General features: G+C 61.2%; 55 protein-coding genes (2 of these 55 cut by a window edge). 24 read left to right on the plus strand and 31 right to left on the minus strand.

From position 1 onward, the window contains the following. On the plus strand, window positions 1–444 hold the 3' portion of the coding sequence (locus M2400_RS19490; RefSeq protein WP_259197661.1) for a LysE family translocator. 165 nt of this gene lie to the left of the window's left edge; the window shows 444 of its 609 coding nt (coding positions 166–609); the start codon falls outside the window, past its left edge; it ends in the stop codon at window positions 442–444. Window positions 445–461: 17 nt separating this feature from the next. Here the strand turns inward: M2400_RS19490 and M2400_RS19495 are convergent, their stop codons facing one another. Continuing rightward, entirely contained in the window at window positions 462–1,034 is a 573-nt protein-coding gene (locus M2400_RS19495) for a helix-turn-helix domain-containing protein (protein WP_177112876.1), read from the minus strand. 309 nt (window positions 1,035–1,343) lie between these two features. Between M2400_RS19495 and M2400_RS19500 the strand changes: the two genes are divergently transcribed. Next, entirely contained in the window at window positions 1,344–2,207 is an 864-nt protein-coding gene (locus tag M2400_RS19500) for a diguanylate cyclase domain-containing protein (RefSeq protein ID WP_177120227.1), read from the plus strand. Window positions 2,208–2,416: 209 nt separating this feature from the next. Here the strand turns inward: M2400_RS19500 and M2400_RS19505 are convergent, their stop codons facing one another. Together M2400_RS19505 and M2400_RS19510 are read right to left on the minus strand one after the other, a co-directional pair. Then, window positions 2,417–2,932, minus strand: coding sequence for an SUKH-4 family immunity protein (locus M2400_RS19505; RefSeq protein ID WP_259197668.1), 516 nt, complete (start codon window positions 2,930–2,932; stop codon window positions 2,417–2,419). Between the two features lie 5 nt (window positions 2,933–2,937). Beyond that, a complete protein-coding gene (locus M2400_RS19510) occupies window positions 2,938–3,564 on the minus strand; it encodes a glutathione S-transferase family protein (RefSeq protein ID WP_259197670.1) in 627 nt (208 codons plus the stop codon). Between the two features lie 145 nt (window positions 3,565–3,709). On the opposite strand from M2400_RS19510, the gene M2400_RS19515 reads away from it, so the two are divergent. Next, a complete protein-coding gene (locus M2400_RS19515; protein WP_177042483.1) occupies window positions 3,710–3,871 on the plus strand; it encodes a DUF2986 domain-containing protein in 162 nt (53 codons plus the stop codon). Between the two features lie 29 nt (window positions 3,872–3,900). On the opposite strand, the gene M2400_RS19520 is transcribed toward M2400_RS19515, so the two are convergent. Then, entirely contained in the window at window positions 3,901–4,338 is a 438-nt protein-coding gene (locus M2400_RS19520) for a helix-turn-helix domain-containing protein (protein ID WP_177042482.1), read from the minus strand. A 109-nt stretch (window positions 4,339–4,447) separates the two neighbouring features. On the opposite strand from M2400_RS19520, the gene M2400_RS19525 reads away from it, so the two are divergent. Beyond that, window positions 4,448–5,227, plus strand: a complete 780-nt coding sequence (locus M2400_RS19525; RefSeq protein WP_259197675.1) for an SDR family oxidoreductase — start codon at window positions 4,448–4,450, stop codon at window positions 5,225–5,227. A 29-nt stretch (window positions 5,228–5,256) separates the two neighbouring features. Here M2400_RS19525 and M2400_RS19530 read toward each other — a convergent pair whose 3' ends face one another. From M2400_RS19530 to M2400_RS19555, 6 genes are all read right to left on the minus strand, one after another. After that, window positions 5,257–5,673 carry an addiction module antidote protein gene (locus M2400_RS19530; protein WP_259197676.1) on the minus strand — a complete coding sequence of 139 codons (417 nt, stop codon included), beginning with the start codon at window positions 5,671–5,673 and terminating at the stop codon, window positions 5,257–5,259. A gap of 1 nt (window position 5,674) precedes the next feature. Then, window positions 5,675–5,992, minus strand: coding sequence for a type II toxin-antitoxin system RelE/ParE family toxin (locus tag M2400_RS19535; protein WP_259197678.1), 318 nt, complete (start codon window positions 5,990–5,992; stop codon window positions 5,675–5,677). A 181-nt stretch (window positions 5,993–6,173) separates the two neighbouring features. Beyond that, entirely contained in the window at window positions 6,174–7,739 is a 1,566-nt protein-coding gene (locus tag M2400_RS19540) for a DHA2 family efflux MFS transporter permease subunit (RefSeq protein WP_177076994.1), read from the minus strand. Then, the gene (locus M2400_RS19545; protein WP_259197682.1) at window positions 7,736–8,845 is read right to left on the minus strand and encodes an HlyD family secretion protein; all 1,110 of its coding nucleotides are present in this window, start codon (window positions 8,843–8,845) and stop codon (window positions 7,736–7,738) included. Before M2400_RS19545 ends, M2400_RS19540 begins: the two co-directional genes overlap by 4 nt. A gap of 22 nt (window positions 8,846–8,867) precedes the next feature. Then, window positions 8,868–9,389 carry a helix-turn-helix domain-containing protein gene (locus M2400_RS19550; RefSeq protein WP_177042478.1) on the minus strand — a complete coding sequence of 174 codons (522 nt, stop codon included), beginning with the start codon at window positions 9,387–9,389 and terminating at the stop codon, window positions 8,868–8,870. Window positions 9,390–9,573: 184 nt separating this feature from the next. Further along, entirely contained in the window at window positions 9,574–10,758 is a 1,185-nt protein-coding gene (locus M2400_RS19555; RefSeq protein ID WP_259197684.1) for an MFS transporter, read from the minus strand. 94 nt (window positions 10,759–10,852) lie between these two features. On the opposite strand from M2400_RS19555, the gene M2400_RS19560 reads away from it, so the two are divergent. The 4 genes from M2400_RS19560 to M2400_RS19575 all read left to right on the plus strand — a co-directional run bounded on the left by M2400_RS19560 (window position 10,853) and on the right by M2400_RS19575 (window position 16,070). Continuing rightward, window positions 10,853–11,746, plus strand: a complete 894-nt coding sequence (locus tag M2400_RS19560) for a LysR substrate-binding domain-containing protein (RefSeq protein WP_177042476.1) — start codon at window positions 10,853–10,855, stop codon at window positions 11,744–11,746. Window positions 11,747–12,001: 255 nt separating this feature from the next. Further along, on the plus strand, window positions 12,002–12,457 hold the full coding sequence (locus tag M2400_RS19565; protein WP_003215609.1) for a (2Fe-2S)-binding protein: 456 nt from the start codon (window positions 12,002–12,004) through the stop codon (window positions 12,455–12,457). Then, window positions 12,457–14,709: a molybdopterin cofactor-binding domain-containing protein gene (locus M2400_RS19570; RefSeq protein ID WP_259197688.1), complete on the plus strand. Its 2,253-nt coding sequence runs from the start codon at window positions 12,457–12,459 to the stop codon at window positions 14,707–14,709. The genes M2400_RS19565 and M2400_RS19570 overlap by 1 nt, the downstream gene beginning before the upstream one ends. 17 nt (window positions 14,710–14,726) lie before the next feature. Further along, window positions 14,727–16,070, plus strand: a complete 1,344-nt coding sequence (locus tag M2400_RS19575) for a cytochrome c (RefSeq protein WP_259197690.1) — start codon at window positions 14,727–14,729, stop codon at window positions 16,068–16,070. Window positions 16,071–16,170: 100 nt separating this feature from the next. Here the strand turns inward: M2400_RS19575 and msrA are convergent, their stop codons facing one another. From msrA to M2400_RS19620, 9 genes are all read right to left on the minus strand, one after another. Continuing rightward, window positions 16,171–16,677, minus strand: coding sequence for a peptide-methionine (S)-S-oxide reductase MsrA (msrA, locus tag M2400_RS19580; protein ID WP_177042473.1), 507 nt, complete (start codon window positions 16,675–16,677; stop codon window positions 16,171–16,173). Further along, entirely contained in the window at window positions 16,674–18,161 is a 1,488-nt protein-coding gene (locus M2400_RS19585; RefSeq protein ID WP_259197694.1) for an MFS transporter, read from the minus strand. The genes msrA and M2400_RS19585 overlap by 4 nt, the downstream gene beginning before the upstream one ends. A gap of 183 nt (window positions 18,162–18,344) precedes the next feature. Beyond that, the gene (locus M2400_RS19590) at window positions 18,345–18,815 is read right to left on the minus strand and encodes an Lrp/AsnC family transcriptional regulator (RefSeq protein ID WP_076016960.1); all 471 of its coding nucleotides are present in this window, start codon (window positions 18,813–18,815) and stop codon (window positions 18,345–18,347) included. Between the two features lie 26 nt (window positions 18,816–18,841). Next, a complete protein-coding gene (locus tag M2400_RS19595) occupies window positions 18,842–20,149 on the minus strand; it encodes an FAD-binding oxidoreductase (protein WP_259197701.1) in 1,308 nt (435 codons plus the stop codon). An 82-nt stretch (window positions 20,150–20,231) separates the two neighbouring features. Then, a complete protein-coding gene (locus M2400_RS19600) occupies window positions 20,232–21,071 on the minus strand; it encodes a transporter substrate-binding domain-containing protein (protein WP_259197702.1) in 840 nt (279 codons plus the stop codon). Window positions 21,072–21,136: 65 nt separating this feature from the next. After that, entirely contained in the window at window positions 21,137–21,901 is a 765-nt protein-coding gene (locus M2400_RS19605) for an amino acid ABC transporter ATP-binding protein (RefSeq protein WP_177112849.1), read from the minus strand. 15 nt (window positions 21,902–21,916) lie between these two features. Next, window positions 21,917–22,882 (minus strand): amino acid ABC transporter permease, encoded by a 966-nt coding sequence (locus M2400_RS19610; RefSeq protein WP_177042468.1) that lies wholly within the window; start codon window positions 22,880–22,882, stop codon window positions 21,917–21,919. A gap of 499 nt (window positions 22,883–23,381) precedes the next feature. Continuing rightward, entirely contained in the window at window positions 23,382–24,242 is an 861-nt protein-coding gene (locus M2400_RS19615) for a hypothetical protein (RefSeq protein ID WP_259197708.1), read from the minus strand. A 172-nt stretch (window positions 24,243–24,414) separates the two neighbouring features. Then, the gene (locus tag M2400_RS19620; protein WP_259197709.1) at window positions 24,415–24,741 is read right to left on the minus strand and encodes a DUF6124 family protein; all 327 of its coding nucleotides are present in this window, start codon (window positions 24,739–24,741) and stop codon (window positions 24,415–24,417) included. 613 nt (window positions 24,742–25,354) lie between these two features. Here M2400_RS19620 and M2400_RS19625 point away from each other — a divergent pair. The 3 genes from M2400_RS19625 (at window position 25,355) to M2400_RS19635 (ending at window position 27,356) form a co-directional block, all read left to right on the plus strand. Next, window positions 25,355–25,858, plus strand: coding sequence for a hypothetical protein (locus M2400_RS19625; RefSeq protein WP_177112847.1), 504 nt, complete (start codon window positions 25,355–25,357; stop codon window positions 25,856–25,858). 107 nt (window positions 25,859–25,965) lie between these two features. Continuing rightward, window positions 25,966–26,553, plus strand: a complete 588-nt coding sequence (locus M2400_RS19630) for a TetR/AcrR family transcriptional regulator (protein WP_177120240.1) — start codon at window positions 25,966–25,968, stop codon at window positions 26,551–26,553. 146 nt (window positions 26,554–26,699) lie between these two features. Continuing rightward, entirely contained in the window at window positions 26,700–27,356 is a 657-nt protein-coding gene (locus M2400_RS19635) for a peroxiredoxin-like family protein (protein ID WP_259197713.1), read from the plus strand. On the opposite strand, the gene M2400_RS19640 is transcribed toward M2400_RS19635, so the two are convergent. The 4 genes from M2400_RS19640 to M2400_RS19655 all read right to left on the minus strand — a co-directional run bounded on the left by M2400_RS19640 (window position 27,353) and on the right by M2400_RS19655 (window position 30,561). Continuing rightward, a complete protein-coding gene (locus M2400_RS19640; protein WP_259197715.1) occupies window positions 27,353–28,240 on the minus strand; it encodes a LysR family transcriptional regulator in 888 nt (295 codons plus the stop codon). The two genes, M2400_RS19635 and M2400_RS19640, sit on opposite strands and share 4 nt — an antisense overlap. A 66-nt stretch (window positions 28,241–28,306) precedes the next feature. Further along, on the minus strand, window positions 28,307–29,557 hold the full coding sequence (locus tag M2400_RS19645; protein WP_259197717.1) for an NAD(P)/FAD-dependent oxidoreductase: 1,251 nt from the start codon (window positions 29,555–29,557) through the stop codon (window positions 28,307–28,309). A 109-nt stretch (window positions 29,558–29,666) separates the two neighbouring features. Next, window positions 29,667–30,110 carry a type II 3-dehydroquinate dehydratase gene (locus tag M2400_RS19650; RefSeq protein WP_177077072.1) on the minus strand — a complete coding sequence of 148 codons (444 nt, stop codon included), beginning with the start codon at window positions 30,108–30,110 and terminating at the stop codon, window positions 29,667–29,669. Between the two features lie 16 nt (window positions 30,111–30,126). Further along, entirely contained in the window at window positions 30,127–30,561 is a 435-nt protein-coding gene (locus tag M2400_RS19655; RefSeq protein ID WP_177042461.1) for a RidA family protein, read from the minus strand. Window positions 30,562–30,778: 217 nt separating this feature from the next. Here M2400_RS19655 and M2400_RS19660 point away from each other — a divergent pair, with 217 nt between their 5' ends. From M2400_RS19660 to M2400_RS19695, 8 genes are all read left to right on the plus strand, one after another. Further along, window positions 30,779–31,744, plus strand: coding sequence for a LysR family transcriptional regulator (locus tag M2400_RS19660; protein ID WP_177042460.1), 966 nt, complete (start codon window positions 30,779–30,781; stop codon window positions 31,742–31,744). A 353-nt stretch (window positions 31,745–32,097) separates the two neighbouring features. Beyond that, complete coding sequence (locus M2400_RS19665; protein ID WP_177129276.1) at window positions 32,098–33,615, plus strand: amino acid ABC transporter permease/ATP-binding protein; 1,518 nt, start codon at window positions 32,098–32,100, stop codon at window positions 33,613–33,615. A 35-nt stretch (window positions 33,616–33,650) separates the two neighbouring features. Continuing rightward, window positions 33,651–34,523, plus strand: coding sequence for a phytanoyl-CoA dioxygenase family protein (locus M2400_RS19670; protein WP_177129274.1), 873 nt, complete (start codon window positions 33,651–33,653; stop codon window positions 34,521–34,523). A gap of 28 nt (window positions 34,524–34,551) precedes the next feature. Further along, a complete protein-coding gene (locus M2400_RS19675; protein ID WP_177042457.1) occupies window positions 34,552–35,385 on the plus strand; it encodes an ABC transporter substrate-binding protein in 834 nt (277 codons plus the stop codon). Between the two features lie 249 nt (window positions 35,386–35,634). After that, entirely contained in the window at window positions 35,635–36,366 is a 732-nt protein-coding gene (locus M2400_RS19680; RefSeq protein ID WP_177042456.1) for a class II aldolase and adducin N-terminal domain-containing protein, read from the plus strand. A gap of 27 nt (window positions 36,367–36,393) precedes the next feature. Then, entirely contained in the window at window positions 36,394–37,071 is a 678-nt protein-coding gene (locus M2400_RS19685) for a DUF1028 domain-containing protein (protein WP_259197724.1), read from the plus strand. After that, entirely contained in the window at window positions 37,068–38,219 is a 1,152-nt protein-coding gene (argE, locus tag M2400_RS19690) for an acetylornithine deacetylase (RefSeq protein ID WP_259197727.1), read from the plus strand. Before M2400_RS19685 ends, argE begins: the two co-directional genes overlap by 4 nt. 344 nt (window positions 38,220–38,563) lie before the next feature. Continuing rightward, complete coding sequence (locus M2400_RS19695; protein ID WP_259197728.1) at window positions 38,564–40,621, plus strand: methyl-accepting chemotaxis protein; 2,058 nt, start codon at window positions 38,564–38,566, stop codon at window positions 40,619–40,621. Between the two features lie 42 nt (window positions 40,622–40,663). Here M2400_RS19695 and M2400_RS19700 read toward each other — a convergent pair whose 3' ends face one another. Together M2400_RS19700 and M2400_RS19705 are read right to left on the minus strand one after the other, a co-directional pair. Further along, window positions 40,664–41,467: a 2OG-Fe(II) oxygenase gene (locus M2400_RS19700; RefSeq protein WP_177042452.1), complete on the minus strand. Its 804-nt coding sequence runs from the start codon at window positions 41,465–41,467 to the stop codon at window positions 40,664–40,666. 81 nt (window positions 41,468–41,548) lie between these two features. Next, window positions 41,549–42,358, minus strand: a complete 810-nt coding sequence (locus tag M2400_RS19705; protein ID WP_177129484.1) for a glycosyltransferase — start codon at window positions 42,356–42,358, stop codon at window positions 41,549–41,551. A 335-nt stretch (window positions 42,359–42,693) separates the two neighbouring features. On the opposite strand from M2400_RS19705, the gene gcvA reads away from it, so the two are divergent. The 3 genes from gcvA to M2400_RS19720 all read left to right on the plus strand — a co-directional run bounded on the left by gcvA (window position 42,694) and on the right by M2400_RS19720 (window position 45,304). Further along, entirely contained in the window at window positions 42,694–43,599 is a 906-nt protein-coding gene (gcvA, locus tag M2400_RS19710; RefSeq protein ID WP_177042451.1) for a transcriptional regulator GcvA, read from the plus strand. Window positions 43,600–43,674: 75 nt separating this feature from the next. Continuing rightward, window positions 43,675–44,502 (plus strand): DMT family transporter, encoded by an 828-nt coding sequence (locus M2400_RS19715; protein WP_177042450.1) that lies wholly within the window; start codon window positions 43,675–43,677, stop codon window positions 44,500–44,502. A 40-nt stretch (window positions 44,503–44,542) separates the two neighbouring features. Continuing rightward, a complete protein-coding gene (locus M2400_RS19720; protein ID WP_259197733.1) occupies window positions 44,543–45,304 on the plus strand; it encodes an SDR family oxidoreductase in 762 nt (253 codons plus the stop codon). Here M2400_RS19720 and M2400_RS19725 read toward each other — a convergent pair whose 3' ends face one another. Beyond that, complete coding sequence (locus tag M2400_RS19725) at window positions 45,305–46,546, minus strand: hypothetical protein (protein ID WP_259197735.1); 1,242 nt, start codon at window positions 46,544–46,546, stop codon at window positions 45,305–45,307. It lies immediately after the preceding gene. Between the two features lie 107 nt (window positions 46,547–46,653). After that, window positions 46,654–48,720, minus strand: a complete 2,067-nt coding sequence (gene tkt / locus M2400_RS19730; protein WP_259197736.1) for a transketolase — start codon at window positions 48,718–48,720, stop codon at window positions 46,654–46,656. A gap of 189 nt (window positions 48,721–48,909) precedes the next feature. Between tkt and M2400_RS19735 the strand changes: the two genes are divergently transcribed. Next, window positions 48,910–49,149, plus strand: coding sequence for a DUF465 domain-containing protein (locus M2400_RS19735; protein WP_177042446.1), 240 nt, complete (start codon window positions 48,910–48,912; stop codon window positions 49,147–49,149). 124 nt (window positions 49,150–49,273) lie between these two features. Here the strand turns inward: M2400_RS19735 and M2400_RS19740 are convergent, their stop codons facing one another. Next, window positions 49,274–50,641, minus strand: coding sequence for a VOC family protein (locus M2400_RS19740; RefSeq protein WP_259197737.1), 1,368 nt, complete (start codon window positions 50,639–50,641; stop codon window positions 49,274–49,276). Window positions 50,642–50,836: 195 nt separating this feature from the next. On the opposite strand from M2400_RS19740, the gene M2400_RS19745 reads away from it, so the two are divergent. Next, complete coding sequence (locus tag M2400_RS19745) at window positions 50,837–53,473, plus strand: MGH1-like glycoside hydrolase domain-containing protein (protein ID WP_177077047.1); 2,637 nt, start codon at window positions 50,837–50,839, stop codon at window positions 53,471–53,473. 149 nt (window positions 53,474–53,622) lie between these two features. Here M2400_RS19745 and M2400_RS19750 read toward each other — a convergent pair whose 3' ends face one another. The 3 genes from M2400_RS19750 to M2400_RS19760 form a co-directional block, all read right to left on the minus strand. Continuing rightward, the gene (locus M2400_RS19750) at window positions 53,623–53,937 is read right to left on the minus strand and encodes an SCP2 sterol-binding domain-containing protein (protein WP_177042443.1); all 315 of its coding nucleotides are present in this window, start codon (window positions 53,935–53,937) and stop codon (window positions 53,623–53,625) included. A 56-nt stretch (window positions 53,938–53,993) separates the two neighbouring features. Next, a complete protein-coding gene (locus tag M2400_RS19755; protein ID WP_177077052.1) occupies window positions 53,994–54,704 on the minus strand; it encodes a histidine phosphatase family protein in 711 nt (236 codons plus the stop codon). A 139-nt stretch (window positions 54,705–54,843) separates the two neighbouring features. Beyond that, window positions 54,844–55,964 carry the 3' portion of a hemagglutinin repeat-containing protein gene (locus M2400_RS19760; RefSeq protein ID WP_259197738.1) on the minus strand. The gene runs 3,592 nt beyond the window's last position, so only the last 1,121 of its 4,713 coding nucleotides appear in the window; its start codon lies off the right edge, out of view; the stop codon is at window positions 54,844–54,846.

Genomic DNA, 55,964 nt, shown 5'->3' on the forward strand with positions numbered 1-55,964 from the left:
CTGTGTGCGTTGGGGTTGGGGGCGTTGATCCAGGCGTCGGCCAGCTTGTTCACTGCCTTGAAGGTGGCGGGCGGGCTGTATCTGATCTGGCTGGGTTTCGGGCTATGGCGGGCGGCACCGGTCAGCCTTGAGACGACCGGCACTACCAGCTCACGGAGCTGGCCGCTGTTCCGCCAGGGGCTGGTGTCGGCCATTTCGAACCCCAAGGCCTTGCTGCTGTTCACCGCGTTTATTCCACCGTTCCTGGACCCGCACCGCAACATCATCGCGCAGACGATCACCATCGCGCTGACCTACGCCGTGGTGGAGTTTATCGTTGAGTATCTGGTGGCCAGTGCCGCGCACCGGGTTCGGCCCTGGCTGGCGCGAACAGGGCGCCGTTTCAATAAGGTGTGTGGCGGGTTTTTTGTGCTGTTTGGGTTGGCGCTGCCGATTCATGCCTGAGGGCGCATCCCCGCACCTCAAGGGTGTTCGATCACCATCACCGCGGTGGTATCGGCCTCCAGCGCTTCGAACACATGGGGCGCATTTGCCAGATAGCTGATGTAGTCGCCGGCATGCAACAACACGGGCTCATTGGCCGGGCCGATGTTCGCGCTGCCGCTGCACAGCACCACGTGTTCCAGGGTGCCGGCAGGGTGGGGCTGCGACAGCCGCACTTCGCCGGGCTGGACCTTGAGCCGGTAGATATCGCGGCGCACTCCCGCCGGGCAATCCGCAAGCAGTGTCGCCGCGTAGTTGCCGGTTTCAGTAGAAGTGGTCGGGCCTTCGTTGGCGCGAATCACCCGCAGGTGCTGCTGGGGTTGTTCGAAGAACCGGGTCACCTGCAGGCCCATTGCCGTGGCCAACGACCACAGTGTTTCGATGCTGGGATTGCCGATGCCGGATTCCAGTTGGGACAGGGTCGACTTCGCCACCCCCGCGCGTTTCGCCAGTTCGGTCAGTGAAAGCCCGGCGGCCTGGCGTTCACGCTTGATCGACAGGGCCAGCAGGTCGATTCGGCTCGAATTGGAGTTGTTCGTTATATCGTTCATTTGTTCTTCAAATCATCCTTAAATGGGTTGACGCTTTATCGCCTGTTGTTCAGCATAGCAATCATTCGTTCATTATAAAAACCGAGCGTCGAATGATCTGGTGCGTGTTCCACCTTCACTCCTATTGGCCGTGGCTGCTCTGGCGGGCGCTGTCCTATGATCTGGAAGGGTGGCGCAGCCTGCTGGTGGCGACCCAGTTGACGCAACAACATTGCCTTGGATTATTCTGTGGGCCGCTGTGATTCCTTTCCGCCATCGTTCGGGATCGGGCTATGATCGCCCAATCCGAACCAGACGCTCCCCCGACCTATGCCCGTTGACCTGCAAGCCCTCTATCCCAAACTGATCCACTTGATGCTGGATACGGTGTTCGTGGTCGACAGTGACAACCAGATCGTTTTTGTCAGTGATGCCTGCGAAGCGTTGCTGGGTTACCGCGCTGACGAGTTGATCGGCACCCCAATCACGAACTACATGCACCCCGAAGACCTGGCGCGCACCCGGGCCTCGATTGTGCGGGTCATGAACGGCAAGCCTCACGTCGACTTCCGCAACCGCTATATCCGCAAGGATGGCAGCGTCGTACACATCCTGTGGGCGGCGTTTTGGTCCGAGGAAGTGGGGGCGAGAATCGGCGTTGCGCGGGATATCACAGCGCTGACGCAAGCCGAGGAAGAGCTGCGTTTCCTCGCTCACCACGACCCGCTGACGGCCCTCACCAACCGCTCATTGTTCAATGATCGGCTGGACGAGGCCCTGCAAGCGGCCCATCACCACAAAAATCCCCTGGCCTTGCTGTTTCTGGACGTGAATGACTTCAAGGGCATCAACGATGTGCACGGGCATGCCGTGGGCGATCGCGTGCTCTGCGTGATTGCGCGGCGGCTGGAAGGGTGTGTGCGTGAGAGCGACCTGGTGGCGCGCATGGGCGGGGATGAGTTCACCGTATTGCTGGCGGATATCCAGTCACCGGAAGCCGTGTCGGCGAAGGTCCAGCAGATACTCGCGGTGATGGCCCAGCCCCTGAGCGCGGAATTTGGCGCGGTGAAGATGCCGTCCTGCAGTATCGGCGTGGCGTTTTATCCGGCGGATGGGGCAGATGCCGACAGCCTGCTCAGCCACGCGGATGGCGAGATGTACCGGGTTAAACGGCAGCGGTTTGCAACGGAGTGATATACGTAATGACCGCTCAATGTAGGAGCTGTCGAGCTTTAGCGAGGCTGCGATGGCGTCAGTCCTGCAAACTTGATATTGGCTGACACACCGCCATCGCAGCCTCGCTAAAGCTCGACAGCTCCCACCTTTGATCTCGTTTAGACACGACACTACAGATTAACGCAGCTGTTGCTGCTGACACGGGCAACTGAAGCCACCGCGACCGGTCAACAAAGCTCTTCGCTGACCGCGCCGGCCCACATCGCACTCGGTGCTGCCGCTGCCGGGTCAACCCGCTCGATCTCAGCCAGGCAGCGTTCGATCGTGCTGTCGCGCAGATGCTCCTGGAAGATGCACAGGCACTGCGCAAATAGCATCAAGGTGGAGTTGATGAAAACGCGCTCGTTATTGAAGTCGTGGTTGAAGCTGACGACTTCGCGGGTGCGACGATCAATTGCCAACGCGTCTCCCGACCCGTTGTGCCCGAGCAGGAAATGGTCCTCGCTGATCCCGTACACCGTCAGCCGGTGGGCGATTTCCCCTGCGCTGTAGGCTTCAAAACTCAGGAACGGCGCGGCATCGCGCGGCAGCCCCTGTTTGACGAGGAACTGCGCGTCTTGCGCCGCCAGGGAACAAAACTCTCCCGCCTCGTAGACCACAAATTCGTCAAAAGACAGGTCCGGTTCCGGCGGGAAGATCGGCAGCGCTGCTAGAAAGCGTGCCTTGAAGTCAAAGCCGGTCACGTTCTTTACTTCGCAAACGCATATTCCCCGCCCTGTTCCAGCGCCTTGCGATACGCAGGCCGTTCCTGGAAGCGTTGCACCCACACCGCCACATTCGGGTACGCCTGCAACTTGCCCTGGGCCCTGGCGATCTCGCCGATGAAGCTCATCTGGATATCCGCGCCGGTCAATTCTTCACCCACCAGGTACGGCGTTTTTCCCAGTGCGGTGTTCAGATAACCCAAGTAATTCGCCACCTCGGATTCGATACGCGGATGCAACGGCGCACCCGCGTCACCCAGGCGCCCCACGTACAGGTTAAGCATCAGTGGCAGCATGGCTGACCCTTCGGCGAAGTGCAGCCATTGCACGTATTCGTCATAGGTGGCAGTGGCCGGATCGGGTTGCAGGCGGCCGTTGCCATGGCGACGAATCAGGTAGTCGATGATGGCGCCGGACTCGATCACCACGTTGGAACCGTCCTCAATCACCGGTGATTTGCCCAGGGCATTGATGGCCTTGAGTTCCGGGGGCGCGAGGTTGGTTTTCGGGTCGCGCTGGTAGCGCTTGAGCTCGTAGGGCAGGCCGAGTTCTTCGAGCAGCCACAGGATGCGTTGCGAACGGGAGTTGTTGAGGTGGTGGACGATGATCATGGTGGCTCCGCTGGGTGAGAATGGGGGCGTATAGGCACAGACCGCTGTGACGCTGTGGAGTGCCGTGAATTAAATGTGCTTCGATCAAGGCTTGAAAGATGGATAATCACGCCGGCAAGCACTGATTACAAACCGGATAGACACCATGAATCGTCAAAAAAAACTACAGCAGCTGTTCAAGGCCAAGGCCAAAAAGGCCAGCGCCAAACTGGCACCGGCCCGCAAGGACAAGTACATCAGTAAAGCTGACCGGCTGAAACTGGCCAGTGAATCCGCTGAGGAGCCAGTTGTCGCTTCCGAGAGCTGATCCAGCGGGCGGTGACGAGCTGTCTGCTGTCACTCGGCACTGCACCTCAAATCGAAATCCGCCCGTGCCTGTTCAATCTCCTCCAGGTTGTTAGCCGCCCAGACCCACACGCCACAAAAGGCGGCACCCAGCGTAAAGCCGAGGGTTGTCAGGCTGTATTCGACTTTCGGCGGTACGACGGGGTAGACCTTGCGCACCACCAGGCCGTCCCTCTCCATTCCCCGCAAGGTCTGCGTCAGCATCTTCTGGCTGATGCCGCCGACTCGCTCACTCAGGCGCGTGAAGCGCAGCGGCGTCGTCTCGATCAAGGCTTCAAGAATCAGCATGGTCCATTTGTCCGCAACGCGACCTATCAGGTCGGTCACCAGGGGCGCGATGCGTGGGTCCAGATCCTTCGGGGGTGTTTGCCGGGCGTAGAACTGGGCGGCGGCAATCTGCTCGTCGGTAAAGCCAGGGTTTTTGTTCATTCGTTCGACACTCTCTTTTGGGTGCGTATAGATCTTTTGGGTGCCTACTTACTTAAGGCCAGTGTATCCCTCAAGCTCCTTGCGTGTGACCCATAATTGGAGAGCTTCGATGAAGATGAGCGGAAGAACAGTGCTAGTGACCGGAGGTTCGAGTGGTATCGGGCTTGAGCTTGCCCGCCAGCTGATGGCGCGAGGCAATACCGTGATCGTGACGGGCCGCGATCAGCACAGGCTGGACGAGGCGCGGCAACGGCTGCCGGGTCTGCACACGTTTCAAAGCGACGTGCGCGAGCTCGCCAGCATCCAAACGCTGTTTGCGGCAGTCACCCGTCAGTTCCCGGGGCTCGATACGCTGGTGAATAACGCGGGCGTGATGCGCAATATCAAGCTGGGCGAGGCGCGGGCGCTGGAGGACGTGACTGAAGAGATCGAGATCAACCTCAACGGTCCCATCTGGATGATCCAGCAGTTTCTTCCGTTTCTTCTCAAGCAGCCGCGCGGCTTGATTATTAACGTGTCGTCGGGGCTGGCGTTTGTGCCGTTTCCGGCGGCGCCTGTCTACAGTGCGTCCAAATCGGCATTGCACGCTTACACCCAATGCCTGCGGGCGCAGCTTCAACACAGCACCGTCACCGTGGTCGAGCTTGCCCCGCCCGGCACGGAAACACCGCTGCTTAGAGCCGAGTTCGCGGAAGAAATGAAGAATGAAAAAGGCATGGATCCGGTGCTGATGGTGCAGCAATGCATCCGGCAAATTGAGGCCGGGCAACTGGAAATATGCCCGGGCCTGAGCAAGGTGCTGAAGGTGGCCAGCCGGGTTGCGCCGGGCTTGATATTCAAGCAGATGACCAAGCTCAGCCGGCTGGCTCCGTTGCGGCCTTTAATATGATCGGTCGATGAAAGGGCACGTCATGATCATCAGGATCGAATTTTCGCGGCAGGCTTGGTTGCTACAACAGGTTTGCCAGCTCTTGGAGCGGCCGCTTTTGAAGTGACAGCCAGTGCCGTAATCGGTTGTACAGTGAGCTCCAAACCGATCGCGGTCATCAGTTTTCGGATGGTTTCAAACCGCGTTTTCGAGCCGGCTTTCAACACTTTATAAAGGCTTTCACGATTGACCCCGGCATCCTTGGCGACCTTATTGACGCCTTTGGCTTTTGCGACTTCAGCCAAAGCATGAATAAGACCTTCCGTCTCGCCGGTTTTCAGACTTTCAGCCAAATAAGCCGCGATAGCTTCCAGGCTATCGAGAAAACGCGAGGCTTCATAACGAGTCGTGCCCGTCGTGGTGAGGCTGAGGATTGGCATTTCCTCAGGATTGAATTTATCGCTCATGTCATTTACCTCTCAGGGTATCGAGGATCGCTTTAGCTTTCTTGATGCCCCGCTTTTGATCTGTTTTATCGCTTCCGCTGAGCATCAAGTACTCTGCGATCCCTGACCGCACAAAGTAAATTCTGTACCCCGGCCCAACAAAAACGCGCATTTCGCTCATCCCTTCGCCAACCGATTCGCAATCACCAAAATTGCCGGCTCCGGCACGATCCAGGCGGGTCAGGATGGCCGTTTTTCCCAGAGCATCATTCACACGGTTGAGCCAATTCCCAAACTCGGGTGTTTGGTGGATTTCGTATATTTTTTTCTTGTTGATCATAGTTCCATTTGTAGCTATATGGCTACATCTTAACGACGCGAGGTTGTGTGCAAGTGAAGGGGCTTTCAGCGCCCGAGCGACCTTATATAGGCCCATCCAGGCGCACAAGCCGGCGGATTCCGACACAACTGTAGGCATTGGAACCAGGTGCTGTCCTCACAACCCAAGGGCTGTGATTGCTTCAATGCGCATCCGCAGACGGCTGCTTCGGCGGCTGCACCTTGCGCATCAACGGCACCAGCAACACGGCGACGATGAAGCACACCATGATCATCAGGAAGGCATCCGCATAGGTCAGCGTCTGCGCCTCGCGCCAGGTCAGTGCCCATAGCTGATGCAGCGCGAACTGGCTGGCATCCAGGCTGTTTTGCCCGAGCAACTGGGCATTGCCTGAAAGCTGCTCAAGCCACACATTCATCGATTCGTTCTGGATGTTCAGGTGTTCGGCCAGCCGCAGGAAGTGCAGGTTGGTGCGGTCGTTGAGCACCGTGGCGCAGGCGGCGATGCCGATGGCGCCGCCGAGGTTGCGCATAAGGTTGAACAGGCCGGAGGCGAGTTTCAGCCGGTCGGGGGCCAGTGCGCCGAGGGTCAGGGTGACTACGGGCGGCACTGCCATTTGTTGGGCAAAGCCGCGTATGGCCTGGGGCAGCAGCAGTTCCTTGGCACCCCAGTCGTGGGTGATGGGGGAGAAGTCCCACATCGACAGGGCGAACAGCGACAAGCCGAACATCAAAATCCAGCGCAGGTCGAAGCGGTTGGCCAGCAGCGCGTACACCGGGATCGCCAGCAACTGGAACACCCCCGTGGAAAACACCGCCAGGCCGATATCCAGCGAGCCATAGCCACGCACCCGCCCGAGAAACAGCGGCGTAAGGTAGATGGTGGCGAAAATGCCGATGCCGGTGATGAATGAAAACAGGCAGCCCAGGGCGAAGTTGCGGTCGCGCAGGGCGCGCAGGTCGACAATCGGTTCCTTGATTTCCAGGCAGCGCCAGATAAACAGCCCGCCACTGATGGCGGCGATCCAGGCGGTGGTGGAGATGGTGCTGTCACTGAACCAGTTCCAGCGCGGGCCTTCTTCGAGGGTGTATTCCAGGCAGCCGAGAAACACCGCCATCAGGCCCATGCCGATGTAGTCGGCGCCCTTGAGCAACGACGGGTTGGGGCGGTCGATTTTCACCAGCATCGGCACCGCGAATGTCACGAACAGGCCGGGCACCAGGTTGATGTAGAACAGCCAGTGCCAGGAGGAAATATCGGTGATCCAGCCGCCGACTGCAGGGCCGAGCGTCGGCGCCAGGGACGCGATGGCGCCGATGGTGGACGCGGCGATCACCCGTTGCTTGCCGTTGAAGTACATGAACGCAGTGGTAAACACCAATGGGATCATCGAGCCCCCGAGGAACCCCTGCAAGGCGCGAAACGCGATCATGCTCTGGATGTTCCAGGCCATCGCACACAACAGGCTGGTCAAGGTAAACCCGGCCGCCGACGCGGCGAACAGCCAGCGCGTGCTCATCACCCGCGAGAGCCAGCCCGACATGGGGATCACGATGATCTCCGCGATCAGGTAGGCGGTCTGCACCCACGCCGTATCGTCCGCACCCGCAGACAGCCCGCCGCCGATGTCCTTGAGGGAGGCGGACACGATCTGGATATCGATCAAGGCGATAAACATGCCCACGCACATGGTGGCGAAGGCTGCGACCTTTTGCGCGGTGCTGAGGGCGGGCAGCGGGCTGTTCATAGCTGGGCCTTGAGGTCGCTGGCCTGGTCTTCGAAGGCCTCATTGGTGTTGACCTTGGCCATCACCGACAGGCCCGGGCGCAGGGCGCCGAACTCGGCGTCATTGCTGTCGAGCCGCACGCGCACCGGCACGCGCTGCACGATCTTGGTGAAGTTGCCGGTGGCGTTTTCCGGCGGCAGCACACTGAATTGTGCGCCGGTGGCGGGGGCCAGGCTTTCAATGTGCCCGTGGAATTCACGGCCGGGGAGGATATCGGCGCGGATGCTCACGCTTTGCCCAACCTGCAGGCGCCCCAGTTGGTCTTCCTTGAAATTGGCGTCCACCCACAGCCCTTTTGCGGGCACCACTGCGATCAATTGGGTGCCTGCCGCGGCGTAGGCACCGACCCGGGCGCGGCGGTTGCCTACGTAGCCGTCCACTGGGGCCCGCAGTTCGGTGTAGCTGATGTTCAGTTGTGCCTGGTCGCGTTCAGCCTGGGCTTGTTGCAACGCGGCGCGGGTCTGGCTGCGTTGGGTTTCAATCACGTCGATCTGCCGGCGTGCCGCCATCAGCCCGGCTTGCGCCCGGGAGTGATCGGCGCGGGCGGTCTTCCACACGGCGTTGACCCGTTGCGCGCTTTCCACCGACACGGCCTGGCTGCGCACCAGGTTCTGGTAGCGCGTCTGGTCGTCGCCGGCCCGTTGGGCTTCGGCGTCGGTGGCGTCGATCTGCGCCCTGGCCTGGTTGATCACCGCCAGTTGCAGTTGTTCGGTGGCGTCGAGGTTGGCGAGCGCGGCCTGTTGCGCGGCCACGGCGCCATCGGCCTTGGCCAGGGCGGTGCGGTAGTCCCGCACATCGATGCGGGCCAATACGTCGCCGGCGTGCACGAACTGGTTGTCCTGCACGGCCACTTCGCTGATATAGCCCGGCACCTTGGCGCTGATCACCGTCACATCCGCGCCCACGTAGGCGTCGTCGGTGTCTTCAATAAACCGGCTCACCAACCACCAGTGGCTGGCGTACCAGACGCCGCCCGCCACGGCCAGGGTCAGCAGCCCCAGGCGCAGTACGTGTTTGCGCCGGGAAGTTTTAGTGGGTTCGGGCACAGCGCTGACTTGGGCGTCCATGACGAAATGACCTCATTGAGTATTAGTGGGGGAAGGGGCTGACCAATTGATCTTTCGCGGCGTAGGCCCGACCGGCTCGCGCGCGCCACAGGCTCAACGGTTCGGCGTCGGCGGCGACATGCACGCGGTGGCCTTCGCGGGTGATGGGCTTGCCGGTGTTGGCGTCCATCAACGCGAGTTCCACCGGGCGCCCGGTGGCCTCATCGGCGAGAAACACCTTGGGCGATCCCTCGGCATGCCGCGCACCCCAGGCCATCAGCGTGAGAATCACCTGGCGCAAGTCCCGGCCGGCTTCGGTGAGGTGGTACTCGTGGCGGGGCGGGTTGTCCTGGTAGGGGCGTCGCTCCAGCAACCCGTTGGCCACCAGGGTGTTGAGGCGGCGGGTCAGGGTGTTCGAGGCGATCCCGAGGCTCTGGAGGAATTCATCGAAACGGCGCAGCCCGTAGAACGCATCCCGCAGGATCAACAGGCTCCAGCCATCGCCGATGTGCTCCAGGGCACGGGCGACCGGGCAGGGCATGGGCTGGAAGCTGGCTTTCTTCATGAGGCTCTCCGGGATCTGTTGCTAAATATTACGAGAGTAATATTGCACAGTGGATTTCATAATGAAAGTCACTGGGGAGAATTATTATTGTGATGAGTGCTGCTCGCGGAAATGCAAAAAGCCCCGACATTCGGGGCTTTTCAGGGGTGGGATACTCATTGGCGCAATCGAGGCGCCATGTTCGTCATGCTTGCGCCGGCTCCCTGCAGGTGCGTGAACCCACCCGCCGAGAGCGCCAACCGAGGCCCAGTACCATCAGCAAGCCCAGGGCCGCCATTATCGCGCCGGCCAGCGAAATGGCCGGGTAGCCCAGCCCTGCATTGATCACCGCTCCGCCCAGCGCCGCGCCAATGGCATTACCGAAATTGAACGCACCGATGTTCATTGCGGAGGCCAGGTTGGGCGCATCTTTGGCGGCTTCCATCACGCGCATCTGCAAGGGCGGCACCAACGCAAAACTGGCGGCCCCCCACAGCAGGATCGACAAGGCGGCCGGCAGCGGCCATTGCATGAGTACAGAGAAGGCCAGCAGCACGGCGATCAGCACCACGAGCGAGGTGATCAAGGTGCGGTCCACCGAGCGGTCGGCAGACCTGCCGCCCCAAACGTTACCCAGGGTCAAGCCGATCCCGAAAAGCACGAGCATCCCGGTGACGAAGTTGGTGGAGGCATGGGTGACATCCCGCAGGATCGGGGCGATATAGGTGAACACCGTGAACATGGCGCTGGACCCCACCACGGTCAACGCCAGCGCTGCCAGTACCTGCCCGCGGCCCAGTACGCGGATTTCGGCCATCAGGCTTCCACCTTTGGGGGCTGGCGTATTCGGCAGCGCCCACCACAAGGCAACCATCACGAATGCACCGAGCCCGCTGATGCCCCAGAACGCCGTGCGCCAACCGAAGTTCTCGCCAAACCAGGTGGCCAGCGGCACGCCGCCAATGGTGGCCAGGGTCAGCCCGAGAAACATTGCGGCAACGGCCCCCGCGCGTTTGTCCGGTGCTACCACACTGGCGGCCACGATCGAGCCGATGCCGAAGAATGCACCGTGATTCAGCGATGTCACCAGCCTTGCGACCATCAAGGTCTGGTAATCAGTGGCCAGGGCGGACAGCAGATTGCCCAGGGTGAAGATGGCCATCAGGCCGACCAACAGATAGCGGCGTGCAACCCTGGCCGTAGCGAGGGTCATGATCGGGGCGCCGATCAGCACGCCCATGGCATAGGCGCTGACCAGCAGCCCGGCCGCAGGAATCGAGACGCCGAGGTCGGCGGCGATACCGGGCAACATGCCCATGGGGGCAAACTCGGTGACCCCGATACCGAAGGCGCCGATGGACAGTGCTACAAGGGGTGGATTGATACGCATGGGTGACTCCTCATCTTTGTGTCAAATGCTACAATCACGCCTTTTCCAGCAGTAGCCATTGGCAGGGAACTACAGCTTTGCGTGGAGTGCACAAATGGACATAGGTGGGCGTTCGGGGGAGATGGAGGTGTTCGCCAGGGTGGCGGAGCAGGGCAGCCTGTCGGGTGCGGCTCGGGTCCTGGGCCTTACGCCGTCTTCCATCAGCCGGATCATCACCCGCACCGAGCGGCGAATAGGCACCCGCCTGCTGCTTCGCACCACTCGGGCGATCACGCTCACCGCCGAAGGCGAGGCGTACCTGCGCGGCGCACGGCGGATCCTGGCGGACATGGCGGAAGTCGAGGACGCGATTACCGACCAGGGCGCGCCACGGGGGCGGTTGAGGGTCAGCGCCGCGCTTGCACACGGGCGGCTGTTGATCGTGCCGCTGATTGCCGCGTTCAGCGCACGTTATCCCGCCATCGTGGTTGATTTGCGGCTGGGGGATGAGGTGGTGGATATCCTGGGCGGGCAAGCGGACGTTGCGATTCGCTTTGGCCCGTTGGCCGACAGTCCCTTGACCGCTCGCCATATCGGTTCCACCGGGCAGGTCATCGTCGCCTCCCCGGACTACCTGGCGCGCCACGGCACGCCACGTGTGCCACAGGATTTACTCAACCACAACTGCCTGCGTTTCAACTTCCGCCGGGCAACGCCCGATTGGCCGTTTCGCCTGGATGGGCGCGATTTTTCGCTGAAAGTGGCCGGTACGATCGAGGGCAACAGTGGCGAGGCGCTTTCCCAGTTCGCCAGGCTGGGCGCGGGCATTGCACGCATTGGCGCGTTCAGCGTGGCAGACGACCTGGAGCACGGTCATCTGGTGCCGCTGCTTGAGGCGTACAACCCCGGAGACGCGGAACCGATTCACGCGGTGTTCGTCGGCGGCGCGTCGATGCCCGCGCGAGTCAGGGCATTTATCGACTTCCTGGTGGAACACCACCCGGCGTGAGGGTGACAGGTGACGCAGGCCAATTCCGCCTTTGTGGTGCAATCCTGTCGAATACTTGCCTAATCCTCCGACCTTTCCTTCCCCGCATAGCAACCCGTTGACCGACGGTCTAGAGTCAACCGAGGATCCCTCTACACTACTCAAACTACGTGCGTTCGAACCAAACGGGCCAACGATGCCCAGCGGCGAAGCCCGGCCTTGCCGCCTGAAACACTAAAAAAAATGCAAAACCAACCGATGATCAGCGGGTGAGCCATGGAATTACGAATTAACCAGCAGACCCACCAAGTCGACGCCGAACCCGACACGCCTCTGCTCTGGGTCATCCGCGACAACCTGGGCATGACCGGCACCAAATACGGCTGCGGCCTGGCGCAGTGCGGTGCGTGTTCCGTGCTTGTGGACGGCAATGTGGTGCGTTCCTGCGTCACGCCCGTCTCCGGCGTGGTTGGCCGGGAGATCACCACCATCGAGGCCATCGAGTCGGATGATGTGGGCAAGCGAGTCGTCGCCACCTGGGTCGAGTACCAGGTCGCCCAGTGCGGCTATTGCCAGTCCGGCCAGGTGATGGCGGCCACGGCGCTGCTCAAGCACACCCCCAAGCCGAGCGATGCGCAGATTGAGGCCGCGATGGTCAATCTCTGCCGTTGCGGCACCTACAACGCCATTCATGCGGCGGTGCATGACCTTGCGCAGAAGGGAGAGGCCTGATGAACGTTCGCATCGATCCCACTGCTCTGCCCTTGGTCGCGGGCTTGACTGACCCGGTCAACCTGTCGCGCCGTCGTTTCCTGGCCAGCACCGCCGTGGGCGCGCTGGTGATCGGCTTTGGCCTGCCCCTGGGTTCTGGCCGCGTGCAGGCGGCCACTGCTGCCGCCGCCGGTGAGCGCGGTACGCAGGTGCCGGCCTTTCTGGAGATCCGCCCCGACAACACCATTCGCTTGCTCAGCCCGTTTATCGAAGGCGGCCAGGGCACGTTCACGGCGATGGCGCAGATTGTCGGCGAGGAGTTGGACGCCGACCCGGCCACGTTCCTGGTTGAGTGCGCGCCGCCCGGCGAAGCCTTTGTGGTGATGGAGAATGGCATGCGTATCACCGGCGGCAGCATGTCGGTGCGCATGAGTTACCCGACCATGCGCCGGCTGGGAGCGCTGGCCCGGGCGATGTTGCTGGAGGCCGGGGCGCAGGCGCTGAAAGTGCCGGTGGGCGAATTGTCGACCGAGCCGGGCAAGGTGGTGCACGCGGCCTCCGGGCGGTCCCTCACCTATGGCGAGCTGGCCGGGCGGGCGATGGACCTGCCGGTGCCGGACGTGGCCAGCGTGAAGCTGCGCGACCCAAGCCAGTTCCGCTGGATCGGCAAGCCGGTGAAGCGTCTGGATGCGTATGACAAGTCCACCGGCAAGGCGCTGTACAGCATTGATATGAAGGTGGACGGCATGCTCCACGCGGCGGTGCAGCATGCGCCCCGGTTGGGCATGACGGTGGGTAGCCTGCGCAACGAGGACCAGGTGAAGGCCATGCCGGGGGTGCACTCGGTGCATCGCCTGCCCGGTGCGGTGGCGGTGGTGGCTGAGCGTTGGTGGCATGCCAAGCGTGCGGTGGAGTCGATTCAGGTCGACTGGCTGGAGCCCACGGCTGATTCGAAGCTGCGCGGGATGCCGAAGGATTTTTCCAGCGACGAACACTTCAAGCGCCTCGCCGCGGAAACCGGCCCGGCCCGGGATGATGAGAACGAGGGCGATGTGGCCGGCACGCTGGCCAATGCCAAGACCAAGGTCGAGGCCACGTACCACAACCAGTATCTGCACCATGCCCAGTTGGAGCCGCCTTCGGCGCTGGCGAGCTTCAATGCTGATGGTTCGCTGGAGATCTGGTTGCCGAACCAGGCACAGGATATGTTCCTGGCCGATATCGCCAAGCGCACCGGCCTGGCCCCGGAGCGGATTACCCTGCATTCGCCGCTGCTGGGCGGGTTTTTCGGCCGGCACTTCCTGTATGACTCGGCCAGCCCATACCCGCAGGCCATAGAGTTGGCCAAGGCGGTCGGGCGTCCGGTGAAGATGATCTGGAGCCGTGAAGAAGAATTCCTGCGGGACGTGCTGCGCCCGGTGGCGGCGGTGAATTTCCGTGGGGCGCTGGACGCTGACGGCTGGCCGGTGGCGATTGAAGCGGTAAGTGCCACCGAGGGGCCGACCGAGGCCTTGTCGGGCAAACAGGGCGAGAAGATTGACCCGACGGCGCTGGAGGGGTTGTCCGGGAAGTCTTATGCGATTCCCAACAAGCGCATCGCGCAGATCTATGTGAAGGGCCCGGTGATGCTGGGCTATTGGCGGTCGGTGGGTAACTCGCTGAATGACTTTTTCTACGAGTCGTTCCTGGATGAGCTGGCGGACAAGGGCGGCAAAGACCCGTTCGAGTTGCGCCTGCATCTGCTGCGGGATAACCAGCGGCTGACCACACTGCTGAAGGCGGTGGGTGAGTTGTCGGGTGGCTGGAAGCGCGGCCCGTTTGTCGCCGAAGACGGCAGCAAGCGCGCGCGCGGGGTGGCGATGGCCTCGCCGTTCGGCACGCAGACGGCGGTGATTGCCGAGGTGTCGATCGAGAACGGGCAGGTCAAGGTGCATGACATCTGGCAGGCCATCGACCCAGGCAGCATCGTCAACCCGGCGATCGTCGAGGCGCAGGTGAATGGGGCGGTGTCGCTGGGCTTGTCCCAGGTGCTGTTGGAGGAAGCGGTGTATGTGGACGGCTTGCCTCGGGCGCGTAACTACGATTTGTACCCGGTGCTGCCGCCTTCGCGGATGGCGCGGGTGCATGTGCGCGTGATCGAGAGCGGGGAAAAAATGGGCGGCATTGGCGAACCGCCGTTGCCCGCCGTAGCGCCCGCCGTGGCCAACGCCGTAGCGGCGTTGACGGGGCAGCGCGTGCGCAGCATGCCGTTAAGCCGCCATTCCTTCACCTGACCGGGGCCTGAGCACTTATGAACAACCGCCGATTCGCAAGAACCGTTGGCTGGCTGGCGCTGCTGTGCCTGGTCGCCGCAGGCCTGCTGGCCTGGTATGTCACCCGCGAGCCTGCTTCGCCGCTGGCGAGCGAGCCTGTTGCCACAGACCCTGCACTGGTCGCCCGAGGCGAGTATGTCGCCCGGGTCAGTGACTGTGTGGCTTGCCACAGCGTGCCCAACGGCGCGCCCTTTGCCGGAGGCCTGGAGATGGCCACGCCGCTGGGGGCGATCCATGCCACCAACGTCACGCCGGACCCGGAAACCGGCATCGGCACCTACAGCCTCGCCGACTTCGACCGTGCAGTGCGCCACGGCGTCGCGCCGGGTGGACGCCGGCTGTATCCGGCGATGCCGTATCCGTCCTACGCCAAGCTCAGCGACGATGATGTGCGCGCCTTGTACGCGTTCTTCATGAAGGGCGTGGCGCCGGTGCGGCAGGCGAATATCAAGAGCTCGATCCCGTGGCCCATGAATATGCGTTGGCCGATCGCGCTGTGGAATGGCGTGTTTACCGATGGCAAGCCGTACGTAGCCAAGGCTGGCAAGGATGAGCTGTGGAACCGTGGCGCCTACATCGTGCAGGGGCCGGGGCATTGCGGCAGTTGCCACACGCCACGGGGCCTGGCCTTTAACGAGAAGGCGCTGGATGAAGGCGGCAAGCCGTTCCTCGCCGGGGCCTTGCTGGATGGCTGGTACGCGCCGAGCCTGCGGGACGATCCCAACACCGGCCTGGGGCGCTGGAGCGAGCCGGAAGTGGTGCAGTTCCTGAAGACCGGTCGCAATAAACATGCGGTGGTTTATGGCTCGATGACCGAGGCGTTCAACAACTCCACGCAGTTCATGAGCGACGATGACCTGGCGGCGATTGCGCGGTATCTCCGGTCGTTGCCGGGGGACAAGGAGCGTGATGGGCCGGCCTGGCAGTATCAGGCGGTGTCGGCTGCAGAACGCCTGGAGGCGCCGGGCGCCCATACCTATGTGACCCGCTGCGCCTCGTGCCACGGGCTGGAAGGCAAAGGGCAACCGGACTGGATGCCGCCGCTGGCGGGTGCTACCTCTGCGTTGGCCAAGGAGACTGCCTCGGCGATCAACATCACCTTGAATGGCTCGCAGCGCGTGGTGGCAGCCAATGTGGCGGACGCTTATCGCATGCCGGCGTTCAGGGAGCAGTTGTCGGACCAGGAGATTGCTGAAGTGCTGACGTTTGTGCGCGGCACCTGGGGCAATCAGGGTGGTGCCGTGGATGCGAAGGCGGTGGGCAAGTTGCGCGAGCATACGGGCCCGGCGAGCAGCAGCCCGATCATTCTGCAGATGCGCTGATGGGGAAGTGTGGGAGCGGGCTTGCTCGCGAAAGCGGTGTGTCAGTCAGCAAATTTTTTACTGACCCACCGCTTTCGCGGGCAAGCCCGCTCCCACATGTTTAACCGCGTTTTGGCAGCTTCCAGTTCGGCCGGATGAAGTGGCAGGTGTAACCGTTGGGAATCCGCTCCAGGTAATCCTGATGCTCCGGTTCCGCTTCCCAGAACGGCCCCGCCGGTTCGATCTCGGTCACCACACGGCCTGGCCACAGCTTTGAGGCATCCACATCCGCCGCAGTGTCTTCGGCCACATCACGTTGCTGTTCACTCAGGTAATAAATCGCCGAACGATAGCTTGGGCCCAGGTCATTGCCCTGGCGGTTGGGCGTGCTCGGGTCGTGAATCTGGAAAAAGAACTCGAGGATCTGCCGGTAAGTGATCACCGCCGGGTCGAAGACAATTTCGATGGCTTCGGCATGGTTGCCATGGTTACGGTAAGTGGCATTCGGTACATCACCACCGGTGTAGCCGACCCGCGTGTGCAGCACGCCGGGGTAGCGGCGCAACAGGTCTTGCATGCCCCAGAAGCAGCCGCCGGCGAGGAGGGCGGTTTCGGTCGGGTTGGTCATGGTCTGTGCTTCCCGTTGTTGGATACAACGGTAGTTATGGGGGCGGGTTGGGCAATACCAAGATCCAGGTGTGCGCCGTCGATCGCCTTCGTCCGCGTGGCCCGCAGCGCCATCACCAGGGCCAACACCGGGGCCAGGGTAAACAGCGCGAACAGCCAGCGTGCCGCGTTGGCGACCCCGGTATTGCTCGCCACATCATTGATGCCCGCCATGTTCGAGATCACCCCCGCCAGTGCCGCGCCCATGGCCATGGCGAACAGTTGCAGGGTGGTGATCGACGAAGCCGCCGTGTCCTTGTCCTGCTCCGACGCCACCTGCAGGATGCGCGTCAGCAGGTGCGGCCAGCCCAGGCCGATGCCAAAACCCACCAGGAACAGCCCGAGGCAGATAGGGGCCAGAAGTGTCCATTCGCCCTGACTGGCGATGGGTGTGGTAATGGCCAGCATGATCAGTCCGGCCACGATAAACAGCGGCCCTGCGACGATGGCGCGATGTGGACCACGGCCCGTCCAGCCGGAGCTGAGGATTTCCGAGACGGTCCAGCCCGCCGCCATCAGCGCCGCCATGTAACCGGCAATCAACGGTGACTGGCCGTGCAGGTGCTGCAGGAAATACGGCATGAAAATCTCGCTGCTCATGCCGATCACCAACAAGCACGTGGTCGCATACAGGGCGCAGAGGGGCGTGCTGAACCTCAACGCATCCCTGGGCAAAAGACGAACCGTGGCCTTGGATTCCTTGCGGATCAACAGCCACACCAGCACCGCACAGGTGGCGATACCCAGCAGGTTCCAGCCCGGCAGCGACGAAACGCTGCCCGCACACACGGCCAGCACCGCGCCGGCCAGCAGCACCAGTTGCGGCACCGGCAAGCGGGCGGTGGCGGCCTCGGTGGTGTCCCGTGGTGGCAACGCACGGCTGGTGAGCACCATGTACGCCAGGCTCACCGGCACCATCGCGCCAAAGGCCAGACGCCAGGCGTCCATCTCGGCGAACACGCCACCCACCGCCGGTCCGACCAGCGTCGCGACGCCCCACATGCCTGACACCAGCGCCATTGCACGCGGCCACAGACGCTCTTCGAACACCAGCTGGATCATCGAATAACACAAGGCCAGCAAGACCCCGCCGCCCAGGCCCTGGATGAAGCGCCCCGCGAGCATCACCGGCATGCTCGGCGCCAGTGCGCAGATCAGCACGCCAACCATGAACACCAGCGTGGCCACGGCATATGCCCGCCGTGGGCCGGTGTGCTGCAAGAGCTTGGAGGTGAGGGCCGAACCGAGGATCGAGGCCACCACGTACAGTGTGGTGCTCCAGGCATAGAGCTCCAGGCCGCCGATTTCCGCGACCACCGACGGCAGGATGGTGGTAGCGATGTAGGTGTTGGTGGCATAGAGCGCGATGCCACCTGAGAGGGCGAGGGAACGGGTGGCATTCTTGCCGCGGAGCAACTCGCCCCAACTGCTGTCTTGGGTGTGCATCAACGATTCCTTGTAATGCGTTCGCGGTGGAACCCGGCGAATGGCATAAGCGTCAGGCCTGGATTAATTAAGCAAGTTATTGCTTTGAATATTGAAGCGAGACGGATTCTTTTGCAAGAAATGACTTGGGGAATCGTGGGAAGAGGCTGCTTGAGGTCTGCGCGGCCCCCCAAAGGCTGGCGATCACACCGTCAATTTTCGGCTGAACTTGGTTTCCATCACGATATGGGACGCGGTGTGCGCCACGCCCTTGATCATATTGATGCGGGTGAGCTCGGCGTTGAGTTCGCTCAGGGTGGCGGTGGCGAGGTGAATGATGAAGTCGGACTCACCCGAGACCGCATACACGGCCTGCACCGCGTCCATCTTGCGCAGCGAGGTCATCACATCGGTGTAGCTCTTGTTGGTGCAGGAGGTCATGGTGAAACAGGTAACCGTCTGCTGCAGCCGGTCCTGGTCGATGCGCACGCTGTAGCCGGTGATGACGCCGGCCTTTTCCAGGCGGGTAATGCGCTCCTGCACCGCAGAGCGCGAGACCCCGAGCTTGCGCGCCAAGGACGCGGTGGGCTCGCGTGCGTTGGCTTGCAGCAGGCCAAGCAATTGCCGGTCCTTGTCGGTGAGGTTGAACAGTGGACCGGGATTCTGCGTATCCATGGGCATGTCATTGACCTCGCTGGGTTTCAGTTCTTATGAGTCGCTCGGTGTTGTGAACGCCTTTCCTGAAACAGGTCCATCATCTTCAGGCCTGCGTAAACCGTTTGTGCCGCCGCCGGGCCCAGGGGGCCGCCGTTCCATTCCAGGCCGTAGGCATCGAACAGACGGTAGCGATCGGTTTCGCCGCAGATCGCTTCGGCGATCACCCGTGCACCAATCGGCGCGGTGTTCATACCATGGCCACCAAATGATGTACATGTCCACAAGCCCGGCCCGAGCGGCCCGATGTGCGGCATTTTGTGCCGTGCATAGCCCATCAGCCCGGACCAGGCTTTGTCGATCTTGATGCCGCGCAATTGCGGATACACGTCGAGGATGTCTTGGGTCAGCAGCTGGCCCAGGCGCTTTTCATCCTGCAGGTTGCGGGTGGTAATGCGACCGCCCCACAGCAGCCGGTCGCCCTCGACGATGCGGTAATAGTCCGAGGCCCGGCGGTTATCGCCCACGGCCTCGGTGGTACACACCGCCTCTGCCAGGCGATCACCCAGAGGCTCGGTCAGCACCGCATAGGTTGCGATGGGCAGGAAGGCGCGGCGCAGCTTGCCGAACTCAGGCCCGCCGTAGCCGCCGCAGCAATACACCACATGGGCGCAATCGACGCTGCCCTGGTCGGTGAACACCCGGTGTCGCCCGTTGCGGCTTTCGACGCGGACCATGGGCGAGCGCTCATGGATTCTGCCACCGCTGTGTTCGATCAGTTGGGCCAGGCCCAGGCAATAGTTCAACGGGTGGAAGTGAAAGCCGTGGTTGTCGCGCAGTGCCTGAAAATAGCGCTCGGTCTTGAGCTTTTCACGCACCGCCTGGCGGTCCAGGTAGTCGAGGTGAACGTCGAAATCCGCCGCCATTTTGTCGCGCAGGCGTTGCAGGTTCTCGCCGTCTTCGTAGCGCACCACGCTCAGCTTTCCGGGGGTGGGCGTGCAGCCGGGGAATCGATGGTGGGCGATCATGCCCCGTACGATGTCGACCCCTTCAAGGGACAGCTTGAACAGCGCGGCAGCCGTGGGTTTACCGCAGCGCCGCTCGATGGAGGACAAGCCTTCGGACCAGCCTTGCAGCACGAACCCGCCGTTACGCCCCGACGCGCCCCAAGCCACACGGCCGGCGTCCAGCAGCACCACGGACTGCCCCCGCGAGACCAGTTCCCACGCCGTGCTCAGCCCCGCCAGCCCGGCGCCGATCACACAGACATCGGCCTGGGCGTTGCCGCACAGCGCCGCGCGTTCGGTGGTGTCGCGCATCGTGGCGGTGTAGTAATTGTTGTTGTAGGTGTACATGAAGTCCGTCGTCCTTTTTTTTGCGGCGCAGGCGTACAGCGCGCCGCGTCGAGGACGGGCGCCTGTAGGGCCTGTGGGGTTTTTATTGCACCTGGGTGAGGTCGGCGCCGTACCATTTTTCAGACAGTTGCTTGAGCGTGCCGTCGGTTTTCATCTCGGCGACGATCTTGGTCAGCGCGCTGTTGAAGGCTTCATCGCCCTTGTCCACGGCGATGGCCAGGGGTTCGTAGTAGGCCGGTTTGCCTTCCACCCGGACGATGGGGTAGCCATTCTTGACGGCCGCGACGATGGTGGGCAGGGCGGACAGGGTTGCATTCAGCCGCACCCCGTTACCCATGCGCAGGTCATCCAGCGGGCCCATGCTGTCGCCGTAGGTGCGAACCTCGCCGGGTGTGACGTCGTAAGTGAACGGCGGCACATCGGCGGCGTCGATCTTCAGGCGACGGTTGATGTAGTCCTCGGAAGTGGTACCGGCTTCGACGCCGATGATCTTGCCGTTCAGGTTCGCCAGCTTGGTCCCGGCTGCGTCCTTGTGCACCGCGAATACATACGGCGTGTAGTAGTAGATGGCGGGAAAGTCGAGCACCCGAGTGCGCTCGGTGGTGGGCGTCATGGAGCCCACCGACAAGTCCCAGCGGCTCGACCAGCGGCCCGCGGTGATGATCCCGTACTCGGGCGTCACGAAGTCGACTTTGCTGCCCAGGCGTTTGGCGATCTCGCTGGCGACATCGATATCAAACCCTTGCAGTTTATTGTCCGGCCCGAGGAACGATTGCGGTGGCCAGTTGGCAGAGGTGGCCACTTTGATCACCTTGGTTTCATGGATACGGTCGAGGGTCGAGCCCGCCCAGGCTGCGCCTGTAAGGCCGGCGAGGGCGGTGGCGACAGTGGCTGCTGCGACTAAGCGAGTGAGCGAGATCATGGGTAAGCCTCCAGATATCGTGAGTACGGTTTTTTGTTGTTTTGGTCGATGTCCGACGGTGCTTCTCAGTGGCTGAGAATCTGCGACAGGAATTCCCGGGCACGTTCGTGCTGGGGGTTGTCAAAAAACTCGGTGGGCTTGGCCTGCTCGATGATGCAGCCCTGGTCCATGAAGATGATCCGGTCGGCAACCCGTCGGGCGAAGCCCATCTCGTGGGTGACGCAGACCATGGTGATGCCGTCCTGGGCCAGTTCGCCCATCACGTCCAACACCTCCTTGACCATCTCGGGGTCGAGGGCGGACGTGGGTTCGTCGAACAGCATGATGCGCGGGCGCATGCACAGGGCGCGGGCAATGGCCACGCGCTGCTGCTGGCCGCCCGAGAGCTGGCTGGGGTATTTGTCGGCCTGGTTGCCGATACGCACCCGCTCCAGGTATTCATGGGCCAGCTCGCGGGCCTGCAGCTCGCTGAGTTTGCTCACCAGGCGAGGGCCCACCATGAGGTTCTCCAGCACCGTCATGTGCGGGAACAGGTTGAACTGCTGGAACACCATGCCCACCTGGCGTCGTATGCCGGCCACGCAGGCGGCATTGCGGGTCAACTCGGTGCCTTCGATAAAAACGTGGCCTTTCTGGAAGTCTTCCAGCAGGTTCAGGCAGCGAATCAACGTGGATTTGCCGGAACCCGACGGCCCGCACACCACCACGATTTCACCGCTGGCAATGTGCAGGTCGATCCCCTTGAGCACATAAAAATCGCCATACCATTTGTGCATGTCCTGGATCGAAATCGCGGGATACGGGGCAGGGGCTACTGAGGGCTGATTCATCGTCATGCTCCTGGTTCAGCGATGGGCGCGGTTGAAGTGTTTTTCCAGGCGGGCCTGGACGGTTTCCAGCACGATCGACAGCAGCCAATACAGCACGGCGGCGGTGATGAGCATTTCCAGGTGCCGGAACTCGGCGCGTCCCTGGGTTCGCGCCAGGAACATCAACTCCCAGACCCCGATCACCGACACCAGCGAACTGTCCTTGAGCATCGAGATGAACTGGTTGCCGGTTGGCGGAATGATCAGGCGCATGGACTGCGGAAGAATCACCCGGGTCATGGTCTGGAAAGGGTTCAGGCCAATCGCCCGCGAGGCTTCCCACTGGCCGCGGGAAATGCTGCTGATGCCCGCACGGAAGATCTCCGTCATGTAGGCGCCATAACACAGCGAGAGCGCCAGGATGCCGGCCGGAACAGCGCCGACCACATAACCCAGCTGAGGGATGCCCAGGTAAATCAGATAGATCTGGATCAGCAGCGGAACACCGCGGAAAAACGAGGTGTAGAAGCTGGCAATCGCAATCGCGAAACCGTTGGAAGACAAGCGCGCGGTGGCGCCCAGCAAGGCCAGGACGAATGCGATCGCAATGGAGATCGCCGACACATAGACGGTGGTGAACACCCCTTGGGTGATCATGAAACCGATCTTGGTCGCGATGAAACTGTAGGAGAGGTTGAAGGTGTCGAAGAACAGCAGGAACAGCACCAGCAACTCGCACCACACCGTGATGATCTGTGCGCGCAAGGGAAAGCGGCCGAGGATGAACAGGTTCAGCACCACCGTTATGGTGAACGTGCCGCCCACTGCAATGTCGCGCGCCAGTGGTGCCTTCAGGTCGAGAACGATGGGGCCCATCAAATGGGAAAGACGGCCGTCACCCACCCCGCAGGCCAGCGTGATGATGAAGATCACAACGGCGATTGCGCCCATGAAGGCGGCGCTGTCAGTCATGCGGGTCTTGACGATATGGTCTTTGTACATGGCTTACGCGCCCCGGGGTGAGCCCCTTTATTGTTGTCGGTTCATTATGGGTTGGCGAAATGCCGGGCGGCACCCTGCGCAATGTTGGGAAATGCAGTTGTTTTCGGCATATGAGGGGAGGTGACCCCTACATTTGCAGGAATCTTGTGAGGGTTGCGGTCCGGAGATGTTTCAGTAGAGACGCGCGCGTAACAGGCCCGCTCAGAGAACGCTCGCTGGGCACGATTTGCGAGGGAGAGAGTGGTCTTTTTCGCTTAACTAAAAAGTTCAATTCACTGCGAAAACGAGGGGTGACCACGACTATATAAAAAGCCTACGTCATGGCTTAGTTAGTGTGGTCTGCCCTATTATGTTTTGGTCTGCTATCAGCGATCTGCCAGAGCTATTTCTCTACTGTTAATGACTTTTTCGTTAACGATGCGACGTACAACCGGCTCGGTTGGTTTTTTAGGGGGTGTTGGTCTAGCCGTCATAGGTTTAGAGTGGTCATTATCACTTTTCATTTCTGACTCCCATTTGATCCGCCACCTAAAAAGTCTTCGAGCCCCGTTCGCAAAGGTGGAGGACTCGGTTTGACCGGTGCTTCTGGCTTAGGCTGTTGCTCATTGCCAGTTGGTTTTTTAGAGTCGCTCAATTGACTTGCCCCTTGTTCCAGAAGGATCGTTTCCAGGATTATAGTTCTTTTTTCCAGGTCTGCAATGGTGTCATTATTTGAAGTTCTTGCAAGTTGATTTTTTAAAGAGGCTATTTCGCCACCGACAAAGCTGTCTTTAATAGCAAGGTTTTTCCGGGGGGAAGATGTATCCATATCAAATATAACAAATAACAAGCTGGCTATGGCCAAGGGAATGCAGGCGATAAGAAATGCCAGCAAAGACTTAAAGACCCATCGTGACCGCTGTTCATTGGCGACGGCGTTATGTGTTGCGCAACTAACGTACGTTTTACATATGAAATCTTCCGTTTCTTTTTTGGGATCTATTAATGGAAGTATTTCCCCTTGTTCAACTTGAGAGTTATATTTGTCAACTTCGATGTTGTAATGGATCTGCTCGTCGTAGTATTCCTTGACTTTTTCGGCGTATGGCATTCTGTTGAACTCAGAACCGCTGAAGGCTTTGAAGTTGAAGTAAATGGATATTACTGAAATGGCGGCTACAAAAAAGACAAGTGCCGAGATTATGTAGGCTATTTCTGGTTTTGAAGAGAAATCTAAAAAACGAGCAAGATAGACAGCTGTAGAAACAAGTATGAATATTGCTGTAAATATCAGTTGTGTTTTTATGGATATATTGTTTTTTATCTCTTCTTCGTATATGTACATCTTTTCATATGTCGTTCCAAGATCGATATTGCTCAAAATAACGTTCCTTGTGTGCTTTTGTGAGTTCTGGCTATTAAATCACACGGCAGTCGAAAGCAAATGGTTTATGCCGCATCCCGTTCCATGGTTACCCAAATCGCCGGGTCGCTGCTTATAGCTATGACGACTCGGCGAGTAATGGATATGCGAAACGGGTAGCTCGTCAGGTTTAGCTACAAGGCACCTCACGGTCGATGAGTTTGCCCATCAACAATATCCCTAGCTCACTGAGCTGATGAATAGCCAACGCCACATCCCGGTCTTTCCCTGTCAGTTCTTCAGACAGATCAAGCAGCAAGGCACTCACGGAGGAGAAAGTTTCGTAACTATTGGTGATCAGGCTTTCGCTGCTGGCGTCGGCGGCGACGCTGAACAGGGCTGAGGGCGTTGGGGCGGGTTTTGAACTGGGATTGAGGTAGTGATCCATGGCGCGCTGGGCGGCCTGGTGGAGTTTTGGATCGCAAGTTCCCGGAGGATTAGGGGTAACCTTGAACATTGTCTGGATGCTCCATTTTGGCCACCGCCTTATCGCTACTAAACGAAAGGTGGCAGCTGTGTGCAGGTTAGTAGACCGGATATTCCAGACAAAACCGGCGCGCCCGAGGGCGCCCTGCACACAGCCACCATTAAGCACAGACAAAGACGTCCGACAGATGATGCTTATGCACATTGCCTAGAATACTTCGGGCTACTAAACCCGATCACTGAGTTTTCAGCGACCGAGCAACCTTAGAGACCCATCCTCAAGCGCACAAGCCGGCGGATTCTGACGTAACTGTAGGCAACGGAGCAAGGCGCCTCACGAATTGCTACGGGCCAAGCACTCATTCTGCAAACGATGTGGCCCGCCAAGTGCTTCGCATCTCGCGAAAAACCGACAGTGCATTCATGGCAAACGCTTAACACCGCCGGTGAACTTAACATCCTGCAATTCGCTGTCGATTCGGTGGCTCATTTCATAGTGGCCTGCAGAGGGACGCCCATCAAACTCTATGGCCCATGGTTGCTTGACAGCTACCCTACCAACTAGTAGGTTTAGGTCCGCGATGTGCCACCTTCTGGCTCCACTGTGGTGCCGATCCGTTCCCGTCTTGAGAGAGCTACTACCCATGACTCATCCCATTTCATCCCTTGGCGCGATCCATACGCTGATCAGTTTGGTCCCCGTTGTTGCGGGCCTCTACAGCTTCGCCCGCTATCTGAAAATCGACACGCTGACACGCTCCGGCAAGGTCTACCTGGCCGGATTGACACTGGCGGTTATCACTTCTTTTGGAGTCTCCAGCACGGGCGGTTTGAACCCCGGGCATGCGTTCGGCATCGTGATCCTGCTCGCGGCTTTTGGCGGCGTGTTTGTGCGGCGGGTGGCCTTCCTGGGCAGGCTTCGCCCGTACCTGTCGACCTTCGGGCTGTCGTTCAGTTTTTTCCTGTCGCTGGTGCCCGGCGTCAACGAAACCCTGACCCGGCTACCGGCCGCCCACCCATTGGCCGACGGCCCTGGCTCGCCAGCCGTGCTGGGCACGTTGCTGGTTTTTCTCGCTCTGTTCGCTATCGGTTTTGCCGCGCAGTGCTGGCGGATTCATGCGCGAAACAGCGAAATGGCACGTGCATAGAAATTGATGGACCACGCCGTTGACGGGCTGCTGACCAACCAGTAGGTTTGATTTTCATGAGCCCGTTTTGCGGTGTTCCAATTGCTATTTGTTGATGGATTCGTGTCATGAGTGAACAACTTTCCCCCAAGGCCGCCGAAATCGTGGCACACGCCCGATTGCTGCTTGCCGCGGGTGGCTACAACAGTTTCAGCTACGCCGATATTTCGCAGCGGGTCGGCATCAGCAAGGCGAGTATCCATCACCACTTTCCAAGCAAGGCCGAACTGGTGCGTAACGTCGTCATTCGCTATCGGGAAGAAGCACGGGAAGGCATGGCCCACCTGGCACAACAGCTCGGCGATCCGCTGGCAGAGATCAATGCCTATGTCGATTATTGGTCCAGCTGCATTCTCGACGGCACGTCTTCATTCTGTATTTGCGCGATGCTGGCAGCCGAACTCCCGATGATCCCCAGTGAGATCGCGGACGAGGTTCGCGGGCACTTTGAGGACCTGACCACCTGGCTGACCTCCGTTATCGAGAAGGGGCAGGCCACCCGGCAGTTTCACGTTGCGGGCGAGCCGGCTGTCGAAGCGATGGCCTTGATGGCGACGGTGCATGGGGCCATGTTGGCCGCCCGTGCATTCGGGGCTCCCGAGACGTTCAGGACGATTGTTCAGCCGACGATCAAGCGGTTGATCCGGGTGCACTGAGCCAGGCAACCTCACCACAGGGGGAGCATTCCTGGGAAGAATAGCTCCTATGCTTTCAGCCTCTCTACTACCGCACCCTGTAAACAGCAATGCTGGTCTGGCGATTAAATCCGGGCGGTCAACCGCCCCAATGCCAGGAACCGAACATGACTCTTCAAGCAAAACTCGATGCCTTCAAAGCGGACTTCGTAGCCGGCAAACCACCCTATAACGCGCCGCCCCAGGTGCACGTTGTGATGAAACGCGCCACCGACGAACTGATCGCCACCGGCCAGGCCGAACGCGCGCTGAAGGTCGGCGACAAAGCCCCGGCCTTCAAGCTCAACGACCCGGACGGCAACCCGGTTTCCTCGGTGGACTTGTTGGCCAAGGGCCCGCTGGTCATCACCTTCTACCGCGGCGTTTGGTGCCCGTACTGCAACATGGAGCTGCAAGCCCTGGAACAAGCCTTGCCGGCCTTCCGTGAGCTGGGGGCAAGCCTGGTGGCGATTTCTCCGCAGAACAAGGTGAACAGCCGCAAGTCGGTGCGCGAGAACAAGCTGAGCTTCCCGATTCTGTCCGACACCCTGAGCGAGGTGGCCGATGCCTTCGGCCTACGTTTCAAATTGCCAGACTACCTGGTGGACCTGTACAAGTCGTTCGGCAACGACCTGCCGGCCTTCAACAACAACCCGGATTGGGTGTTGCCCATGCCGGCGCGTTTCGTGATCGGCCAGGACGGCGTGATCACTTACGCCGAGGTCAACCCGGACTACACCCGCCGCCCGGACCCTGCCGAGTTGCTTCCCGCGCTGCAGGGTTAACGGTTTTCCATCAACTGCTCGACAAAGCCGACAAACGCCCGGGCCTTGGCGCTTGCCATGCGCCCGGTGGGGAAGATCGCCCACAGGTCCAGCTCCGGCAGCGCCCAGTCTCCCAGCACCGCTACCACCTCGCCACTCGCCAGCTCAGGGGTGAACATCCATTCTGACGAGACGGTGAGGCTGTAGCCCGACAACACCGCCGTGCGCACACCCTCGGCCGCGCTCACCCGTATACGGCCGGCGAGGGTGGCGGGTTGCTCGGTGCCGTCTTTCTTGAAGACCCATGAGGTGCCACCGCCGCCCAGCGTATAGATCACGGCCTCGTGATCGGCCAGGTCGGCGGGGGATTGGGGCATGCCGCAGCGTTGGAAATATGCCGGCGTGGCCATCACCAACCGCCGGCACTGGCTGATTTTTCTCGCCGTCAGATTCGAATCACTGAGGTCGCCCATGCGCAAGGCGACGTCGATCCCTTCTTCAATCAGGTTCATCGAACGGTCGTCCAGGCGCACGTCGACCTCCAGCAGCGGGTGCTGCTCCAGGAACGCGCCAAGGTGTGGAAGAACGTGCAGGCGGGCGAAGGTGGTCGCCGCCGAAATCCGCAGGGTGCCGGTCAGCCCGGCCGCCGATCCGCGTGCGGCGAGCTCGGCTTCATCTGCGCCTTCGATGACCTTTTTGGCGTGCTCGAAAAACAGCGTGCCGGCCTCGGTGGGCGTCAACCCGCGGGTCGAGCGGATCAGCAGGCGCACGCCCAGATGGTCTTCAAGCTGTGCGATGGTTTTTGAAATGGCGGGTTGCCCGACGTCCAGGCGCCTGGCCGCCGCAGAAAACGAACCGGTCTCTACCACGTAGACATAGGTTTCCATCGCCGCCAGCCGATCCATCCTGTTGTTCCCCGCCATGCTTCGTTGCGGGCAGTCTGCCGGGATTGCCGGGGCCGCGCCAGTGCGTCAGGGTTTGCGATAGGCCCTGTAGTCATTCTGCAAGACGATATGGTCGGCCACGTACTTCGCATCGTGCCAAACCCCGTAGATGAACGAAGACGCTCGGTTCACCAGGTTCGGCAAACCCAGGAAGTAAATCCCGCTCTGGGCCGAGATCCCTCGCTTGTGGAAAGGCTCGCCTTTCTCGTCAAACGCATTCACCTTCAGCCAGCTGAAATCGAAGCTGAAACCGGTGGCCCACAGAATGGTGGTCACGCCGGCTTCGGCCAGGTCCAGGCTCAGGATCGGGTTCACCAGGCACTGCGGGTCCGGCAGCAGTTCCCACGCTTGAGGCTCAAACTCAAATGGCAGGCCGTTCTGCTCGATATAGGCGTCGGCATCCCGCAGCACGTCAAAGTAGGCACGGTCACCTTCGGCCACGTTGGCCGCCAGGCCGGGTTCAAACTCCATCACGCCGTCATCCCACGCGCGGGTGACGCCCACCAGCGTGATGCCCAGGTGCGCCAGGCGGCGGAAGTCGACGGTCTTGCCGCCTTCATAGCCACTGACGGCAAACGCCACGTGCTTCTTCTTCGGCTGGATTTTGACCTCGTCCCACAAACCCAGGGCGCCCAGCCACCAGCAGTAGTCGCGGCCACGATACGAGCGAGGAGGGCGATAGTGTTCGCCCACCGAGAGGTACACCGTCTTGCCGGCCTTTTGCAGTTCCTCGGCTATTTGCGAACCGGATGCACCGGCGCCCACGACCAGTACCGCCCCTTCGGCGAGCTGGCCAGGGTTCTTGTACGCAGAGGAATGAAGCTGTTGCACCTTGGCGTGTTCGGGCACCAGGTTCGGGATCGACGGCCGTTGAAACGGCCCGGTCGCGGCAACCACATTGTCAGCCTCGATCACCCCGGCCGACGTGGTCACCTTGAACCCGGGCCGACCCACGTGGCGTTCCACTTGCTGGACTTCAACCCCGGTGCGAACCGGCGCCTTGAGCATGTTCACATAGTCTTCGAAATACGCCGCCATGCGCTCTTTCGGCGGGAAGCTCTCGGGGGAAATGCCCTCGAATTTCATCCCCGGAAAACGGTCATGCCAGGCCGGGCCATTGGCGACCAGGGAATCCCAGCGCTCCGACCGCCAGCGCTCGGCGATGCGGCTGCGTTCCAGCACGATGTGCGGCACGCCCATGAGTGACAGATGCTCGCTCATGGCGACTCCCGCCTGGCCTGCGCCGACCACCAGGGTGTTGATTGTTTCAACTGACATGTGAGCTTCCTAAAGATAAGCGACCATCGACAGGGGCCAGTGTGATCAAGCGCCGGCCAGCCGGAAATTCTGCTTTTTGAACGTAGAGGTTAGGCAAAACCAAAGCCCTTCAATCGGCCTCCAGCAGCTCGGCCACCGCCGTCAGGGCCAGGCGATAACCCAGCGCGCCGAGGCCCGCGATCACGCCGGTGGCGGCTTTGGATACATAGGAGTGATGCCGGAAAGCCTCGCGCTTCCAGATGTTGCTCATGTGGGCTTCGATGATCGGGCCGTCGAACGCCAGCAGCGCATCGAGGATCGGCACCGAGCTGTAGGTCAGGCCCGCGGCGTTGATGATCACCGCGTGGGCGTTGAGCCGGGCTTCCTGAATCCAGTCCACCAGCACGCCTTCGTGGTTGCTCTGGCGAAACTCCAGGGTCAGGCCCAGCTCCGTGGCGTGGCGCTGGCAGCGGGCTTCGATGCTGGCGAAACTCTCGCTGCCGTAGGTGCCGTTCTTGTCCAGCCCGTACAGGTTGGCGTTGGGGCCGTTGAGGAAATACACGGTGCGCGGCATGAGAAACTCCAGGTCGTCAGATTTGCTGGCCAGGGTTCCAGTCATCCGGCACCACGGCGATCACGTCGATTTCCATCAGCCACTCCGGCTGCCCCAGCCCCGAAATCACCAGGCCGGTGGATATCGGGAACACGCCCTTGAGCCATTTGCCAACCTCCTGGTACACCGGCTCGCGATAGCGCGGGTCGATCAGGTAGGTGGTGGTTTTCACGATGTGCGACAGGTCGGAACCGGCTTCTTCCAGCAGTTGCTTGACGTTTTTCATCGCCTGCTCGGCTTGGGCCCGCGGGTCGCCGAGGCCGACCAGGTTGCCCGCGAAATCAGTACCGATCTGGCCACGCACATAAATGGTGTTGCCGGCACGCACGGCCTGGCACAGGTCGTTGTCCAGCGCCTGGTTGGGGTAAGTCTGCTTGGTGTTGAACATGCGAATACGGGTATGGGTGGGCATTGCTGGCAACTCTTGGGGAGCGGAATAAATCCAGCTTCACATTCAGCCCGTGCACGCGAAACCAGCATTTGCGCGAGGTAATGCTTAGGCAAAACCGAAGCGCCATACCCCGGCGTCAGCGTCAGGCCAAAACAGCATCCGGCATGAACCATGCAACGTCACCGTCAAGGCCGTCGACGCCCGTTTGGCGTCAGCTTATTGATGATGTGGAGGCGTGATGCTCAGTCGTATTACCCAGCGCCAACTGGAATATTTCGTGGCTTCCGGTGAGGCAGGCAGCATCAGTGCCGCGTCTGAACGCATTCATGTGTCGTCGCCGTCGATCTCGGCGGCGATCACCCATATGGAGGCCGAGCTGGGCATCCAGCTGTTTGTGCGGCACCACGCCCAGGGCATTTCCCTCACGGCGGTTGGGCGCCAGGTGATGCAAGAGGCCAAGCTGATCCTGGAGCAGATGACCAACCTCTACACCATCGCCTCCGAGTCGCTGAACAGCGTGCGCGGCCCGTTGCGGGTGGGTTGCCTCGAATGGCTGGCACCGATGATCACCCCCGAGCTGGTGTTTGGTTTTGGCCGGGCGTTTCCGGGTGTGCGCCTCACGCAAGTGGAGGGCAACCACGAGGAAATGCTGGAAAAACTGCGCAGCGCCGAGATCGATATCGCCCTGACCTACGACCTGGTCACCAGTGACGACATCGACTTCCAGCCGCTGGCGCAACTGCCGCCGTATGTGATGGTGGGTGAGTACCACCCGCTGGCAAGCCTGTCGGCGGTGAGCATGCTCGACCTTGAGGATTACCCCGTGGTGCTGCTGGACACGCCGTGGAGCCGGGAATATTTCCTCAGCTTCTTTATGCAGGCCGGCACCACCCCGAACATCATCATGCGTTCCAGCAACCTTGAAACCGTGCGCTCGATGGTCGCCAATGGCATCGGTTATTCGTTCGCGAATGCCCGGCCCAAGGCCAACCTTTCCCAGGATGGCAAGCGCTTGATCCGCCTGCGCTTGTCCGGCCCGCACCGGCCCATGCAACTGGGCTATGCCACGGCGAGCAACACCCAATTGTCCCGCGTGGTGTCGGCGTTTGCCGAGCGTTGCCGCATGTTTGTTTCAGACCAGTACATCCCGGGCATGGCGGCTCCGAGCTTTTTTGATGCTCATGCGGTGCGCACAGTCCTGTAGGAGCTGGCTTGCCTGCGATGCGGGCACCTGGGTCTTGCAGATACACTGAGGCGATGCCATCGCAGGCAAGCCAGCTCCTACAGAGGGTTGTGTTCGCATTGCACCAAAAGATGGCGCTGGCTGCATTGCGCACGCGGTGTCGCACCAATACGAGACGGGCTGTTTTAACAGCCCGGTCGTCACCCAGGGAACGGTGACGCTGCGTAGGTTCTCCCTACCCAATAGGCCGGCTTTTACGAATTGACCCCAAGTGCCTCCTCCCACGACTCTCAGTCCATCGGTGCAGATCAGGGTTCGACCTTCACGTTGAGCATTCGGTGGGCATTTTCATTTTTTTGTCGAGCACAGTGACGATGACTTTCAACTGGAATTACATGTTTGGTTTGCTGGCCGATGCCGAGTTCTGGCGGGCGACATGGACGGTCATCCAGCTCAGTTCGTTGACATGGGTGTTGAGTATCGCGCTGGGGTTCCTGCTGGCCCTGGCCAAGCAATCCAAACATGCGCTGATCAGCCTGCCGGCGCGCGGCTATATCTGGTTGTTCCGCAGCCTGCCGCTGCTGGTGCTGCTGATCTTCATCTACAACCTGCCGCAAGCGATTCCCGCCACGTCAGTGATTCTGGCGGACCCGTTCTGGGCCGGCCTGCTGGCCCTGGTGATTTGCGAAACCGCCTATGTGGCGGAGATTCACCGAGGCGGTTTGCTGTCGATTCCCAAAGGGCAGGGCGAAGCCGCCCGGGCGCTGGGGCTGAGGTTTTTCGGGATCCAGTGGCGGGTGGTAATTCCCCAGGCATTGCGGGTGGCGCTGCCGTCGCTGGCCAACGAATACATCTCCATCGTCAAGCTCACCTCATTGGTGTCGGTGATCTCGCTCACCGAGATCCTGATGGTCGGCCAGCGCCTGTATTCGCAGAACTTCCTCGTGATCGAGACGATGGCGGCGGTGGCGTTCTTCTACGTGTTCATCGTCACGGTGTTCGACTTCCTGTTGAAACGGCTGGAGCGTTTTCTCGACGTCAACCAGCGCAACGTTTCCCGGGTGCCCGATGCAGAAGTGCTGGCCCTGGCGACTCAACAACGTGTCGCCTTGCAACGTCCTGCCAGCACCGACGGCCCGGCACTGCAAGCCAGCCGGCTGCACAAGGCCTACAACGAGGTGGAGGTGCTGGGCTCGGTCAACCTGCAGATCCAGCCCGGTGAAGTGGTGTCGGTGATCGGGCCTTCGGGCTCCGGCAAAACCACCCTGATTCGCCTGCTCAACGGCCTTGAGCAACTGGATAACGGCGAGATCAAAATCAATGGCCAACCCTTCATTCACCTGAACAAAGTCGGTGCGCAAAAGCCGCAGTACGTGGAGCACGCCGAGCATCGCCTGAACATCGGCATGGTGTTCCAGAGCTTCAACCTGTTCCCGCATCTGAGCGTGCTCGACAACCTGTTGATGGCGCCGAAGTACCACGGCCTCGGCAGCGTCGAAGAGCTGAAGCAGCAGGCTTACGCGCTGCTGCACAAGGTCGGGATGCTCGACCACGCCTGGAAGTATCCGCACCAGCTTTCCGGTGGCCAGCAGCAGCGCGTGGCCATTGCCCGTGCCCTGATGATGCGCCCGCAAATCATGCTGTTCGACGAGCCTACCTCGGCCCTCGACCCGGAAAAAGTCAACGAAGTCCTGCAAGTCATCGAAGCCCTGGCCCAGGAGGGCATCACCATGGTGATCGTCACCCATGAGATGAATTTCGCGTTCAAGGTCTCCGACCGGATCGTGTTCATGGAGAAGGGCCGGGTGGTGTGCGATGACACGCCGCACGCATTGCGCAGCGGTGAAAATCCACGTGTGGAGGCGTTCCTCAAGGACGTCTCGCTGGCGTGACCCCCTTAACGTTCGAGCGACAAGAGAGCAACAACATGATCGAGCAAGCGCAAATTGAACAGTTTCACCGGGACGGTTTTCTGGTGGTGCAAGACGTGCTGTCGCCTGAAGAAGTGGCCGCGTTGCAACACGACTTCGACCAGTGGGTAGAAGCCAGCCGCAGCCACGACCAGGGCTTTGGTGAAACGGTGGATGGCCGTGCGCGGTTCGACCTGGAAGGCGACCATCGCCCGGATCATCCTTCGCTGCGCCGGGTGAGTTCGCCCACCGAAATTTCGCCGGCGTACCAGCGCGTGGCGCTGCAATCGCGGATGGCGGCGATCTCCGCGCAACTGATCGGGGGCGGCGGCGCGCGCTTTCATCACAGCAAGATCAACTCGAAATTGCCCCACACCGCCACGCAGGTGAAGTGGCACCAGGACTTCCTGTTCACGCCCCACAGCAATGACGACATCGTCACGGCCTTGCTGATGGTCAGCGAAGTCACGCCGCAAAATGGCCCGCTGAATGTGATCCCCGGCAGCCACAAAGGGCCGCTGTGGTCCCACTGGCACGAGCAGCGTTTCACCGGCTCGGTGGAAGACTCGGTGGTTGACGACCTGTGCCGCAACCCGGTGGCCTGTTATGGCCCGGCGGGCTCCGTGTGCTTCATGCACACCCGTCTTTTGCATGCTTCAAGCCCTAACGAGACCGAACTGCCGCGCACCCTGTTCATCAGCGTCTACGCCGCTGAAGACGCGCTGCCATTCGGCGAAAACCCGCTGCCCAGCGCACACGCCGGCCTGATGGTGGCCGGTGAAGAAAGTGGCCTGGTGCGTTCCACGGAAAACCACCTGCGCTTGCCGCAGAAACCCCGTGGCGCCTCTTTCTTTGTGCAACAGGCCGGCCAGGACTCAGTCACTGCCTAACCTTCTTCTCACCTTGCAGGGAATTACCATGACAGCGTTTCACATGATTGCTCGCCCAATTGCCGTGTGCCTGCTGGGCGCTGCGGTTGCAATGACGTCGTTGGCGGCTGCGGCTTTCCAGAAAGACGGGAAAATTGTCGCCGGTTCCGACGTGACCTTCTTCCCCTATGAATACATGGACAACAACAAGCCCGCCGGCTTCGATATCGAGTTCATGGACGGCCTGGCCAAGACCATGGGCCGCACCGTCGAAACCCTCGACACACGCTTCCCCAACCTGATCACCGGCTTGCAGGCCGGGCGCTTCGACGTGACCAACTCGTCGATGTACATCACCGCCGAGCGGGTCAAGGTCATCGACATGATTCCCTACCTCAAAAGCGGTGAATCGATCCTCACCCTCAAGGGCAGCGACTTCCAGCCCAAGACCCCGGAAGAGTTCTGCGGCCACAAGATCGGCTCCATGGGCGCCACGTCCTGGCTGGCGCAGATGCACAAACTGTCGGATGAGTACTGCGTGAAGAAAGGCCTGAAGCCGATCGCAATCAGCGAGTACAGCACCGACCCGCAAACCACCCAGGCGTTGCTGGCCCATGCCGTTGAAGCACAGATCACCGACGCCGCGGTGGCCCGTGGTGCGGTGGAAAAACTTGGCGGGCGCGTGGTGATTTCTTCCGAGACCCTGATCTACCCGGTGCTGAACGGTTTTGGCGTGAAGAAAGGCAATGACGAGGTCAAGAATGCCTTGATCGAAGGCATCAAGAAATTCAGCGCAACCCCTGAATACGCGGCCTTGCTCAAGAAATACAACTTCCAGGCGCCCACCGATGCCGACATCGCCGAGCTGATGCCGAAGTCCTGATCACAAGAGTGCTCACTTAAAGGAACGCACCGAACCTGTGGCGAGGGAGCTTGTGGAGAGGGAGCTTGCGGTGAAGGGGCTTGCTGTGGCGAGGGAGCTTGCTCCCGCTGGGCCGCGAAGCGGCCCCCTCGCGTTATCCAAGCGAATGGGACTGCTGCGCAGTCCAGCGGGAGCAAGCTCCCTCGCCACAGCAAGCTCCCTCACCACAATAAACCCCTCGCCATCTAATCGCCCTGCGGAGAAAGCAATATGGCGTTATCACTTGAAGAGCAAACCCGCATCGACCTGGCCGCCACCTTCCGCATCGTTGCGCACCTGGGCATGCACGAGGCAGTGGCCAACCATTTCAGCGCGGCGGTGTCGGCCGACGGCAAACAGTTTCTGCTCAACCCGAAGTGGAAGCACTTCTCGCGCATCCGCGCCAGTGACCTGCTGCTGTTGAACGCCGACGACGCCTGCGGCGCCGATCACCCGGACGTGGATGCCACCGCCTGGTCGATCCACGGGCAGATCCACCGCTTGTTGCCACAAACCCGCGCCGTGCTGCACCTGCACCCGGTGTACACCACGGCCGTCGCCTGCCTGGCCAGGCCGCATGTCCCGCCGATCGACCAGAACACCGCGCGCTATTTCAATCGCGTGGCGGTAGATGAATTGTACGGTGGCATGGCCGACACCGAGGCCGAAGGCGAGCGCCTGGCCGGGTTGTTGGACGGCAAGAGCCGCTTGCTGATGGGCAACCATGGGGTGATGGTCACGGCCACCTCCATCGGCGAGGCATTCGACGATATCTGGACCCTGGAGCGCGCCTGCCAGATCCTCGTCACGGCGTGGTCCACCGGCCAACCGCTGCGGGTACTGTCTGACGAGGTGGCGGAAAAAACTGCACGGGGCTGGGAAGGCATCACGGATTTCTCGCAACGGCATTTTGAAGAAATGAAGCAACTGATGATCGACGCGGACCCTTCGTTGCTCGATTGACTTGACCCCTCAGAGGCAGGATTCCCCATGACCTTTTCGGTTGTCGCCCGCTGTGCCGAAACCGGCCAGCTGGGTATCGCTATCAGCTCGTCGAGCATTGCCGTGGGCGCCCGTTGCCCCTGGTTGCGCCCGGGCGTGGGTGCGGTGGCGTCGCAGAACATCACCTTGCCGGCGCTCGGCCCGCAAGCCCTGGACCTGCTGGCTGAAGGCATGGCACCCGGTGATGCACTGGCTGCGGTGCTTACCCCGCAAAGCCACAGTGAGTATCGCCAGGCGACCGCCATTGACAGTGCCGGCAAAACCGCGCATTTCAGCGGCGTACACACCCTGGGCATTCATCATGCGGTCAGCGGTGAGCAGTGCGTGGCCGCGGGAAATATGCTGGCCAATACCGGCGTGATCGAGGCCATGGTGCGCGCCTTTGAAGACGCGCCAGGGCACCTCGCCGACCGACTGCTCGCCGCCATGCAGGCGGGTGTGGCCGGGGGCGGCGAGGCGGGGCCGGTGCATTCGGCCGCGCTGGTGGTGGTCGGCGATCACCTGTGGCCCATCGTCAACCTGCGGGTGGACTGGGCCGACACAGACCCGATCGGCGCCCTCGACCAACTCTGGCAGGCCTATCGCGGGCAAATGCAGGACTACATCGACCGCGCCATCAACCCGCAAAGCGCCCCGGGTTACGGCGTGCCGGGGGATGCGCGATGAACCGCAGCCGCGAGCTGCTGGCGCAACTGGTCAGCTTCGACACCACCAGCCGAGAATCCAACCTGGCGCTGATCGACTTCGTGCGCAACTACCTGCAGCACCACGGCGTGAGCTGCGAGTTGTTGTTCAACGAGCAAAAGAGCAAGGCCAATCTGTTGGCGACCATCGGCCCGGCGGACGTGCCGGGCATCGTGCTGTCGGGCCACACCGACGTGGTGCCCGTGGACGGCCAGCGCTGGAGCGTTGCACCGTTCGAGCTGACCGAGAAGGACGGCAAGTTGTACGGCCGTGGCACCGCCGACATGAAAGGCTACATCGCCTGTGTGCTGGCCAGCGTGCCGGCGCTGGTACAGGCAGCGCTGCGCATGCCGGTGCATATCGCGCTGTCTTACGATGAAGAGGTGGGCTGCCTGGGCGTGCGTTCGCTGATCGAAGCCTTCCACGCGAACCCGGTCAAACCGCTGCTGTGCGTGATCGGCGAACCCACCGAACTCAAGCCGGTGCTGGGCCACAAGGGCAAGTTGGCGATGCGCTGCGAGGTGCACGGCGCGGCGTGCCATTCGGCGTATGCGCCGTCGGGGGTGAACGCCATCGAATATGCTGCGCAATTGATCATCGAACTGGGCCGGCTCGGTGAAGAACTCAAGGCGCCGCAACACCACGACCGGAGTTTTGATCCGCCGTTTTCCACGGTGCAGACCGGCATGATTGCGGGTGGCAAGGCGCTGAATATCGTGCCGCAGCACTGCAGTTTCGATTTTGAAGTGCGCTCGCTGCCGGCGCAGGATCCCTGGCAGGTCGCGGACCGGCTGCGCGGTTATGCCGAGCACACTTTATTGCCCGCGATGCAGGCCGTGAGTGCGCAGTGCGCGATTCACTTCAGCGAGCTGTCGAGTTACCCGGGGTTGTCGACCGCGGCGCAAAGCCAGGCGGCCGAGTGGGTCGCCGGTTTCTGTGGCTCCCGGGAATACGGCACGGTGGCGTTCGGCAGCGAAGGCGGGTTGTTTAACCAGGCGGGGATTCCCACCGTGGTATGCGGACCGGGCAGCATGGAGCAGGGGCACAAGCCTGATGAGTTCATCAGCGTTGCGCAGCTTGAGGCCTGTGACCGGATGCTGGAGCGGGTGCTGGAGTTTGTGAGCCAGTAACCTGACTCACCCCACCTGCCCAGCAAACACTAACCCTGTGGCGAGGGAGCTTGCTCCCGCTGGAGTGCGCAGCACTCCCAGGATTTTGGGGCTGCTACGCACCCCCGCGGGAGCAAGCTCCCTCGCCACAGAGGGTTACCGTTCTGCCACCGCTGCTGAGTGCTTTTGCCCCATTTTCGCGCACACCTCGCAGATTGTTCAGCGATGCCCCGTCTGATCTGCGGCCTTTGCCCGGCGGTCCGTTTCTTGCTTGAGCCAGCTTAATCAATGACATGGCATTTTGCCGTCAGTCATTTCAAAGCTTGATTCGCCGCTCAGGCGAGTGGTTCTAGGAGTAGTCGGACATGCAAAGCCTCTTGTCGCCGGGAATCCGCCTGCTCGGACGTTTCGGATTTGCGCGCAAGTTCCAGATCCTGTTTTTTCTGTTCATGCTGCCCCTGGCGGGCAGCTTGTGGATGATCGCGCAGGAGTACCGCACCAAGCTGACGGTCATTTCAAACGAGCAATCCGGCGTGCGCGAACTGCTGGCCCTGGATGCCCTGGACGCCCAGCTCACTGCCCAGCGCAACCTGGCAGCGCGCTGGAAAGCTGCCGACATCCTCCACGACCAGACACCCGCCGCCAAAGCCGCGATGACCGCAGTGGACAGCAATTTCCCGCTGATCCTGCAAAGCGTGCAGGCCCTGGGCGAGGCGCTGAAAGCCCAGAACGCCAGCGCAGACACCGTTGCGCGCTTCGAAGCGTTGCAGGCCTCGGTCACTGGCATGGACTCCCAGGCCCTGCGTACTGTGGGCTGGTGGCCGGACGGTTACGACCGCTTCACCTCTGCCCTGAGCGCGATGCAAACCCTGCGGGAACAGATCACCATGGACGCCGGTTTGATCCTCGACCCGTGGCTTGAAACCTACCTGTTGATGCAGATATCCACCCAGCAGACCCCCGACCTGATCGAACGCATCGGGCGCATGGCAAGCGTCGGCCAGTCCTCCATCGCGTCGGGCCAGTTCACCCTGCAAAGCCGTTTGCAGATGCGCGACCTGCGCGGGCGCATCGGCGATGCCCGGGACCAGTTGGTCAAGGCCGCTGCATCGCTGAAGGCCAAACAATACCCGGGGCTGCAACCCTGGATCGCGCAATACGACGACAGCCTGCAACGCCTGGACAGCGAGCTCAAAGCCCTGGACGAAGGCGTGTTCGGCGGCACCATCAAGCTCGACACCAGCGCCTTCGAACGCAGTGTGGATGGCATGCTCGGCACCCTGGGGGCGCTGCGTAACCAGTCGCTGACCTCGCTGGATGCGCGCCTGGGTTACTACCGCGACAGTTCCCTCAAGCAATTCATCCCGGTGGCGGTGACGTTCAGTGTGTTGGCGTTGGCGGCCTTGTACCTGTTCGTGTGCCTGCAGGCGTCGATCCGCCGCAGTGCCAGTGGCATCACCACCCTGGCCGAATCCCTGCGTGACGGCAATTTGTGCGTGGAGGTGGCGGTGGAAGGGCGCGACGAACTGGCGGCGATCAGCACTGCGCTCAACGTGGCCGTGGTGCAATTGCGCGCAAGCCTGTTGGGCGTCAACCACGAGACGCAGCAGTTGGGCTCTGCGGTGCTGACGCTGAATTCGCAATCGGGCAGCACGCTGACCGAAGTGGAAGACCAGCAACAGCAAATCAGCCAGATCGCCGCGGCCGCCACGCAGTTGGCCGCCACCTCCATGGGCGTCGCCAGAAGCTGCGAGCAGGCTTCCGGCAGCGCGCAGAAAACCCGGCAGATTGCCGAGGACAGCAGCCGCGACAGCCAGCGCACTACCGCCAGTATTCAACAGCTCAACCAGCGCTTGAGCGACACCTCCGACGCACTGGAGCGGGTCAGCCAGCAGGGCCAGCAGATCCAGTCGGTGGTCGACACCATTCGCGGGATTGCCGAGCAGACTAACTTGCTGGCGCTTAACGCTGCCATCGAGGCCGCACGGGCTGGCGAGCAGGGCCGGGGTTTTGCGGTGGTGGCCGATGAAGTGCGCAGCCTGTCACAACGCACCCAGGCCTCCACGGCGCAGATCGCCGGGACGGTGGACAGTCTGCGCTCGACAGTGAGCCAGGCAGTCACGCTGATGGGCGCGGCCTGTGAGCAGGCGGTGACCGACGCCGAGTCCGTCACCGGCCTGGGCCATCGCTTGGGCGAGATCGCCAGCGCAGTGCAGAGTGTCACCGACACCCTGGCGCAGATTGCCACGGCGGTGGAGGAGCAAGCGGCAACGGCGGACGAGGTAAGCGGCAATATCCAGCAGGTGGACCAGGCCGCAGGGCGCTTGCTGGATGGCGCGCGGGCGGTGAACCAGGCCGCAGACACCTTGAGCAAAGGCAGCCGCGCGTTGAGTGACAACACCGCGCGGTTTCGGTTGGGTTGATGGGGCAGGAGGTCGGGGATACCCGACCCAGGCCGACCCTGGCTAGTTTTTCTTCTTGAGAAGCTTGTTGATGTAGTACTTGAGGCTTAGACGGTCTTTTGGCCGGGGTTTGTAGTGGGTTTTGTTTCTTTGTGCCGGGTCGATCGCCCCGGCCGAGGCAGTGTAGTAATACAGCGCTATGGATTTGCGCGTGATGTGTTCCGGCGTGGTCAACGGTTCTGGGTGTCCGTGATTGCTGTCTTTGTCTGTATTGAAAATGACACAACGGTTGTACACGGGTAGCACTTTCTTGAGGCAGGTTTTCATCCCGGCATCCCAAAGCTCCAGGTTGCCGCCATAGGCCTCCTGCCAGTTTTCATTCAGGTAAATGATGATATTCAGCCTGCGCTCAATATTGAGTTTCTTGTTGAGCCTGAAGTCGGAGTGCACGCCCAGATAGCCGCCGCTTTTTGTTTCATGCAGCCCGCCACCGGTGAAGTAGGGGTCGGGTATCAAGCCGTCGATGCCCGTGAGATGTTCCAGAAACTGCAACATGGGCGCCGAGTTGAAAGCGTTGAACACCGATTTTAAATAGGGATCACATTCGTTCGGGCTGATTTGACGTTTGCGCTGGCCTTTATAGCCGCGCTCATACAGCGTTTCGTTATGGGTTGGCTCAACGGGGAAGTGCGAGCAAATGCTCGCGATCAGCTCGTCCTGCAGGAAATCATCGATGACGATGTGCGCAAACGGCGTGGCCTGCACATACAGACTGCTCAATGACGTACCTAGCTCGCTGGCCGCCTTCTGATCGAAGTCGAGCGCTGGAGAAAGGGTCATGGGTAGCGTTTGGGTGATAGGTGCCATTACCGCTCCGATTCTGAAAATAAAGCGCTGTGAAGGCCTTCGATCACGCTCGGACTGGCCCCGGTCGCGTGTTGCCGAAGCCTAGGCACCAAGGGCGTCCTTGTTAAGGCGCCTGAGAATGTTGTTATACATCCTGGTTCGCCTGTGGGTTGCGCCATAGCCACCCGCCGCCGAAACGGTCCCGGCCTGGATGTGATCCAGGTAACTGAAGATTTTGCGCGGCGGCAGCATTTCAACGCTGTAGCCGAGTGCAGTCATGCGATCTTGAAGTGTATAGCCGGGCACACGGTCATCCATTGAAAAGTGCAGGCCATGTTGCTTGATGAGCTTGCAATTCCATAAGGTGCAAAAGCTCTTCAGGTAGAGTTCCCGGTAGGGCTTGGGTTCTCTTGAACGTAGCCCCAGGGCAATTTTCAGGCGTCGGAAATAATGCTTGAACAGGCGCGAGCTGAAACGCCAGAACGTTCTGGTGGGGCCGCGATTGAGTTGCTCTACACAACCCACTGCTGCGACGTCTGGATAGTTGATGCACTTGTTCAGCATCATCGGAAAAACGTTCTTGTCGAAAATGAAGGTGTCCGTGTGAATCAGCAATAAGTAATCAGTGTCAACGCGCTCCAGCACCTTATCCAGTGCTTTGCCATGGGCGATATGGCCCGGCTCGGGCTCGGAAGTGGTCCGCTCGATCAAGTTGATCCAGTCAAGTGTTCGCAAATACTCGGTGCTTTCATCGCCTGAATAGTTGTCGACCACCCAGACAGGCGTGCGGCGGGGGTCAATATGCTGGTGCAATAGCTCCAGGCAGATCTTGGTGATTTCAGGCGTTTTATAATTGACAAGCACTATGCTGAATGGCATTGGGAGTTCGCTGGGTATATCGGATTTACTCATCATTCACGTACTCAGAGTGGGTGTGTATGAGGGTAAAAAATCCTTGTTCTTAGTTGTCCTTGAGTTTCATTTTTAACAAAGCAATTGGCGTGAAAATGACGTGTGGCTATGTATGTGATTGTTGCTGATTGTGTTGCGCCTGACATATTTAGATACTCAATTAACAACTGTGGAACGGGCTGCGTTATTTAGGCCCGCTTTATAAATAAGTGAATGTGAAATAAGTATGAAAATGCAGTGGATAAAATCTTGGTTTTTATGCGGGCTGTAGGGCAACCGCATAATGGATAGATGTTCTATCATGAGCATCTGTTCATAAGCGGTGATGCGATGCCATGAAAGACCTGCCACCCACCTCGACATTGCGTGCCTTTGAAGTTGCGACGCGGCACGCCACCTTTACCTCGGCCTCGCAAGAGCTGCATGTCACCCAAAGTGCCGTCAGCCATCAGCTCAAGCATCTCGAAGCACTCTGGGGATTGCAGCTGTTCCAGCGGGGCAAGTCCCTCAGCCTGACGCCTGCCGGGGCGGCCCTGGCGCCGATCGTGCGCGAGTTCTTCATGAACCTTGAGACCACACTCGCAGACCTGCGAGAGCAGAAGGGCCGGGTTCGGCTCAAGGTCAGCACCACTTATTCCTTCGCGCTGAAATGGCTGCTGCCACGGTTGCCGAGCCTGGCCCAGCGGCATCCTGAAATACTGGTCACGCTGGACTCCAGCGACAAAGCCATCAACTTCTCAAGTGCGGAGGCGGATGTGGCGATTCGCTTCGGCAATGGCAATTACCCGGCCCTGTACTCGGAGTTTCTCTTCCGGGAGCAGATTTTTCCGGTGGCCAGTCCTGACTTGTTAAACCGTTTTGGCATGCCGCGCACGCCCGCGGAACTGCTGCGCTATCCCTTGTTGACGCGGGACGGCGCGGATCTGGTGCCGAAATGGGAAGTCTGGTTCCAGCACGTCGGGCTGGGGATTTCGCCGCTCAAGGAGAGCGTCAGGTTTGCGGATACCAACATGACGATCGAGGCCGCATTGCTCGGCCAGGGCATTGCGTTGGCGCGCAGCGGGCATGTGGAATCGGAGCTCCGGGACGGCAGCCTGGTCAAGTTGTTCGACGTGCCGTTTCCGTCGCCGGTGGCCTATTACTTTGTCTGCCCCAAGGGCATCGAGTCCCGGCCACACATCGTCAGCTTTCGTGAATGGCTGATGCAGGAGGCGGTGAACGCCGGGTTGGCGTATGAATAAAGCATGAGGAAATGCTCATTGTTGAATGAGGAGACTTTGTTACATTTAACGCGCCACTTTGCTTAAGATCGGCGCATGCCTTATCACATCATTCTCCTGGTTCTCTTCGCCGCCTTACTGCATGCCAGTTGGAACGCGCTGCTGCGTGGCGGCGCCGACCGGCTCTGGTCGATGACGGTCATGTGCCTGGCGGTGGCCATCGCCAGCGCCGCAGTTGCGGTGTTCCTGGAGCCGCCGGCACCGGCCAGCTGGTTTTATGTGGTGCTGTCGGCGGTGCTGCACGTTGGCTATAACCTGTTCCTGGTGCGCAGCTACAAGGTGGGCGACCTGGGGCAAACCTATCCGATTTCACGTGGCTCCTCGCCGGTGCTGATCACCCTTGGCGCCGCGGTGTTTGCCGGGGAGAGCGTGTCGGCCAGCTCATTGCTGGGCATTGCGCTGGTATCGGGCGGCATCATTTCCCTGGCGTTCAGGGGCCGCCGGCTGGCCGTTCCCAGCCTGCCTTACGCCTTGGGCACCGGGTGTTTCATTGCCGCTTACAGCGTGACGGATGGGATTGGCGCACGCCTGTCGGGTGCCCCGATGGCCTACACCGTGTGGATGTGCGCCTTGTGGGGCGTGTTGATGCCGGCGGTGTATATCGGCCTGCGCGGGCCGAAAAGTCTGTTCAGCCTGCGGCCCGGGTTTTTCACGGCCTTCGCCGGTGGGCTGGTGTCGCTCCTGGCCTACGGAATCATCATCTACGCCATGGCCGGCGCGCCCATGGGCGCGGTGTCGGCCCTGCGTGAAACCAGCGTGTTGTTTGCGGCGCTGATCGGTTATTTCTTCCTGGGCGAGACATTGACGGTTCGAAAGGTACTGGCGTGCGTGGTGATTGCCACCGGCACCTTCCTTATCGGCTGAGGCCAGGTAACGCTTTCCCCACCACATGAAGGTTCGCTCAATGGATACCGTCTCGCAGGCACCGCTGATTCTGATAACGGGTGGAAGTCGTGGCGTAGGTGCCGCCACTGCGCGGCTGGCCGCCGCACAAGGTTATGACGTGGCGATCAGCTTCGTTTCCGATGAGGCTGCTGCCCTTGGGGTGGTGGCGGATATCGAGGCGGTGGGGCGCCGGGGGCTGGCCGTGCGCGCCGACAGCGCCGACCCGGAGCAGGTCATTCAACTGTTCGCCGCGATCGACCGGGCATTCGGCCGCATCGATGTGCTGGTCAACAACGCAGGGATCAACGCCTTGCAGTCCCGGGTAGAGGACCTGGCGTTCGAGCGGATGCAGCGGATTTTTGCGGTCAACGCGATCGGTCCGATGCTGTGTGCCCAACAAGCGGTGAAGCGTATGTCGTTCCGTCACGAGGGGCGCGGCGGCTCGGTGATCAATCTCTCGTCGGCCTCGGCCCGGCTCGGAAGCCCCAATGAATACGTCGACTACGCGGCGTCGAAGGGTGCGCTTGAGACCTTTACCATCGGGTTTGCCAAGGAAGTCGCCCGGGAGGGAATACGCGTCAACTGTATTCGTCCCGGGCATATCTACACCGACATCCACGCCAGCGGCGGGGAGCCGGGGCGGGTTGACCGCGTGAAGGATTCGATCCCCATGGGCCGGGGCGGTCAGCCCGAAGAAGTGGCGCGGGCGATCCTGTGGCTGGCCGGCGCCGAGGCATCCTTCATCACGGGCACCTTCCTGGATGTCACCGGCGGCAAGTGATCAGCGCACCACCTCCAGGGCGGTGATTTCGTACACGTCATGGTCGGCACCGGACGTTGACTCCAGCGTAATGGCGAGGCCCAGGTCTTCTACAAAGACCTGGGATGTGCGGATTTCGCCCTGGACACACGCAAGCTTGATGGCATCCCCCGGCAGCGAGGCGAATACCTGGCGGGCAGGCATGCGTTCGCCCACGGTGCATTCCAGTTGAGTCTTGAAGGGCTCGTCGCCGGGCTTGGCCGGCACATGCTTCATGAGCAGTCGTGCACTGAGGGTCTGGCCCGGGCTCCAGCTTTGGGGCGCCTTGAATTCCATTTCGCTGGTTTGCAGCACGCTGTCATCGCCGAGGCCGATCATCTTCGCCTTCAGCTGGATCAGGTCGGCCTTGGTCACCCGTTCGACCCGGAAGCTGCTGTAGTTCTCTGTTTTGTTCAGCAGGCCATTCTCGACCTTGTACTCCACCGACTTCGAGTCCCGCTTGGTGGCTCCCACCGGTTGTGTCGTGTAGGTGTAGGTCAACGATTTGAATTTTGGCGCCAGCAGGGGCGAGTCGAGTTTCTTCAGCAGTTCCTGCGGCACGGGGACATCGCCGATCGCCTTTTCCAGGCGTGTTTGCGGGTACTCGGCCGGCGGGATGTCCGGACGCAATTGCACCAGCAGCGCGGCGTCGACGGCGCCTTGCACCGAGCAGCTCAGGCGGGTTTGTGCGCCTTCCGGTTCCAGCAGCAATACGCGCTCTACCCGCGACTTGCCAGGGGCGCTGCCCGGCATCGGCTCGATGCTCACCCAGTTGTCGCGAAACCGCAGTTCACTGCGCACGTAAGCCGTGTCGATTTTCTTCAGAAGGGCGGGTTTTTCAAGCAGCGGGCCGAGGCGTTTGGCTACGTCGTCCGGACTGCCATCGACCATGAAACCCCAGTAGAAGTAGTAGCCCACGTTGCCGAGGTCGGTGCTCTCGTCGAAATAGGACAGCAGTTTCATCCCGGCGACAGGGGGCAGGTTACGCAGGGCCACCGTGTTACCGGAACGGCTGGCACGGTTGGCTACGGTAATCCACGCGGTATCCTTGTCCTGCTGCAGCGGTGCGTAGGCTTTCCAGGCATCGCTGTGGGCCTTGAGGCTTGAGAAGAAGCTGGCGTCACACCGGCTGAAGGCCTTGAGTGTGTCGTCCAGCGCCGCATCGCCGGCATGGGCAATTGACGGAAGCAGCAGGGCAGAGGCGAGAAGGGGCAGTAATTTCATCGGGCAAGATTTCCGTATCGTTTGGCTGGGCGTGCGGTCACGCGGCGGCCATTATCCAGAACTTGCACGCTTCCCTCTACTGATCCTTCATCGCCTCGTGCCTGTGCCTAGCCCGTGGCGTTGAGCTTGACTTGCTCTTTCGCCAGTTTCACCACGTTCTCCAGGGTAAAGCCGAACTTGGTCTGCAACTTGGACAGCGGAGCCGAGGCGCCAAAGCTGTTCATCACCACTTTCGCCCCGGTCTGCCCCACGTAGCGATCCCAGCCCAGGGGGCCTGCCTGTTCCACCACCAACCGGGCTTTCACCGTTGGGGGCAGTACGCTGTCGCGGTAGGCCTGGTCCTGTTCTTCGAACAACTCCCAGCTCGGCATCGACACCACTTGCGCCGCCACGCCCTCGGATTTCAACTGCTCATAGGCGTCTACGGCCAGGCTGACCTCACTGCCGGTAGCGATCAGGATCACCTGGGGCTTCTCGGCGCCGGCCAGCACATAAGCACCACGGGACGTGCCCGAGGCGGCGGCGTATTTCGTGCGGTCCAGGGTCGGCAGGTTTTGCCGCGACAGCACCACACACGTCGGCCGATGGGTCTGGGCCAGGGCGATTTTCCAGGCTTCCAGGGTTTCATTCGCATCCCCCGGGCGCAGGGTCAGCAAGCCCGGCGTGGCCCGCAGTTGGGTCAGGTGTTCGATGGGCTGGTGAGTGGGGCCGTCTTCGCCGACGCCAATCGAGTCGTGGGTAAACACGAACACCACTGGCAACTCCATGATCGCCGCGAGGCGAATCGGCGGTTTCATGTAGTCGCTGAACACCAGGAACGTCGAGGTGTAGGGCCGCAGGTACGACAGCGCCATGCCGTTGGCAATCGCGCCCATGGCATGTTCACGAATGCCGAAGTGCAGGTTGCGCCCGCCATAGTTCTCGGCGCTGAAACGCCCGGCGCCGTCGAAGGTCAGGTTGGTCTTGGTGGACGGCGACAAATCGGCCGAGCCCCCCAGCAACCACGGGATCTGTTGGGCAAACGCGTTCAACACCTCACCACCGGCTGCGCGGCTGGCGACACCCTTGGCATCGCTGGCAAAGCTTGGCAATGGGTCCTGCCAATGCTCGGGCATTTCACCCGCGCGCATGCGCCGCAGTTCATCGGCCAGTTCCGGCTCGTACTGTTCCAGGTGGGACAGGGTTTGCGTCCATTGTTCATACAGCGGCTTGCTGCGCGCCAGCAGCGCATCCCGCAGGACCGTGCGCGCCTCATCCGGCACCAGGAAGCTTGAGTCTTCGGGCCAGCCGTAGGCGGCTTTGGTCAGGCGGATTTCTTCTTCGCCCAAGGGTTCGCCATGGGCCGAAGCGGTGTTGTGCTTGTGGGGCGAGCCGTAGCCAATCACGCTGTCGACCACGATCAGGGTCGGTGCCCCGGTGTTTTTCTGAAACGTGCTCAGGGCATCGCTCAGGGCCAGCAGGTTATTCGCATCGGTGACGTGCAGGGTGTGCCAGCCGTAGGCCTGGAAACGCTTGATCACGTCTTCGCTGAAGGCCAGTTCGGTGTGGCCTTCGATGCTGATGGTGTTGTTGTCGTAGATCCAGCACAGGTTATCCAGCTTCAAGTGCCCGGCAATGGAGGCGGCCTCGCTGCTGATGCCTTCCATCATGTCGCCGTCGCCGCACAGGGTGTACACGTTGTAGTCGAACAGCACCTGGTCGTCATGGTTGAAACGCTTGGCCAGCCAACGCTCGGCCATCGCCATGCCGACGCTGTTGGCGCAGCCCTGGCCGAGTGGCCCGGTGGTGGTTTCCACGCCGGTGGTCATGCGGTATTCGGGGTGGCCGGGGGTTTTCGAACTCATCTGCCGGAACTGCTTGATGTCGTCCAGGCTGATGGCCGGCTGGCCGGAGCGCTTACCGTGTGCGTCAATCTCCACCACGCCCGCCAGGTGCAGCAGCGAATACAACAGCATCGACGCATGGCCTACCGACAACACGAAACGGTCGCGGTTGGGCCAGTCGGGGTGCTCGGGGTGATACCGCAGGAAGCGGCTCCACAGGGTGTAGCCGACGGGCGCCAGGCCCATGGGCGTGCCGGGGTGGCCGGAGTTGGCCTTTTGCACGGCGTCCATGGCCAGGGTGCGAATGGTGTTGATGCACTGGGTGTCGACAGCGTTGGCAGCGTGATTCATGGAACCTGTTCTCCATCGGGTGACGATCTACAGTGGAGGCCAGGGTGGGCCAAAGGTTTTATGAAATCGTCTGCCCAGCGACGAACGGGGACTCAAACGCGACAGGTTGATCTCAAACATGACAAGAGCCCGCCAGATGGGCTAGCTTCAAGGTGCACTCAGTCATTGATCAACTTGCGGAGGTACTCCATGCCAGTGAAACACGACCTGTATCAGGACCTGACTTTCACCAAGGAAGACATTCAACAGCGCAGGGCGGGCGACAACTACCTGGATTCGCTGCTGCACCAATACGACAGTGCCGACAAGGAGGTACTGGAGCTTGAGTCCTCCAGTGGCAGCGACGATGAGTTGGAAAAGCTGAAGAAGAAACGCCTGTTGATCAAGGACAAGATCGTCGAGCAACTGGAGAAAGCGGCGGCCAGGTAGAAGATTTGTTCAGAATTGTCTGAAAGACAGCGACCTTGGCGCTGCCTATCATGCCAACCGTTCGCCCGGCACTGGGGCTCTTAGACGGCGCATGGAATGCGCTGTGGCCGGGCGAACTCTCTTTTCAAGCCAGCAGCGCGCGGGTGCATTCGTCAATCGAGCGCTGCTGGGTTTCCCCGTACAACTTCAACTCATCGATCGTCGATCGGCCCAGGGCCTTTTCGAACTCGGCCTGGTTGGCGTTGGCGGCGTAGTGACTCTGCGCGGCATCCCCCAGGTTCGACTGGAAAATCCCCGCCGCACTCACCGGCAGAAAATCTTCATACACCAACGGCTCCACGTCCACGTGGCCGGCGGCGATCAGCTCGTCCAGCGTCGCGGCCTTGTGCTGGGCGGCCAAACCTTTCTCGGTCACGAAATAGCGGAAGTACGCCAGTTTCTGTTCACGCATCTGCCGGTAATTATCGGGGAACGCCTGGAAGTGCTGCTCCATCAGTTCGGTGTAGCGCCCGGCGTTGGCTTCATTTGGAAACGCCCCCAGTTCATCCCGCGCGGCATTCAGCAGTTGGTCATACAGCGCCCGCCCCTTGGGAGTGAGCGCCACGCCGCGTTGTTCTATTTCGCCGAAGCGCGCGCTGTGGCTGCCCTGAGCGTCGGTAAAGGCGATGGCCTCGTCGAGGGCCTTGAAACTGGTCTGGCGCAGCAGGATCGGGCACTGGCGGCGGGGCGGGCCTTCGATCACGGCCTTGGGGGTGATGCCTTTGCCGGGCATCGCGGCCTGCACCTGGTCGATGTCCAGGGTGCGCGGCGTCAGGTGGTTGATGTGCGGGCCCTTGAACGCCACGACGTCGGCGATCAACCGGTGCTGGTCGCTCAGTTGCTGGTATTGCGCGGCGGTGACGGTGGCGGTGTGGTGCCAGCGGAAGGTTTCCAGGGCCTGCTGGATAAACTCTTCGGCATGGGCCGCGTCGAGGCCGCCATCGGCTTGCGCCTGCTGGATCAGCTCAAGGGCGCGCGGGGTGAAGATCGAACGCTTGGCCAGGGCCGACTGGGCGAAGGCTCGCAGTTCAGGGTTTTCGATCAGTTCCAGGCGCAGCAGGGAGGTGAACACCCGGAACGGGCTGGCTTGCAGCGCGCTTTCATGCACGGCACGAAAGGCCGTGGAATGCACCGGAACCCCGGCCGGCGTGAGGTCGTAATAGCCCACCGGCTGCATGCCCATCACCGCAAACAGGCGGCTGATGGTCGCCAACTCTTCGGCGGTGCCCAGGCGGATGGCGCCGTGGCGCTCCATGTCCAGGCGCTGGATTTCCCCGGTGCGCTGCAGTTGGTGCGCCAGCCCGGGGTCGGTTTCCAGTACGCGGGCGTTGGTTTCGGCCACCAGTTCCATCAGTGCGCCATACAGCGGCACTTCATCGCGGTACATGTCGGACATGGCCTTGGAGAAGCCTTTGCGAATCTCGTCAGGGCTGACAGGGCGGACGGTGGGCATAGAAAAATTCCTGGCGGCTACAGAGGTAAAAAGCACGGTTGCCTGATTTTGTTGGGCCTGCTGGCGCCTTGCAAACGAAGATTCCTCTGGACTTCATTCTGCAAATGAATGAGCTGCATGTAGTCAGCTTCACGTGCATCTCATCGCCGAAGGGCTCTACACTGGCCGTCACCTCGGAACGCGACGGAAGACTCGATGACGGCACAGCCTGCGACGAACATTCTGGAAACGATTGAAGGCCAGCGCCTGGCCAGGGACGACGCCGAGCGCTGGCGTGACTGGGGCCCCTACCTGAGCGAGCGGCAATGGGGCACGGTGCGCGAAGACTACAGTGCCGACGGCGACGCCTGGCGCTACTTCCCCCACGAACATGCCCGCAGCCGCGCCTACCGCTGGGGCGAAGATGGCCTGGCGGGCTTCAGCGACAAGGCCCAGCGCTGGTGCCTGGGCCTGGCGCTGTGGAACGAGCACGACGCAATCATCAAGGAGCGCCTGTTCGGCCTGAACAACGCCGAGGGCAACCACGGCGAAGACGTCAAGGAACTGTACTTTTTCGTCGATGGCGTGCCGAGCCATGCCTACATGCGCATGCTCTACAAATACCCCCACGCGGCCTTTCCCTACGACGACCTGATTACCGAGAACGCCCGGCGTGGCCTGGGTGACGCTGAATACGAAATCCTCGATACCGGGGTGTTCGAAGACAACCGCTATTGCGATGTCACCGTCGAATACGCCAAGCACCAGCCCGATGACGTGTTCATGCGCATCACCGTGCATAACCGATCCGACCAGCCCACGCGCTTGCAGGTGTTGCCCCACCTGTGGGCGCGCAACGATTGGAGCTGGACCGCGGATGCGCCCAAGCCCGAGTTGCGCCTGGAGGGTGAGCAGGTGCTGGCGCGGCATCATGAATTGTCTGATCGTCATCTGAGTGCGTGGGGCCAGGACGGGGTGGAGTGGCTGTTCTGCGAGAACGAAACCAACTACCCCAGGCTGGACGGGCTGCCTGGGCCCGGGCCGTTCAAGGACGGGATCAACGACTACGTCACCACCGGCGCGCCCACCGCGATCCGCCGGGATTCGGGGACCAAGGTCGCCGCGCGTTTCATCCTGGAGTTGGCGGGCCTGCAAAGCAAAACCCTGTACCTGCGCTTCGCCCCGGCGGACGCGCCCTGGATCAACGCGCGCAAGCTGTTCGAGGCGCGCCGCCAGGAAGCCGATGACTTCTATGCGGCCCTGCAACAGGGCATCGCCGATGAGGACGCGCGCAATGTGCAGCGCCAGGCCCTGGCCGGGTTGCTGTGGTCCAAGCAGCTGTATTACTTCGACGTCAACCAATGGCTCGACGGCGACCCGGCCCAGCCCGCGCCGCCGCCCGAGCGCCTGCATATTCGCAATACCCATTGGCGGCACCTGTCGAATTTCGACATTCTTTCAATGCCCGACACCTGGGAATACCCGTGGTACGCCTCGTGGGACCAGGGGTTCCAGGCAGTGGCCTTTGCCCTGATCGATCCGGGTTTTGCCAAGCAGCAACTGCTGTTGTTGGTGAAGGACCGCTTCATGCACCCCAACGGCCAGTTGCCGGCCTACGAGTGGCGTTTCGACGACGCGAACCCGCCGGTGCATGCCTGGGCCAGTTGGCGGGTGTACCAGCAGGACAAAGCGCTGAACGGCGTGGGCGACATGGATTTCCTCGAACGGATCTTCCACAAGCTGCTGCTGAATTTTTCCTGGTGGGTCAACCGCAAGGACGCCGAGGGCCGCAACCTGTTCCAGGGCGGGTTCCTGGGGCTGGATAACATCGCGCTGTTCGACCGCTCGGCCGATCTGCCGCCGGGTTACCAGCTGGACCAGGCGGACGGTACGGCGTGGGTGGCCGCGTATGCCCTGGACCTGATGCGCATTGGCCTGGAGTTGGCCAAGCGTAACGTGGTGTACGTGGACATTGCGGTGAAGTTCTTCGAGCACTTCCTGTACATCGCCGGCGCGATTAACCGCGTGGACAACGGCGAAGAAGGTCTGTGGGATGAGCAGGACCAGTTTTTCTACGACGTGCTGCACCGGCCCGGGGGTGAAAGTGAGCCGGTGCGGCTGCGCTCCATCGTCGGGCTGATGCCGCTGTTTGCGGTGCTGGTGCTGGAGCAGCGCGAGCATGAAGGCCTGGAGGGGCTGCGCGAGCGTCTGTTGGGCTTTATGAAACACCGGCCGGACCTTGCCAAGCTGGTGTCGCGCTGGAACGAGCCGGGGCAGGGCAATCGCCTGTTGCTGGCGCTGTTGCGGGGCGAGCGGACCAAGGACTTGTTGCGGCGCATGCTGGATGAGTCCGAGTTTCTCTCCACGTTTGGCGTGCGCTCGCTATCCAAGGCCTTTGCCGAGGAACCGCTGGCGCTGAAGATGAATGGCAACACCCTGTGTGCCCGCTATGAGCCGGCGGAGTCTGACTCACGACTGTACGGCGGCAACTCCAATTGGCGCGGGCCGTTGTGGATGCCGGTCAATTACATGCTGATTGAGTCGCTGCGGGAATTTCATCGCTACTACGCCGACAATTTCTCGGTGGAGTACCCGGCGGGGAGTGGGTACCTGGCGTCGTTGGAGGAGGTTGCGGATGGTCTCAGCCAGCGCCTTACCCGCTTGTTTCTGCGAGATGAAAACGGTTCAAGGCCGTCGATGGTGGGGTACGCGCAGTTGGAGGCCGACCCGGCGAGTCGCGACCTGGTGTTGTTCCATGAGTACTTTCATGGTGAGACCGGGCGTGGGTTGGGGGCGTCGCACCAGACGGGGTGGAGTGCGTTGGTGGCGCTGTTGTTGCAGCCAAAAACCTGAAAACAACACGATCAAAATGTGGGGCTTATGTGGGAGCTGGCTTGCCTGCGATGCAGGCACCTCGGTGAATCAGTTGCACCGAGGTGATGCTATCGCGGGCAAGCCCGGCTCCCACACAAACTCACCTGGTCTGGCCAGGGTTACCCTGATCAGGCCGGGAACAGCTCGCTCAATTTCATCGCCAGCATCATGTCGCCTTCAGTGCGCAGTTTGCCGCCCATGAATGCCTGCATGCCATCGGTGGAACCGTCGACGATGCCTTCCATGGTTTTGGCGTCCATCACCAGGGTGACCTGGGCGTCAGGGTTTTCGCCTTCCAGCAGTTCGCAGGTGTTGTTTTTCACCACCAGCGAGAAGTTCTTGGTGTCGTCGATACGGAAACCGAACACCAGGTCCAGGCCGTCGGCAGCGGCTGGGTTGAATTTGGCTTTCATTGCTTCTACGGCTTTAGCTACGTCAGTCATGGTTTCGATCCTTTTATGGTGAGTCCAGTGACCTTGGGGTCACGGTTGGCCGCAATTCATCGGAAGGTGATGAGCTGCGGCGCCTTCAACAGTTGCAAGTGGGTATGACTGTTGAAGGAAGCCAGTGCCACCTCGCGACCACGGAATTTCAGCTGGTTGAGCGAGGTGTTAACAATTTGCCAGTTCAGTTCGAAGGCCTGCGCGGCAGGCATCCGGGTAATCAGATGGAGCAGGGCAGTGATGGTGCCGCCGGAGGTGAACACGGCGATCTTGTGACTGTTATCGGCGGTTTCGAGCAGGCGTTGCAGGCCGCCCTGGACCCGTTCGACAAACCCCAGCCAGCTTTCCAGGCCCGGCGGGTCGTAGGTGCCGGCCAGCCAGCGTTCGACAATCAAGGAAAAGATGCGCTGGAACTCGCCACGGTTTTGCGCGGCGTTGCGCAGGATGTGCAGGGCTTCGGGTTCGCTGTGCAGCAAGTCCGGGAGCAGGGCGCGAATGATTGCCTCGGCATCGAATTCGTTGAACGCGCTGTCGATTTCCAGCGGCGGTACCGGCAGGCCAAGGGCGCTGTACTGTTCGAAGGCGGCGGTGGCCGTGTGCTGCTGGCGACGCAGGTCGCCGGACACGCAACGGTCGAAGCTCAGGCCCAGTTCCGCCAGGTGGCTGCCCAGCACTTGCGCCTGTTGCACGCCGATGGGCGACAGCACGTCGTAGTCGTCTGCACCGAAGGAGGCCTGGCCATGTCGAATCAGGTAGATGCTGCCCACGTCCGTTTTCCCGGTACGTTGAAAGTCTGGCGAGGTTATGAGGATGCCGGGAAGCTGTCAATGAAAAAACATACGCTTGTTTTAAAAGCTCGTTGGAAGGCCGCCCCGGCGCCGGGGCGGCCTTGCTCGTGCGCCGTTGTCAGCGGCCTTTTTGATCAACCCCGCTGGTCAGCAACTGGCTCTGGTCGTGTCCGCCGGCGCGCAGCAGGCCGGTATTGAACTGCTCATCGGCCAGGCTTTGCGGGTCGCGGGCTTCGGTGAACGCATCGCGCAGTGCAAGGCCCAGCAGCAACGGGGACGAGGAGGCATTGAGGCCCAGGTCCGTACGTTGGTCGCGGCCACTCAAGTCCTTGCCGGTAACCGCCGCGCCGCCCAGGTCCACGGCGCCGTTGCTGGCGCCGATCCGCGCGCCGAGCAAGTCGACAGCGCCCGCCACCTGCAGATTCACGCCGTCACGACCCTGGATGCCGGAGGCCTCGGCCACGGTGTTGTTGCGGGTACGGCTGAAGTCCGCCAGCAAGGTCGGGGTGACATCGCGGTTTTCAAGGTTCTGGAACAGCAGGTCCTTGAAGCGGTCACGGGAGGTGCCCGGGCTGCCAGTACTTCTGGCCAGCAATTTATCCTTGAGCGCCTGGGTTTTGTCGCCGGCCTTTTCGTAGAGTTTTTTGCTTTTGTCTTTCACGCTGCCACCGAACGGGCCGACAGCAACGCTGGCCTTATCGATGCCGCCGGACGGATTTTTTTCGGTGGTCAATTGTGCATCCACATTCACCGTCAACCCCCGAACCTGGTCTTGCCGGCTTTCCACCCGCAGGTCACCGCCGATCCGGCCACTGACCTCGCCGGCCGTGACGGTGGCGCCCAGCAAGCGCGTGTCGCCACGGCTGTCGAGTTGTACCCGGTCGGCCCGCAGGCGCGTGTTGTCGTGGGTCTGGCTGTCGAGTTGGTCGATGCCGCCTTTCACCCGCGCGAACAGGCCCGAGCCATTGTTGGACGAGTCCGAGCTACGGGCGAGGCTGGCACCCAGCCCGGCGGACAGAGCTTTGTTATTGCGCTGCTCGTCGGAAACGGCGGACTCCAGGATCAGATTGCCGTCGGTGGCGGCCAGCTCGAACGCCTGGGCGTTGCCTTGCACCCCTTGCAGCTGCACGTTGCGGCCCTCGATTTGCACCGTACCGCGGCTGTCGACGCTGCCGCCGCGTTGCAGGGTGCTGCGCTCATCGATGCTGCCCACGCTGCCCTGGAGGCCGAATGCACCAT

Origin of the sequence: Pseudomonas sp. BIGb0558 (assembly GCF_024807515.1) — a bacterium.
In the GTDB taxonomy this organism is placed as follows: Bacteria; Pseudomonadota; Gammaproteobacteria; order Pseudomonadales; family Pseudomonadaceae; genus Aquipseudomonas; species Aquipseudomonas yamanorum_A.

Bases quoted from the DNA above. Each gene is read 5' to 3' on its own strand.
- M2400_RS19495 (WP_177112876.1), bottom strand. From the start codon at position 1,034: ATGAACGATATAACGAACAACTCCAATTCGAGCCGAATCGACCTGCTG.
- M2400_RS19500 (WP_177120227.1), top strand. From the start codon at position 1,344: ATGCCCGTTGACCTGCAAGCCCTCTATCCCAAACTGATCCACTTGATG.
- M2400_RS19510 (WP_259197670.1), bottom strand. From the start codon at position 3,564: ATGATCATCGTCCACCACCTCAACAACTCCCGTTCGCAACGCATCCTG.
- M2400_RS19515 (WP_177042483.1), top strand. From the start codon at position 3,710: ATGAATCGTCAAAAAAAACTACAGCAGCTGTTCAAGGCCAAGGCCAAA.
- M2400_RS19520 (WP_177042482.1), bottom strand. From the start codon at position 4,338: ATGAACAAAAACCCTGGCTTTACCGACGAGCAGATTGCCGCCGCCCAG.
- M2400_RS19525 (WP_259197675.1), top strand. From the start codon at position 4,448: ATGAAGATGAGCGGAAGAACAGTGCTAGTGACCGGAGGTTCGAGTGGT.
- M2400_RS19530 (WP_259197676.1), bottom strand. From the start codon at position 5,673: ATGAGCGATAAATTCAATCCTGAGGAAATGCCAATCCTCAGCCTCACC.
- M2400_RS19535 (WP_259197678.1), bottom strand. From the start codon at position 5,992: ATGATCAACAAGAAAAAAATATACGAAATCCACCAAACACCCGAGTTT.
- M2400_RS19540 (WP_177076994.1), bottom strand. From the start codon at position 7,739: ATGAACAGCCCGCTGCCCGCCCTCAGCACCGCGCAAAAGGTCGCAGCC.
- M2400_RS19545 (WP_259197682.1), bottom strand. From the start codon at position 8,845: ATGGACGCCCAAGTCAGCGCTGTGCCCGAACCCACTAAAACTTCCCGG.
- M2400_RS19550 (WP_177042478.1), bottom strand. From the start codon at position 9,389: ATGAAGAAAGCCAGCTTCCAGCCCATGCCCTGCCCGGTCGCCCGTGCC.
- M2400_RS19555 (WP_259197684.1), bottom strand. From the start codon at position 10,758: ATGCGTATCAATCCACCCCTTGTAGCACTGTCCATCGGCGCCTTCGGT.
- M2400_RS19560 (WP_177042476.1), top strand. From the start codon at position 10,853: ATGGACATAGGTGGGCGTTCGGGGGAGATGGAGGTGTTCGCCAGGGTG.
- M2400_RS19565 (WP_003215609.1), top strand. From the start codon at position 12,002: ATGGAATTACGAATTAACCAGCAGACCCACCAAGTCGACGCCGAACCC.
- M2400_RS19570 (WP_259197688.1), top strand. From the start codon at position 12,457: ATGAACGTTCGCATCGATCCCACTGCTCTGCCCTTGGTCGCGGGCTTG.
- M2400_RS19575 (WP_259197690.1), top strand. From the start codon at position 14,727: ATGAACAACCGCCGATTCGCAAGAACCGTTGGCTGGCTGGCGCTGCTG.
- msrA (WP_177042473.1), bottom strand. From the start codon at position 16,677: ATGACCAACCCGACCGAAACCGCCCTCCTCGCCGGCGGCTGCTTCTGG.
- M2400_RS19585 (WP_259197694.1), bottom strand. From the start codon at position 18,161: ATGCACACCCAAGACAGCAGTTGGGGCGAGTTGCTCCGCGGCAAGAAT.
- M2400_RS19590 (WP_076016960.1), bottom strand. From the start codon at position 18,815: ATGGATACGCAGAATCCCGGTCCACTGTTCAACCTCACCGACAAGGAC.
- M2400_RS19595 (WP_259197701.1), bottom strand. From the start codon at position 20,149: ATGTACACCTACAACAACAATTACTACACCGCCACGATGCGCGACACC.
- M2400_RS19600 (WP_259197702.1), bottom strand. From the start codon at position 21,071: ATGATCTCGCTCACTCGCTTAGTCGCAGCAGCCACTGTCGCCACCGCC.
- M2400_RS19605 (WP_177112849.1), bottom strand. From the start codon at position 21,901: ATGAATCAGCCCTCAGTAGCCCCTGCCCCGTATCCCGCGATTTCGATC.
- M2400_RS19610 (WP_177042468.1), bottom strand. From the start codon at position 22,882: ATGTACAAAGACCATATCGTCAAGACCCGCATGACTGACAGCGCCGCC.
- M2400_RS19620 (WP_259197709.1), bottom strand. From the start codon at position 24,741: ATGTTCAAGGTTACCCCTAATCCTCCGGGAACTTGCGATCCAAAACTC.
- M2400_RS19625 (WP_177112847.1), top strand. From the start codon at position 25,355: ATGACTCATCCCATTTCATCCCTTGGCGCGATCCATACGCTGATCAGT.
- M2400_RS19630 (WP_177120240.1), top strand. From the start codon at position 25,966: ATGAGTGAACAACTTTCCCCCAAGGCCGCCGAAATCGTGGCACACGCC.
- M2400_RS19635 (WP_259197713.1), top strand. From the start codon at position 26,700: ATGACTCTTCAAGCAAAACTCGATGCCTTCAAAGCGGACTTCGTAGCC.
- M2400_RS19640 (WP_259197715.1), bottom strand. From the start codon at position 28,240: ATGGATCGGCTGGCGGCGATGGAAACCTATGTCTACGTGGTAGAGACC.
- M2400_RS19645 (WP_259197717.1), bottom strand. From the start codon at position 29,557: ATGTCAGTTGAAACAATCAACACCCTGGTGGTCGGCGCAGGCCAGGCG.
- M2400_RS19650 (WP_177077072.1), bottom strand. From the start codon at position 30,110: ATGCCGCGCACCGTGTATTTCCTCAACGGCCCCAACGCCAACCTGTAC.
- M2400_RS19655 (WP_177042461.1), bottom strand. From the start codon at position 30,561: ATGCCCACCCATACCCGTATTCGCATGTTCAACACCAAGCAGACTTAC.
- M2400_RS19660 (WP_177042460.1), top strand. From the start codon at position 30,779: ATGCTCAGTCGTATTACCCAGCGCCAACTGGAATATTTCGTGGCTTCC.
- M2400_RS19665 (WP_177129276.1), top strand. From the start codon at position 32,098: ATGACTTTCAACTGGAATTACATGTTTGGTTTGCTGGCCGATGCCGAG.
- M2400_RS19670 (WP_177129274.1), top strand. From the start codon at position 33,651: ATGATCGAGCAAGCGCAAATTGAACAGTTTCACCGGGACGGTTTTCTG.
- M2400_RS19675 (WP_177042457.1), top strand. From the start codon at position 34,552: ATGACAGCGTTTCACATGATTGCTCGCCCAATTGCCGTGTGCCTGCTG.
- M2400_RS19680 (WP_177042456.1), top strand. From the start codon at position 35,635: ATGGCGTTATCACTTGAAGAGCAAACCCGCATCGACCTGGCCGCCACC.
- M2400_RS19685 (WP_259197724.1), top strand. From the start codon at position 36,394: ATGACCTTTTCGGTTGTCGCCCGCTGTGCCGAAACCGGCCAGCTGGGT.
- argE (WP_259197727.1), top strand. From the start codon at position 37,068: ATGAACCGCAGCCGCGAGCTGCTGGCGCAACTGGTCAGCTTCGACACC.
- M2400_RS19695 (WP_259197728.1), top strand. From the start codon at position 38,564: ATGCAAAGCCTCTTGTCGCCGGGAATCCGCCTGCTCGGACGTTTCGGA.
- M2400_RS19700 (WP_177042452.1), bottom strand. From the start codon at position 41,467: ATGGCACCTATCACCCAAACGCTACCCATGACCCTTTCTCCAGCGCTC.
- M2400_RS19705 (WP_177129484.1), bottom strand. From the start codon at position 42,358: ATGAGTAAATCCGATATACCCAGCGAACTCCCAATGCCATTCAGCATA.
- gcvA (WP_177042451.1), top strand. From the start codon at position 42,694: ATGAAAGACCTGCCACCCACCTCGACATTGCGTGCCTTTGAAGTTGCG.
- M2400_RS19715 (WP_177042450.1), top strand. From the start codon at position 43,675: ATGCCTTATCACATCATTCTCCTGGTTCTCTTCGCCGCCTTACTGCAT.
- M2400_RS19720 (WP_259197733.1), top strand. From the start codon at position 44,543: ATGGATACCGTCTCGCAGGCACCGCTGATTCTGATAACGGGTGGAAGT.
- M2400_RS19725 (WP_259197735.1), bottom strand. From the start codon at position 46,546: ATGAAATTACTGCCCCTTCTCGCCTCTGCCCTGCTGCTTCCGTCAATT.
- tkt (WP_259197736.1), bottom strand. From the start codon at position 48,720: ATGAATCACGCTGCCAACGCTGTCGACACCCAGTGCATCAACACCATT.
- M2400_RS19735 (WP_177042446.1), top strand. From the start codon at position 48,910: ATGCCAGTGAAACACGACCTGTATCAGGACCTGACTTTCACCAAGGAA.
- M2400_RS19740 (WP_259197737.1), bottom strand. From the start codon at position 50,641: ATGCCCACCGTCCGCCCTGTCAGCCCTGACGAGATTCGCAAAGGCTTC.
- M2400_RS19745 (WP_177077047.1), top strand. From the start codon at position 50,837: ATGACGGCACAGCCTGCGACGAACATTCTGGAAACGATTGAAGGCCAG.
- M2400_RS19750 (WP_177042443.1), bottom strand. From the start codon at position 53,937: ATGACTGACGTAGCTAAAGCCGTAGAAGCAATGAAAGCCAAATTCAAC.